At 69.3% G+C, this 57671-nt stretch carries 49 protein-coding genes (1 of these 49 running past the window's edge); 29 read left to right on the top strand and 20 right to left on the bottom strand.

The genetic code is table 11. The features are described from left to right. The 6 genes from AC6CID_RS02715 to AC6CID_RS02690 form a co-directional block, all read right to left on the bottom strand. Positions 1–2632 carry the 5' portion of a multifunctional oxoglutarate decarboxylase/oxoglutarate dehydrogenase thiamine pyrophosphate-binding subunit/dihydrolipoyllysine-residue succinyltransferase subunit gene (locus AC6CID_RS02715; RefSeq protein WP_071934582.1) on the bottom strand. Its footprint begins 1145 nt before the window's first position, so 2632 of the gene's 3777 nt are visible here — the first part of the coding sequence; the start codon lies at positions 2630–2632; the stop codon falls past the left edge of the window. A gap of 203 nt (positions 2633–2835) precedes the next feature. Next, the gene (locus tag AC6CID_RS02710; protein WP_217580001.1) at positions 2836–6678 is read right to left on the bottom strand and encodes an ABC transporter ATP-binding protein; all 3843 of its coding nucleotides are present in this window, start codon (positions 6676–6678) and stop codon (positions 2836–2838) included. An 81-nt stretch (positions 6679–6759) separates the two neighbouring features. Beyond that, positions 6760–7539, bottom strand: coding sequence for an ABC transporter permease (locus AC6CID_RS02705; RefSeq protein ID WP_024103462.1), 780 nt, complete (start codon positions 7537–7539; stop codon positions 6760–6762). After that, positions 7536–8669 carry an ABC transporter ATP-binding protein gene (locus AC6CID_RS02700; RefSeq protein WP_498353625.1) on the bottom strand — a complete coding sequence of 378 codons (1134 nt, stop codon included), beginning with the start codon at positions 8667–8669 and terminating at the stop codon, positions 7536–7538. The genes AC6CID_RS02705 and AC6CID_RS02700 overlap by 4 nt, the downstream gene beginning before the upstream one ends. Before the next feature lie 116 nt (positions 8670–8785). Then, entirely contained in the window at positions 8786–9580 is a 795-nt protein-coding gene (locus tag AC6CID_RS02695) for an alpha/beta fold hydrolase (RefSeq protein WP_064060612.1), read from the bottom strand. 2 nt (positions 9581–9582) lie between these two features. Next, positions 9583–10317, bottom strand: a complete 735-nt coding sequence (locus AC6CID_RS02690; protein ID WP_064060611.1) for a hypothetical protein — start codon at positions 10315–10317, stop codon at positions 9583–9585. Between the two features lie 57 nt (positions 10318–10374). Between AC6CID_RS02690 and AC6CID_RS02685 the strand changes: the two genes are divergently transcribed. Then, positions 10375–11235: an AraC family transcriptional regulator gene (locus AC6CID_RS02685; protein WP_033097311.1), complete on the top strand. Its 861-nt coding sequence runs from the start codon at positions 10375–10377 to the stop codon at positions 11233–11235. Then, positions 11232–11696 (top strand): VOC family protein, encoded by a 465-nt coding sequence (locus AC6CID_RS02680; protein ID WP_006554329.1) that lies wholly within the window; start codon positions 11232–11234, stop codon positions 11694–11696. The genes AC6CID_RS02685 and AC6CID_RS02680 overlap by 4 nt, the downstream gene beginning before the upstream one ends. A 33-nt stretch (positions 11697–11729) precedes the next feature. On the opposite strand, the gene AC6CID_RS02675 is transcribed toward AC6CID_RS02680, so the two are convergent. Together AC6CID_RS02675 and AC6CID_RS02670 are read right to left on the bottom strand one after the other, a co-directional pair. Then, positions 11730–12749: a glutathione S-transferase family protein gene (locus tag AC6CID_RS02675; RefSeq protein ID WP_498353532.1), complete on the bottom strand. Its 1020-nt coding sequence runs from the start codon at positions 12747–12749 to the stop codon at positions 11730–11732. Between the two features lie 25 nt (positions 12750–12774). Beyond that, entirely contained in the window at positions 12775–13470 is a 696-nt protein-coding gene (locus AC6CID_RS02670) for a hypothetical protein (RefSeq protein ID WP_024103467.1), read from the bottom strand. Between the two features lie 94 nt (positions 13471–13564). On the opposite strand from AC6CID_RS02670, the gene AC6CID_RS02665 reads away from it, so the two are divergent. The 4 genes from AC6CID_RS02665 (at position 13565) to AC6CID_RS02650 (ending at position 18067) form a co-directional block, all read left to right on the top strand. After that, positions 13565–15040: an MFS transporter gene (locus AC6CID_RS02665; protein ID WP_033097394.1), complete on the top strand. Its 1476-nt coding sequence runs from the start codon at positions 13565–13567 to the stop codon at positions 15038–15040. 133 nt (positions 15041–15173) lie between these two features. Continuing rightward, on the top strand, positions 15174–16217 hold the full coding sequence (locus AC6CID_RS02660; RefSeq protein ID WP_193903856.1) for a class I adenylate-forming enzyme family protein: 1044 nt from the start codon (positions 15174–15176) through the stop codon (positions 16215–16217). A 78-nt stretch (positions 16218–16295) separates the two neighbouring features. Continuing rightward, the gene (locus AC6CID_RS02655) at positions 16296–17057 is read left to right on the top strand and encodes a crotonase/enoyl-CoA hydratase family protein (protein ID WP_193903393.1); all 762 of its coding nucleotides are present in this window, start codon (positions 16296–16298) and stop codon (positions 17055–17057) included. 77 nt (positions 17058–17134) lie between these two features. Further along, entirely contained in the window at positions 17135–18067 is a 933-nt protein-coding gene (locus AC6CID_RS02650) for an adenosine deaminase (RefSeq protein ID WP_220666013.1), read from the top strand. A 27-nt stretch (positions 18068–18094) separates the two neighbouring features. Here the strand turns inward: AC6CID_RS02650 and AC6CID_RS02645 are convergent, their stop codons facing one another. Then, entirely contained in the window at positions 18095–19402 is a 1308-nt protein-coding gene (locus AC6CID_RS02645) for a D-arabinono-1,4-lactone oxidase (RefSeq protein ID WP_033097315.1), read from the bottom strand. A gap of 76 nt (positions 19403–19478) precedes the next feature. On the opposite strand from AC6CID_RS02645, the gene AC6CID_RS02640 reads away from it, so the two are divergent. The 3 genes from AC6CID_RS02640 to AC6CID_RS02630 are packed head-to-tail and all read left to right on the top strand — an operon-like array spanning position 19479 to position 22049. Further along, complete coding sequence (locus tag AC6CID_RS02640; RefSeq protein WP_024103473.1) at positions 19479–20123, top strand: TetR/AcrR family transcriptional regulator; 645 nt, start codon at positions 19479–19481, stop codon at positions 20121–20123. Between the two features lie 30 nt (positions 20124–20153). After that, entirely contained in the window at positions 20154–21347 is a 1194-nt protein-coding gene (locus tag AC6CID_RS02635; protein ID WP_006553919.1) for an alanine racemase, read from the top strand. A gap of 27 nt (positions 21348–21374) precedes the next feature. Further along, positions 21375–22049, top strand: coding sequence for an alpha/beta hydrolase (locus AC6CID_RS02630; protein ID WP_220666011.1), 675 nt, complete (start codon positions 21375–21377; stop codon positions 22047–22049). Positions 22050–22077: 28 nt separating this feature from the next. Here AC6CID_RS02630 and AC6CID_RS02625 read toward each other — a convergent pair whose 3' ends face one another. The 3 genes from AC6CID_RS02625 to AC6CID_RS02615 all read right to left on the bottom strand — a co-directional run bounded on the left by AC6CID_RS02625 (position 22078) and on the right by AC6CID_RS02615 (position 26125). Next, complete coding sequence (locus AC6CID_RS02625; protein WP_039586272.1) at positions 22078–23880, bottom strand: AMP-dependent synthetase/ligase; 1803 nt, start codon at positions 23878–23880, stop codon at positions 22078–22080. A 151-nt stretch (positions 23881–24031) separates the two neighbouring features. Next, positions 24032–24742: a phosphoribosyltransferase gene (locus AC6CID_RS02620; protein ID WP_024103477.1), complete on the bottom strand. Its 711-nt coding sequence runs from the start codon at positions 24740–24742 to the stop codon at positions 24032–24034. A gap of 39 nt (positions 24743–24781) precedes the next feature. Beyond that, positions 24782–26125 carry a TrpB-like pyridoxal phosphate-dependent enzyme gene (locus tag AC6CID_RS02615; RefSeq protein ID WP_498353531.1) on the bottom strand — a complete coding sequence of 448 codons (1344 nt, stop codon included), beginning with the start codon at positions 26123–26125 and terminating at the stop codon, positions 24782–24784. A gap of 158 nt (positions 26126–26283) precedes the next feature. Here AC6CID_RS02615 and AC6CID_RS02610 point away from each other — a divergent pair, with 158 nt between their 5' ends. Beyond that, entirely contained in the window at positions 26284–28164 is a 1881-nt protein-coding gene (locus AC6CID_RS02610) for a DEAD/DEAH box helicase (RefSeq protein WP_006553923.1), read from the top strand. A gap of 60 nt (positions 28165–28224) precedes the next feature. Here AC6CID_RS02610 and AC6CID_RS02605 read toward each other — a convergent pair whose 3' ends face one another. Then, entirely contained in the window at positions 28225–30126 is a 1902-nt protein-coding gene (locus tag AC6CID_RS02605; RefSeq protein ID WP_498353530.1) for an ABC transporter ATP-binding protein, read from the bottom strand. A gap of 89 nt (positions 30127–30215) precedes the next feature. Then, entirely contained in the window at positions 30216–30806 is a 591-nt protein-coding gene (locus AC6CID_RS02600; RefSeq protein ID WP_006553924.1) for an AMIN-like domain-containing (lipo)protein, read from the bottom strand. Positions 30807–30931: 125 nt separating this feature from the next. On the opposite strand from AC6CID_RS02600, the gene AC6CID_RS02595 reads away from it, so the two are divergent. The 3 genes from AC6CID_RS02595 to AC6CID_RS02585 are packed head-to-tail and all read left to right on the top strand — an operon-like array spanning position 30932 to position 33029. Continuing rightward, positions 30932–31669: an ABC transporter ATP-binding protein gene (locus AC6CID_RS02595; protein WP_064851497.1), complete on the top strand. Its 738-nt coding sequence runs from the start codon at positions 30932–30934 to the stop codon at positions 31667–31669. Further along, the gene (locus AC6CID_RS02590; RefSeq protein WP_033097325.1) at positions 31666–32421 is read left to right on the top strand and encodes an ABC transporter permease; all 756 of its coding nucleotides are present in this window, start codon (positions 31666–31668) and stop codon (positions 32419–32421) included. Before AC6CID_RS02595 ends, AC6CID_RS02590 begins: the two co-directional genes overlap by 4 nt. Continuing rightward, positions 32418–33029 carry a TetR/AcrR family transcriptional regulator gene (locus tag AC6CID_RS02585; protein WP_498353529.1) on the top strand — a complete coding sequence of 204 codons (612 nt, stop codon included), beginning with the start codon at positions 32418–32420 and terminating at the stop codon, positions 33027–33029. Before AC6CID_RS02590 ends, AC6CID_RS02585 begins: the two co-directional genes overlap by 4 nt. 100 nt (positions 33030–33129) lie before the next feature. Here AC6CID_RS02585 and AC6CID_RS02580 read toward each other — a convergent pair whose 3' ends face one another. After that, a complete protein-coding gene (locus AC6CID_RS02580) occupies positions 33130–33900 on the bottom strand; it encodes a deoxyribonuclease IV (protein ID WP_006553928.1) in 771 nt (256 codons plus the stop codon). A 78-nt stretch (positions 33901–33978) separates the two neighbouring features. On the opposite strand from AC6CID_RS02580, the gene AC6CID_RS02575 reads away from it, so the two are divergent. The 6 genes from AC6CID_RS02575 (at position 33979) to AC6CID_RS02550 (ending at position 41436) form a co-directional block, all read left to right on the top strand. Beyond that, complete coding sequence (locus AC6CID_RS02575) at positions 33979–34755, top strand: SDR family NAD(P)-dependent oxidoreductase (protein WP_006553929.1); 777 nt, start codon at positions 33979–33981, stop codon at positions 34753–34755. 91 nt (positions 34756–34846) lie between these two features. Beyond that, positions 34847–35608, top strand: a complete 762-nt coding sequence (locus AC6CID_RS02570) for an ABC transporter ATP-binding protein (protein WP_006553930.1) — start codon at positions 34847–34849, stop codon at positions 35606–35608. An 11-nt stretch (positions 35609–35619) separates the two neighbouring features. Beyond that, positions 35620–38145 (top strand): ABC transporter permease, encoded by a 2526-nt coding sequence (locus tag AC6CID_RS02565; protein WP_498353528.1) that lies wholly within the window; start codon positions 35620–35622, stop codon positions 38143–38145. A gap of 134 nt (positions 38146–38279) precedes the next feature. Then, the gene (locus AC6CID_RS02560; RefSeq protein ID WP_231911965.1) at positions 38280–39860 is read left to right on the top strand and encodes an alpha/beta hydrolase; all 1581 of its coding nucleotides are present in this window, start codon (positions 38280–38282) and stop codon (positions 39858–39860) included. Then, the gene (locus AC6CID_RS02555; RefSeq protein ID WP_019288108.1) at positions 39857–40351 is read left to right on the top strand and encodes an LppA family lipoprotein; all 495 of its coding nucleotides are present in this window, start codon (positions 39857–39859) and stop codon (positions 40349–40351) included. The genes AC6CID_RS02560 and AC6CID_RS02555 overlap by 4 nt, the downstream gene beginning before the upstream one ends. An 83-nt stretch (positions 40352–40434) precedes the next feature. Beyond that, positions 40435–41436, top strand: a complete 1002-nt coding sequence (locus AC6CID_RS02550) for a hypothetical protein (RefSeq protein ID WP_039586261.1) — start codon at positions 40435–40437, stop codon at positions 41434–41436. A gap of 54 nt (positions 41437–41490) precedes the next feature. On the opposite strand, the gene AC6CID_RS02545 is transcribed toward AC6CID_RS02550, so the two are convergent. Both AC6CID_RS02545 and AC6CID_RS02540 read right to left on the bottom strand, forming a co-directional pair. Next, the gene (locus AC6CID_RS02545) at positions 41491–42450 is read right to left on the bottom strand and encodes a glycerate kinase family protein (protein WP_498353527.1); all 960 of its coding nucleotides are present in this window, start codon (positions 42448–42450) and stop codon (positions 41491–41493) included. Beyond that, a complete protein-coding gene (locus tag AC6CID_RS02540) occupies positions 42447–43352 on the bottom strand; it encodes a hydroxymethylglutaryl-CoA lyase-like TIM-barrel protein (RefSeq protein WP_006553936.1) in 906 nt (301 codons plus the stop codon). Before AC6CID_RS02540 ends, AC6CID_RS02545 begins: the two co-directional genes overlap by 4 nt. Positions 43353–43562: 210 nt before the next feature. On the opposite strand from AC6CID_RS02540, the gene AC6CID_RS02535 reads away from it, so the two are divergent. The 8 genes from AC6CID_RS02535 to AC6CID_RS02500 all read left to right on the top strand — a co-directional run bounded on the left by AC6CID_RS02535 (position 43563) and on the right by AC6CID_RS02500 (position 53250). Continuing rightward, positions 43563–43754 (top strand): hypothetical protein, encoded by a 192-nt coding sequence (locus AC6CID_RS02535; RefSeq protein WP_006553937.1) that lies wholly within the window; start codon positions 43563–43565, stop codon positions 43752–43754. 192 nt (positions 43755–43946) lie between these two features. After that, entirely contained in the window at positions 43947–46022 is a 2076-nt protein-coding gene (locus AC6CID_RS02530) for a hypothetical protein (protein WP_498353526.1), read from the top strand. A 77-nt stretch (positions 46023–46099) separates the two neighbouring features. After that, positions 46100–47065 (top strand): hypothetical protein, encoded by a 966-nt coding sequence (locus tag AC6CID_RS02525; RefSeq protein WP_498353525.1) that lies wholly within the window; start codon positions 46100–46102, stop codon positions 47063–47065. A 95-nt stretch (positions 47066–47160) separates the two neighbouring features. Beyond that, positions 47161–47523 (top strand): PadR family transcriptional regulator, encoded by a 363-nt coding sequence (locus tag AC6CID_RS02520; protein WP_016691962.1) that lies wholly within the window; start codon positions 47161–47163, stop codon positions 47521–47523. After that, entirely contained in the window at positions 47523–48875 is a 1353-nt protein-coding gene (locus AC6CID_RS02515) for a permease prefix domain 1-containing protein (protein ID WP_487041113.1), read from the top strand. The genes AC6CID_RS02520 and AC6CID_RS02515 overlap by 1 nt, the downstream gene beginning before the upstream one ends. Positions 48876–48924: 49 nt before the next feature. Further along, positions 48925–49857, top strand: a complete 933-nt coding sequence (locus AC6CID_RS02510; protein WP_498353524.1) for a LysR family transcriptional regulator — start codon at positions 48925–48927, stop codon at positions 49855–49857. Positions 49858–50011: 154 nt separating this feature from the next. Further along, positions 50012–51349: an MFS transporter gene (locus tag AC6CID_RS02505; protein WP_498353523.1), complete on the top strand. Its 1338-nt coding sequence runs from the start codon at positions 50012–50014 to the stop codon at positions 51347–51349. A gap of 2 nt (positions 51350–51351) precedes the next feature. Then, a complete protein-coding gene (locus AC6CID_RS02500) occupies positions 51352–53250 on the top strand; it encodes an FAD-dependent monooxygenase (RefSeq protein WP_498353522.1) in 1899 nt (632 codons plus the stop codon). 70 nt (positions 53251–53320) lie between these two features. On the opposite strand, the gene AC6CID_RS02495 is transcribed toward AC6CID_RS02500, so the two are convergent. Beyond that, on the bottom strand, positions 53321–53980 hold the full coding sequence (locus tag AC6CID_RS02495; RefSeq protein WP_498353521.1) for an SDR family oxidoreductase: 660 nt from the start codon (positions 53978–53980) through the stop codon (positions 53321–53323). Positions 53981–54067: 87 nt separating this feature from the next. After that, positions 54068–55264 (bottom strand): L-2-hydroxyglutarate dehydrogenase, encoded by a 1197-nt coding sequence (gene lhgD / locus AC6CID_RS02490; RefSeq protein WP_498353624.1) that lies wholly within the window; start codon positions 55262–55264, stop codon positions 54068–54070. Positions 55265–55491: 227 nt separating this feature from the next. Between lhgD and AC6CID_RS02485 the strand changes: the two genes are divergently transcribed. Next, entirely contained in the window at positions 55492–56292 is an 801-nt protein-coding gene (locus AC6CID_RS02485) for a DUF5602 domain-containing protein (RefSeq protein WP_498353520.1), read from the top strand. 20 nt (positions 56293–56312) lie between these two features. Continuing rightward, complete coding sequence (locus AC6CID_RS02480) at positions 56313–56678, top strand: SRPBCC family protein (protein WP_498353519.1); 366 nt, start codon at positions 56313–56315, stop codon at positions 56676–56678. 49 nt (positions 56679–56727) lie between these two features. Here the strand turns inward: AC6CID_RS02480 and AC6CID_RS02475 are convergent, their stop codons facing one another. Beyond that, on the bottom strand, positions 56728–57228 hold the full coding sequence (locus tag AC6CID_RS02475) for a glycosyltransferase (RefSeq protein WP_498353518.1): 501 nt from the start codon (positions 57226–57228) through the stop codon (positions 56728–56730). Positions 57229–57671: the final 443 nt, after the last annotated feature.

Genomic DNA, 57671 nt, shown 5'->3' with positions numbered 1-57671 from the left:
CGCCGATCCGCTCGAGCACCGGCCGGTCGACGGAGGTGTCGAGACGCTTCGGCGGGGTCTGGTCGAGCTCGACCGACTCCGACGGCTCCGGCGGGTACTTCTCGAGTTCGCGGACCTCGTTGAAGACCCGTTCGAGCTGTCCCTGGTAGTCGCGCAGGGCGTCTTCCGCTTCCTTGAGCGAGATGTCGCCGCGGCCGATCAGGGCCTCGGTGTAGCTCTTGCGGACGCTGCGCTTGGTGTCGATCACGTCGTACATCGCCGGCTGGGTCATCGACGGGTCGTCGCCCTCGTTGTGACCGCGGCGGCGGTAGCAGATCATGTCGATGACGACGTCCTTGTGGAACTTCTCGCGGAAGTCCACGGCGAGCTTCGCGACCCACACGCAGGCCTCGGGGTCGTCGCCGTTGACGTGGAAGATCGGCGCGCCGATCATCTTCGCCACGTCGGTGCAGTACTCGGACGAACGCGAGTGCTCCGGCGCGGTGGTGAAGCCGACCTGGTTGTTGACGACGATGTGCACGGTGCCGCCGGTGCGGTAGCCGCGCAGCAGCGCGAGGTTGAGGGTCTCCGCGACGACGCCCTGACCGGCGAACGCAGCGTCGCCGTGCAGGAGCAAGGGCAGGACGGTGAAGCCGTCCTCGCCCTTGTCGAGGATGTCCTGCTTGGCGCGGACGAGGCCCTCGAGCACCGGGTTGACCGCCTCGAGGTGCGAGGGGTTCGCGGTGAGCGAGACCTTGATGTCGTTGTCGCCGAACATCTGGATGTAGGTGCCCTCGGCGCCGAGGTGGTACTTCACGTCGCCGGAACCGTGCGCAGCGGCCGGGTTCAGGTTGCCCTCGAACTCCGAGAAGATCTGCGAGTACGGCTTGCCGACGATGTTCGCGAGCACGTTCAGGCGACCGCGGTGCGGCATCGCGATGGCGACCTCGTCGAGCGTGTGCTCGGCGGCCTGGTCGATGATCGCGTCCATCATCGGGATGACGGACTCGGCGCCCTCGAGCGAGAAGCGCTTCTGACCGACGTACTTGGTCTGCAGGAACGTCTCGAACGCCTCGGCGGCGTTGAGGCGGCTCAGGATGTACTTCTGCTGGGCGACCGTCGGCTTGACGTGGTGCGCCTCGACCCGCTCCTGCAGCCACTGCTGCTGCTCGGGCTCGAGGATGTGGGTGTACTCGACACCGACGTGGCGGCAGTACGCGTCGCGCAGCACCGACAGCACGTCGCGCAGCTTCATCTTCGGGCGGCCGTGGAAGCCACCGACATTGAACTCGCGATCGAGATCCCACAGCGTCAGGTCGTGGGTCGTGACATCGAGATCGGGATGCGACCGGAACTTGTCGCGCACGAACTGCAGCGGATCGGTGTCGGCCATGAGGTGGCCGCGGCTGCGGTAGGCGGCGATGAGCTCGAGCACACGGGTGTGCTTGTCGACGAGACCTTCCGGCACGTCCTTGCGCCAGCGGACCGGCTCGTAGGGGATGTGCAGGGTGTGGAAGATGCCGTCGTAGAAGTCGTCGCTGATGAGCAGCTCGTGGATCTTCTTCAGGAACTCACCCGACTCCGCGCCCTGGATCACGCGGTGGTCGTAGGTGGAGGTGAGCGTCAGCAGCTTGCCGATGCCGATCTCGGCGAGCCGCGCGTCGGACGCACCCTGGAACTCGGCCGGGTACTCCATGGCGCCGGCGCCGATGATCGCGCCCTGGCCCTGCATCAGACGCGGGACCGAGTGCACGGTGCCGATACCGCCCGGGTTGGTCAGCGAGATCGTGACGCCGGAGAAGTCGTCGCCGGTGAGCTTGCCGTCGCGGGCGCGGCGCACGATGTCCTCGTAGGCCGAGTAGAACTGCGCGAAGTTCATCGTCTCGCAGTTCTTGATGGCCGCCACGACCAGCGAACGCTGGCCGTTCTTGCCGGGCAGGTCGATCGCGAGACCGAGGTTCGTGTGCGCGGGCACGACGAGGTTCGGCTTGCCGTCGACCTCGGCGAAGTGGTTGTTCATGTTCGGGAACGCCTTGACCGCCTGGACGATCGCGTAACCGAGGATGTGGGTGAACGAGACCTTGCCGCCCCGGGTGCGGGCGAGGTGGTTGTTGATGACGATGCGGTTGTCGAACATCAACTTCGCGGGCACCGCGCGAACACTGGTGGCCGTCGGGATCGACAGCGAGGAGTTCATGTTCTTCGCAACGGCAGCAGCGGCGCCGCGCAGAACCTTCTTCTCCTCGGTGGCCTGGCCCGACGGGGCCGCGGCGGGCTTGGGAGCCGGCTTCGCGGGCGCGGCCTGGGCCTTCGGCTGCGTCGCAGGCTTGGTCTCCGCCTTCGGTGCAGGCTTGGCCGGCGCGGCCTCGGCTTGCGGTGCGGGCTTCGCCGACGCGGTCTCGGTTTTCGGTGCAGGCTTGGTGGGGGCCGAAGCGGAGGAACTCGGCGCAGATGCTGTGCTCGGCGCGGGCTTCTCGGTCGTGGCGGTGTCGGAGCCGTTGGTGCCTCCGGCCACCGCGGCTTCCGGCGAATAGTCGGTGAGGAATTCGTGCCAACTCGCGTCCACGGACGAAGGGTCGTCCTGGAAGCGCTGGTACATCTCGTCAACCAACCACTGGTTCTGTCCGAACTGTGATGTAGAGCTGCTGCTCACGGCAGTTGTTCGCCTCGTTTCTTTCTTCGGTACCCGATCGGAGCGCCTGTGAATATGAGGCTAGCCCGTGGCATGTGACGATCCGAACTGACCGCGCATGTCGGTGGGCTACCTCACAATCTGGTGCGATGGGGTCTCCATCGATGACGGTTCTCGAGAGCCGATTATTCCCTCTAAGGTGCATCGGCGCAGCGCGCACCCCGTTACAAACGTGAGGACGATCTCATGTTCGATCCTTCCGTCGTCGAAGTGAGCAGGACCTCGGGCTCCTCCGGAACGAGACCACCGGTAGCGAGTTGCCACAAAGTGGTGTACAGACCTCCCGCTCGGCGGAGCTCGTCGTGGGGCCCGCACTCGACGATACGGCCGTCGTCGACGACCACCACGAGATCGGCGCGTGCGGCGGTCGCGAGACGGTGCGCCACCACCACGGCCGTCCGCGAGCGGGCCACCCGCGCACCCGCCTCGAGCACCGCCTTCTCGGTGGCGGGATCGAGGGTCGCGGTGGCCTCGTCGAGCAACAGAAGATCGGGGTCCACCAGTTCGGCGCGCGCGAGTGCGATGAGCTGACGCTGCCCTGCCGACAGACCCTGACCGCGCTCACCCACCGGATGGTTCATGCCGCCGGCGAGTCCCGCGATCATGTCCAGCGCCCCCACGGCGCGCGCGGACGATTCGATCTCCTCGCGCGTCGCCTCGGGCCGGCCGTAGGCGATGTTGGTCGCCACCGTGCCCGTGAACAGGTGCGCCTCCTGCGGCACCACCCCGAGCCGGCCCCGATAGTCGCGCAGACGGTAACGGCGCAGATCGGTGTCGTCCACCCGCACCGAACCGGAGGTCGGGTCGTAGAACCGCGCGAGCAGTTTGACGACCGTCGACTTCCCGGCACCGGTGCGGCCCACCAGGGCGACCGTCGACCCGGCCGGGATCGACAGGTCCACATCGCTCAACGCGTCACGGTCGGCCTCGCTGTACCGGAAGCCCACCTGCCGCAGGTCGACGTCGCCGCGGAGGTGCCCGGTGATGGCGACCGTGCCCTCCTCGGCAGACTCGAGCGAGCTCTCGGTCCGCAGCAGGTCGCCGATCCGGCGCAGACCGACGCGCGCCTGCTGGTAACCGTCGAAGACCTGCGACAACTGCTGGATGGGTGCGAACAACAGGTTCAGATACAGCACGAACGCGATCAGCACACCGGGGCCGACCGCGCCCGACGCCACCTCGCGGGCGCCGACGAAGACGACCGCCGCGAGCGCCAGATCGGACAGGAAAGTGATGAACGGGAAGTACAGCGAGATGGCCCGCTGCGACCGCAGGCGACTGCGCCGATAGGCCTCCGCGCGCTCGGCGAACCGCCGCGCCGCGGTCTCCTCCCTGCGGTAGGCCTGGGCGGCGCGCAGACCCGTGACGTTCTCCTGGAAATCCGCGTTCACCAGGGAGATGCGTTCGCGGGACTGCGCGTACGCCGTCCCGGAGACCTTCCGGAACCACAGGGTCGCGCCGACCAGCACGGGCAGCACCGCCAGCACTACCAGGGCCAGCGACAGATCGGTGGCGATCAGCGCGATCGAGATACCGGTGAGCGTCAGCACCGCCACGACCGCGGTGGACAGGCCGGTCTGGATGAACTGTGACAGCGCGTCCACATCGGTCGTCATCCGCGTCATGATCCGGCCCGACAGTTCGCGTTCGTAGTAGTCGAGCCCGAGCCGTTGCAGGTGCGCGTACGAGCGCACGCGCAGCCCGAACAACACCCGTTCGCCCGCCCGCGCGGTGAGCACCGTGAGGATCGCGACCACGAACCAGCCGAGCAGCGCGAGCACCACACCCGCGGCGGTCGCCTGCCACAGCCGGGACGGATCGCCCGGGGTCACCCCGCGGTCGACGGCGTACCGCACCAGCGACGGGAACGCGATGCTCGTCAGCGACTCCACCGCCAGGCACAGCACGACGACCGCCAGCAGTGCGCGCACCGGGCGCAGCGTCGTCCACAATCGGAACTGCGGGTCGGGCAGGCGCAGGGCCTCGGACCGCAGGGCCGGATCGCGTCCGGGGGTCTCGGTGGCCGGGGGAAGCGCGTCGACGGCCGCGCGCAGTTCCGGGGTCGGGGCCACCGCGCCGAGCGCCCCGGACACCGGCCCGCCGCGGCCACCACTGCCCGCCGGTCCGCCGCGACCTCCACCGACCGCCGGAGGATTCCGAACGGTACCGGACGGCTCATCGTCGTCCGGTTCCTCGGGCCACAACTCACCGGCGGGAACCGGGCGTTCCGGTGCCGGTGCGGCGTCGTCGTCGGTCGAGAGCAGACGCCGGAAGACGGGACTGCGCTCCTCGAGTTCGTCGACCGTCCCGATGTCGACGATGCGTCCCTCGTCGAGCACGGCGACCCGGTCGGCGAGTGCGAGCGTCGACCGCCGATGGGCGAGCACGAGGGTCGTGCGGCGCCGACCCGCCCGCAACGCGCCGTAGATCGCAGCCTCGGTCTCGGCGTCGACCGCAGAGGTCGCGTCGTCGAGGATCAGCACCCGCGGATCGACGAGCAGTGCCCGCGCCAGCGCGACCCGCTGCCGCTGCCCACCGGACAGTGTCAGGCCGCGTTCACCGACGACCGTGTCGTAACCCTCGGGGAGGGCCTCGACGAAGTCGTCGGCGCGTGCCGCCGCGGCCGCGGTGCGGATCTCGTCGTCCGACGCGTCGGGCCGGCCGAGCGCGATGTTGGACGCGACCGTGTCGGAGAACAGGAACGGCTCGTCGAAGACGAGGCCGACCGCCCCGCGCAGATCGTCGGCGCGGAGCGTGGCGACGTCGATGTCGCGGCCGTCCGCGGTCAGGCACACCGACCCGCGGTGTGGCGCGTAGAAGCGGGGGAGCAGCAGCGACAGCACGGTCTTGCCCGACCCGGCCGGGCCGACGATCGCGACGGTCTCGCCGGGCGCGATCTCCAGGTCGAGGCCGCGCAGTACGTCCCGGTCGTCGTCGAAGCCGAACGTCACGTCCTCCAGGTGCACCCCGAGCGGACCGTCGGGCAGTTCGACGGGATGCGGGGGATCGGCGACGTCGGGTTCGGTGTCGATCACCTCGTACACCCGCTCGACGGCGGCGCGGGACAGCTGCGCCATGATCACGACCTGCGAGAGGGTGCGGGTCGTCCCCGTCATCGTCGCCACATAGGCGGTGAACGCCACGAAGGTGCCCACGGTGATTCCGCCCTCGAGGGCGAGCCAGCCGCCGAGAGCGATGGTGGCGACGAGCCCGAACTGCGGGATCGCACCCATCGGCGCCGAGAACCACGCGTTGATCCGGGCGGCACGCAGACGCTCCGCGTACAGCCTGCGACCGTGCTCCTCGAGTTGGTCGACCGCGTGCGATTCCTGCCCGAATCCCTTCACGACCCGCACGCCCGTGACCGTCTCCTCGACGTGCTGGGCGAGATCGGCCGCGCGCTGCTGCGCCGACCAGGTCGCGGCGAACAGCCTCGGGCGCACGACCCGCACGAGACCCGCGATGATCGGGACGATGACCACCGCGACCAGCGTGAGCAGCGGCGAGAGGGTCGTCATGATCACCAGCGCGAGCACGAATTGCAGCAGCGCACCCGCCGACATCGGCACCATCGCGAGCAGCCCTTGCACGAGCTGCAGGTCGGTGATGGACCGCGAGACCACCTGACCCGTGCGGATGCGGTCCTGACCGTGGCCGTCGAGACGTTGGAGTGAGCCGAGCAGGCGCAACCGCAGGTCGTGCTGCACGTCGAGCGACAGGCGTCCGGCGAGCATGCGGCGCCCGTACTGGCAGCCGAACCGGATCACCGCACCTGCCGCGATCGCAGCCGCGGCCAGCCCGATCAGGCGCAGGTCGTCGGCGGGCACGTCGCCCTGCCCGGTCGCGCTGTCGACCGCGACCTTCGTCAGCAGTGGGAAGGTGATGTCGATCAGGGCGGCGACGACGGTGACGGCCAGCGCCCCGACGGCTGTTCTGCGGTGTTTCAGGCATTCGGCGACGAGCCGGGAAATCCATCCCGGCGAGCGCGGAATCGGGTCGTGTGCCATCGAACCGACATTAGCGTCGAGCGCCGACAGGGCACGTCGAAGCCGCTCGGGAAGGGCCGGTGACGCAGGTGATCGAACGTGTCAGACGACGTCGGCGGTGCGGGCGCGCCACCAGCCGAGGCCGCCCAGCACCACGGTCCAGAGGAGCAGGAGCAGCGGGGCCGCCGGCCACGTCATCTCGAGTGTCACGTCCTCGGGCATCGACACCGCGGAGAACAGCACGTACCAGGTCACCTGCGCCGGCAGGTACGACGCGATCGCGCCGAGACCGAGACCGTGCAGGACGACCGAGACCATCAGCTCCCCGAACGGCACCCACGCGCAGATCGCGAGCACACTGCCCGTCGTCGACCGTGTGAGCAGACCCAGCCCCGCTCCGATGAGCGACCACATCAGCGCGCAGAACAGACCGATGCCCATCACCTTGGCGACCGATCCGAGGTCGGCACCGTCGAAGCCCCCACCGAACAACACGAGCGTCGCGGCCGCCGCGACTTCCGTGACGATGCAGTACAGCAGCCCGATCACGGCGACGGTCGCGAACTTCACGCCGACGACCCGGTCGCGTCCCCGCGCGGTGAGGAAGGTCGTCACGATCGTTCGGTGCGCGAACTCGCTGCCCGTCGCCACCGCGCCGAAGATCGCGGCGAACAGGAACACCAGCGACAACGAGAGGGAGATGCCGACCGCGGCGGCGACGGCCTCGGCGAAACCGTCACCGAAGCCGAGTTCGAGTTGCCGCGCGACCGGCAGCGTCAGCGCCCCGCAGAACAGTCCCACCAGCAGCGGTGCGATGCCGAGGATCCACCAGTAGCGCAGGCTCAGGACCTTGCGGAACTCGGCGGTGAGAAGCGCGGTCATGCGGTGGGACCTCCTTGCCCGGTCGGCGGTCGGTTCGGCTGTCCCCACTGCGACTGCGGGTACTGCTGTGCGGTCGGGTACTGCTGATACTGCTGGCCGTTCGGATACGGCTGGGCCTGCGGGTGCTGCTGGGCACTCGGGTACTGCGGGCCCTGCGGATACTGCCCGCCCGGCGGATGGTGGGCTCCGTGCCCCGGATACTGCACGACCGGCGCGGCCGCGTAGCGACCGGCCGTCATCGCCAGGTAGACCTGCTCGAGATCGACGTGCTCGACACTCGTCCCGAACAGCGTCACCTCCGCGGTCGCGGCGATCTCGGCGATGCGGTCGGAAGTCACACCCACGACCGCGAGCCGTCCGTCCTGCTGCACCTGCGCGTCGGTGTGCCCGGCCGCGGCGAGTGCGGTCGCGAGGCGGGCCGGGTCGGAGGCCGCGGCGAACACCCGCGAGCGGTAGGCGTCGCGCAGATCGGTCATCGAGGTCTCCGCGACCAGGTGACCGTTCGCGATGATCACGAGGCGGTCGGCCATCTGCTCGATCTCCCGCAGGATGTGGCTCGAGATCAGCACGGTCCCGCCGTTGGCGGCGAATGCGCGGAGGAAGTCGCGCAGCCAGGCCATGCCCTCGGGGTCGAGTCCGTTCGCCGGTTCGTCGAGCACGAGATAACGCGGTTGTCCGAGCAGGGCCGTCGCCAGGGCGAGTCGCTGCCGCATGCCGAGGGAGAACTCCCCGATGCGACGCCGCGCGACCGACCCCAGGCCGACGAGGTCGAGCATCTGCCTCGCCCGTTCGTCGGGCACGCCGATCGCGGCACAGTAGATCTGCAGGTGTGTCAGCGCCCGGTGTTTGGGGTGGGCGCTGCGCGCGTCGAGCACCGCTCCGACGACCTGTGCAGGCTGCTGCAGGGAGGTGAACGGCACGCCGTCGACGAAGGCGTTCCCGGCGCTCGGCCGGACGAGGCCGAGCATCATGCCGAGGGTGGTGGTCTTGCCCGATCCGTTGGGTCCGAGGAAGCCGGTGATCGAGCCCGGCGGCACCGTGAACCACAGATTCGATACGGCCGTGTGGTCACCGAACGTCCTGTTCAGGCCGTGGACGGCGATCCCCGCGCCCGGTGCCCCCGAGGGCACCCGGGGATCGGGTGTGCCGTACGGCGGTTGCGTTGACGGTGCTGTCACGGATTCGGACCCCCGCGTCGTCGAGATATGGGTGCGGCTTGGTGCCGCGGTCGCCGTGAGCTTACGGGTCAGTCGAGGAAGGGCAGGACGGCGTCGAGGAATTCGCGGGGCGCGTCGAGCTGAGGACAGTGCCCGGCATCGGGGATGATCACCACCCGTCTCCGGCCGCCGGCCTGCACCCGTCGCGCGGCGTGAGCGGGCGTCAACCGGTCTTGTGCACCCCACACCAGCAGGGCCGGCATGTCGAGGGCGTGCACCATCTCCGGGATCGGCAGTCGGCCGAGCTCACCGATCGCGTGCCGGCCCACGGTCAGCAGCGTGTCGACCTGCTCGCGGGTCGCGTAGTTCGCCGCGAACGCCGTGCGCGCCGCCCGGTCGAAGGTGCCGCGCCGGTGCACGGCGGCCCGCGCGTACAGGGCACCCATGGCCTGCTGCATCACCGGAGCGGGCAGCAGGCGCGACAGTTCGACCGGCATGCGTGCACCCTGCGTCCACCACCGGGGGATCCCGGCGAGACCCGGCATGTCGGCGAGCACCACGCGGTCGACCCGGAACGGGTGGACCGACGCGAACACCAGTGCGGTGACCGCACCGAGCGAATTCCCGACCAGCGACACCGGTTCGGGAACGTCGTCGACGAGGTCGGCCAGGACGTCGACATAGTGGTCGAGCACGGGGGTCTCCCAGTGCTGCGCGCTACGTCCGAAACCGGGCAGGTCGACCGCGAGCACCCGGTGCCGTTCGGCGATCGCCGGCGCGACCTTGCACCACGTACCGCCGTGATCGGAGAAGCCGTGCAGCAGAACGACGGTGCGTGGTCCCGCACCGGACTCCCGTACGAACACCTTCCCGTCGGCCGGCACGGTCAGTCCTTCGGGACCGGAACACCGGTGTCGAGCGCCGGTGCCTCTCCGCTCGCCGGGAGGACGGGACGTGCGACGGGCCACGCGGCCGGCGGTGGACCGAAGGCGTCGCGGGCGTTCTGGATCGTGCGCTTGCCCAGCGCACGGTTGCCGACGCCACCGATCGCGGCGCCGATACCAGCGGGGACGAGCTTGCCGATCAGCAGCGGACTGCGCTTGGCGAAGTACCGGCGGATGAATTTCTTGACCAGGGAATTGTTCAGCGTCTTCAGCTGGGTGCCGCCCGCGCCGGTGGTCAGCGCCTTGGGCCAGTTGCGCAGCGACGCGCCGGTCGCGGTCGCGACGACCTCCCGGCCGGCGTCACCGAGGGAGACGGCGAGCACCAGCGCGCGGCGCTGCTCGTGGTTGTGGGGTTCGATCCCGTGCACCGATGCGATGGCCAGGGTGAGCAGCGCGGACGCCTCGAAGAAGAAGGCCGTCTCGGCGCCGACCGCGCCGATGGCCGCGAGTGTCCCGATGCCGGGGAAGGCTGCGGTCGCGCCCGCCGCGGACCCGCTGCCGGTGACGGTCAGCAGGAACTGCTTCTCGAGTCGCTCGATGATCTGCGCCGGGGACTCGTCGGGGTGCGAGCGCCGCATGAGATCGACGTACTTGGCCACCGCAGGGCCCTGCAGCCTCGCGCCGTTGTCCAGCATCTTGACGATAAAGGCCTCTGCGACGCCTGCCTTGTTGCTCATCGTGCCCCTGTTCTCCGGTGCTCTTGTCTTCCGGACTGCTCTCACTACGCTGGTGCCATGACCGGGTCCGCAGTCGGTGAGTCTGACGGCGCCAGGCGGCGTCCGACACCCCTGCTGACACCCTACGTACGGTCGTACGAGGGGTATCGGCTCGACGGTTTCCCGTCGGGGACCCATCTGGGTATGCCCTCTCCGGAGGTCACCGTAATCCTCACGATCTCCGAACCCGTCGAACTCTCGCGGGGCGACGGACGGTGCCCGGAACGTTTCGACGCGCTCGCCGGAGGGTTGTCGACGCAACCGGTGCCCATCGTCCACCACGGCCGGCAGCACGGGATCCAACTCGCGCTCACCCCCGCGGGTGCGCGCGCCCTGCTGGGTGTGCCCGCCGCCGCGCTCGGGCCGTGGGCCGTCGATCTCGAGGACGTCATCGGCGCCGACGGCCGGGAGTTGTTCGACCGGATCTCCGCGGTCGAATCGTGGGACGAGCGGTTCGCCGTCCTCGACCGGATTCTCACCCGCCGCCTGGTCGCCGCACGGTCGACGAGTCCGGACGGGCACCTCGTCCACGCCTGGCACCTGCTCGTGACGCACCCGGCTCGCCCGGTCCGCGCTGTTGCGGACGAACTCGGATGGAGCAGGCGACACCTCGCGAACCGGTGCGCCGCCGAGTTCGGACTGTCCCCGAAGGACGTGGCCCGGGTGGCGCGCTTCGACCGGTCGCGACGGATGCTGCGGGCCGACCCCGGCCGCCGCCTCGCCGATGTCGCCGCCGAGTGCGGCTTCTACGACCAGGCGCATCTCGCCCGCGACTGGCGCGATCTGGCGGGCGTCCCGCCGTCGCGGTGGCTCGAGGACGAGGTGTTCCCATTCGTCCAAGACGACCGGGGGGTTCCGGGCCGACACTCGGAGACATGACGAACACAACGAATTCCACGCAGCAGTCGACCACCCTCACACCCACCGTCGACACGGTGTGGCCGTGCTTCGCCTACACCGACGCCCGGGGCGCGATCCGTTTCCTCGTGGACACCCTCGGGTTCGCCGAAGCGGAGGTCTACGGGGAAGGGGATCGCGTCGACCACGCAGCCCTGCTCTGGCCGCACGGCGGAGGGGTCATGCTCGGCTCGACCGGTCGCGGGTCGCCGCTCGACCAGCACGCCGACAGGGGCGCCGCCTATCTCGTGCTTCCCGACGACGTCACCGTCGATGCCCTGTACGAGAGGGTGCTCGCCTCGGCGCAGGCGGAGGACCCGGCGGTCCGCGCGACCGTGACCGTCGAACTCCGCGACGAGGACTACGGATCGCACGGGTTCACCTGCCGGGACCCGCACGGTGTGTACTGGACGATCGGCACCTACCGGCCCCGCCGGCCGTAGGAACCGTCGCAGGGGGGTCAGCGTCGCAGGGGATCAGCGGGCGACCGTGCCGTGCCCTTCGGGGACCACCTCGCTCGGACGCGGCGGGGGCGGCGGTGTGCCGTCCCCGAACGGCCGCCCGCCGAGCGCCTCACGGCCGTGCGGATCGAGCCAGTTCGACAGGTCCGGTCCCTTCGGCACGATGCCCGTGGGATTGACGTCGGTGTGCACGAGGTAGTAGTGCTGCTTGATCTGAACGAAGTCGATGGTGTCGCCGAAGCCGGGTGTCTGGAACAGATCGCGCGCGTAGGCCCACAGCGCCGGGAAGTCCGCGAGCCGGTTCCGGTTGCACTTGAAGTGCCCGTGGTAGACGGGATCGAACCGGACGAGCGTGGTGAACAGGCGCACGTCGGCCTCGGTGATGGTCTCGCCCACGAGATAGCGCTGCGCCCCGAGGCGTTCCTCGAGCCAGTCGAGGCGGGCGAAGAGACGGTCGAAGGCCTTGTCGTAGGACTCCTGCGAACCGGCGAAACCGCACCGGTACACGCCGTTGTTGACGTCCTGGTAGACGAGCTCGGCCACCTCGTCGATTTCGCTTCGTAGCTCCTCGGGATACAGATCCGGGGCGCCCTCGCGGTGGAACTGCGTCCACTCGGTGGAGAAGTCGAGGGTGATCTGCGGATAGTCGTTCGTCACGACCTGCCCGGTGGGCACGTCGACGACGGCCGGGACGGTGATGCCGCGGTCGTATCCGGGGAATCGCGCGAAGTACGCGTCCTGCAGTCGCGGGATGCCGAGGACGGGGTCGACCCCGCCCGGGTCGAGATCGAACGTCCAGCTGCGCTCGTCGTGCGTCGGGCCGCACAGTCCCAGCGACAGAGCGTCCTCGAGACCGAGCAGCCGCCGCACGATGAGGGTGCGGTTGGCCCACGGGCACGCCCGGGCGGCGACGAGCCGGTACCGCCCCGACTCGACGGGATAGCCGTCGCGCCCGTCCGCGGTGATGCGGGTTCGGATGTAGTTGGTGTCGCGGGCGAACTCCGCACCCGGCTCGACGTACTTGTTCTCGGTCACCTACGCATCCTTCCGTGCACACTCGTCACTTCCCGGGTGGAACCCGAACCGTCACGAGGGTTCCCCAGATGTCGTATCCCGACACCGCCGCGACCGTCCGGGCACCGCGGTTGTCGCGGCGCATGCGGGCCAGCGGGACGAGTCCGGCGTCGAGCGCGTCGTGGGTCGCCAGCGTCGCGACCGTCGAGGCGAGCCCGAGCCGGCGCGCCGGCGGTGTCGTCAGCACCCGCACATCGGCCAGCAACGACCCGAGTTCGCTGTAGGCCGCGCCGGCGAGGGGACGGTGATCGTCGTCGAGCAATACGAACACGCGCGACGGCCCGGTCGGCGACAGTTCGGCCTCGGTGACGTCGTCGGGCGGGCAGCACCGCAGCAGTTCGGCGAGGTCCTCGGGGTCGTCGGAGATGAGCGGGTTCTCGACGCGTGTCGCGTCGATCCAGTCGGTGCACAGGGCGAGGATCTCCGTGCGACCCGCGTGGCCTGCGACGACGAGCTCGGCGTTCGGGGCATCGATCTCGGCCGGGTCGGGTTCGGCCGCGAGGCGGGAGACCGCGGCGTCGGGTCCGACGATCGCGGTGGCGCGCCCCACGGCGAGCAGTCGGACGTCGCGGAACGAGTCGTCGACACGCGTCACGCACCCGGGTTCGACGAGTGCGCCGTCGGGTAGGCCCAGTGCACGACACCACGCGAGGGCGGCGATGCTCGAGATGTGCGGGTCCACCCCGCTACCGTAGACCGCCGACGAGGGGAGAGGTCCGGTGAGCGACGACAGCGGGGTGGACACGCGCGAACGCGGGTCCGATGTGGCGGTGGAGATGTCCGACGGTGCCCGCTGGGCGGCGTTGGGCGCTCTGTGCCTGGGCTTCTTCATGATCCTGGTGGACAGCACGATCGTCGCCGTCGCCAACCCGGCGATCATGCGGACCTTCGGGGCCGACATCGCCGCCGTCGTGTGGGTCACGAGCGCCTATCTGCTCGCCTACGCGGTGCCGCTGCTCGTGACGGGCCGCCTCGGCGACCGCTTCGGTCAGCGCCGGGTCTACCTCTGCGGGCTGGTGCTGTTCACGATCGCGTCGTTGTGGTGCGGTTTCTCGTCGACGATCGAGATGCTCATCGTCGCCCGCGTGTTCCAGGGATTCGGCGCGGCGCTCATGTCGCCGCAGACCATGGCCGTGGTGACCCGGATCTTCCCGCGTGAGCGGCGCGGGACCGCGATGGGCCTGTGGGGCGCCGTGGCCGGGGTCGCGACGCTCGTCGGGCCGCTGGCCGGCGGTGTCCTGGTCGACGGGCTGGGCTGGGAATGGATCTTCTTCGTGAACGTGCCCGTCGGGATCGTCGGGTTCGCGCTCGCAGTGCGGTACGTGCCGGTGCTGCCCACGAGCCCGCACCGGTTCGACGTGCTCGGCATGCTGCTCAGCGGCGCCGGCCTGTTCTGCCTCGTGTTCGGGATCCAGGAGGGCAACTCGTTCGAGTGGACCGCCCGCGTGTGGGTGCTGATCGGGCTGGGCATCGTGTTGCTCGTCGTGTTCGTCGTCCAGCAGTCGCTCAACCGCGGTGAACCGCTCGTACCGCTGTCGCTGTTCCGGGACCGCAACTTCGGGTTGGCGAACATCGGTATCGCGACGATGGGTTTCGCCATCACCGGCGTCATGCTGCCGATCATGTTCTACGCCCAGTCGGTGCGCGGTCTGAGCCCGACCGGCGCCGCGATGCTCATGGTGCCGATGGCGGTCTTCAGTGGTGTGCTCGCGCCGCTCGTGGGCAGGCTCGTCGACCGGGTCCATCCGCGGCTGATCGCCGGCACCGGCTTCTCGCTGCTCACGATCGGGCTGGGTTGGCTCGCGCTGGTGATGACCCCCGACGCGGAGATCTGGCAGTTGCTGCTGCCGATCGCCCTGATCGGGGTGGCGAACGCGGGCATCTGGTCGCCGCTCTCGGCCACCGCGACGAACGGTCTCGCACCGAGCCGGGCCGGGGCGGGTTCCGGTGTGTACAACACGACGCGTCAGGTGGGCGCGGTGATGGGGAGTGCCGCTCTCGGTGCGATCATGGCGGCGCGGTTGAGCGCCAACGGTGTCGGCGGGGGAGGAGGGGCGCCGGAGATGGAGACGTCCGGCTCCGTCCTGCCGGAGCCCCTGCACGAACCGTTCGCCGCGGCGATGGCCGAATCGTTGTGGCTTCCCGCCGGCATCCTGCTCATCGGGCTCGTGGCCGCGCTCGCCTTCGACCGTCCCGCGAGCCAGAAGGAACAGCGTGCCGCCGAGGAGCGTTCGGCGGCAGCGAGCGCCTGACGGACGTTCCAGCGACCACCCTGCGGCACCTTCCCCGGTTGTCCGTGACCCGCCGTTTCCTCACATGGCTGTGATCCACGCCATATAGTGCAGGCACGCACGCCGGGTGGGAGGTGGCATGTCGGTGGCCGTAGTGGAAATTCCGGCAGGGAGTCGTTGGCTCCGGGACGATCGGGTCACTCGCCGCGACAGCGGCATCCTCCAGTACGACTGCCTGGAGCCGTGCATCGCCGAGCTGCTCGATCGGAGTGCGTTGCGTTTCGCGAACCGCGTCGCGGTGGTCGACCGATGCGGCCGCGCACTCACCTACCGCGAACTGTGGGCCGCCGCCGCCCGCGTCGCCGGTGGTCTCCTCGATCAGGGGGTCGGCCCCACCGACCGGGTGGTCGTCTGTCAGCCGAACGGGGTCCGTTGGCTGATCGGGTTCCTGGGCGTGGTCCTTGCCGGAGGTGTTCCGGTGCTCCCCGACCCGAGCTGCAGCCCCGAGGAAACGTCGGAGATCGGGGTCCACAGCGGTGCGGTCCTCACCCTGGACTCCGATCTGCCCGACGGTGTCGCCTTCCTCGACGGAGGTGCGTCACCGGACGAGCTCGCGGTGCTCTACTACGTGCGCGTCGCCGGTGGTGGACTGCGCGGCGTCGAACTGACGAACACCAACGTGCTGTCGACGATCGAGGCCGTCGCCCACGCAATGGATCTCGTCGGCGACGGCGTACGGACCGTGCTGACGGCGCCGCTGTCCACGGCGGTCGGATGCAGCGTCCAGTTGCTGCCCACCCTCGCCTCCGGGGGAACCGTCGTGGTCTCGGGATCGCGCGTGATCCGCGCACCGTGGCGGCACCTCCGCGCAGCTTTCCCCACCTCGCGGTGTGTGCGCGGCTGGGGAGTCGCCGAGACGGGAGGGATCGGTCTGCTGCTGCCCTCGGAACACCGCTCCCGCCATCCCCGCAGTGTCGGAGTGCCGTTCGGAGGGATCGAGATCGCGCTGCTCGGGCCCGATGCCGAACACGGTGTCGGCGAACTGCTCTGTCGCGGACCGAGCGTGGCCCGCCGCTATTGGCGCGATCCGTGCGCCACGGACGAGACGTTCACGGAGGACGGCTGGTTCCGCACGGGCGATCAGGTGCGCATCGACGACGAGGGCTTCGTCGATCAGATCGCCGTCCGGGTGTCGTGAACCCTGCAACAGGTTCCCGTCCGGTATACAGCCTGTAACCCGATGAACCGGCATTTTTCGTAGTGGAGAGGTGTGTCCATGTCCGACGTAGTCCTGCTCGAACGACGCGATCGCGTTCTCGTCATCACCATCAACCGGCCCGAGGCGCGCAACGCCGTCAACGCCGCCGTGAGCCACGCGCTCGCCCAGGCGGTCGACCAGCTCGACAGCGACGACTCCCTGTCGGTCGGTGTGCTCACCGGCGCCGGCGGCAACTTCTGCGCGGGCATGGACCTCAAGGCGTTCGTCGCAGGCGAGAACGTGGTCGTGCCCGGTAAGGGTCTCGGCTTCACGGAGGCGCCGCCGCGCAAGCCGCTCATCTCCGCCGTCGAAGGATTCGCCCTCGCCGGCGGAACCGAACTCGTCCTGGCCACCGACCTCGTCGTCGCCGCGAAGGACGCGAAGTTCGGCATCCCGGAGGTCAAGCGCGGCCTCGTCGCCGGTGGCGGTGGCCTGCTGCGCCTGCCGTCGCGCATCCCTTACCAGAAGGCCCTCGAACTCGCCCTCACCGGGGACGCGTTCACCGCCGAGGAAGGCTACGGATACGGTTTCGTCAATCGTCTCACCGAACCCGGTGGGGCACTCGAGGGTGCATTCGAACTGGCCGAGCGCATCACAGCGAACGGACCGCTCGCCGTGGCGGCGACCAAGGAGATCATCGTCCGCTCGGCCGACTGGTCGAGCGACGAAGCATTCGCGAAGCAGATGGAGATCATGGCGCCCGTGTTCACCTCGGAGGACGCGCGTGAAGGCGCCACCGCATTCGCCGAGAAGCGACCCCCTGTGTGGAAGGGTCGCTGAGCTCCGGTGTGGAAGGGTCGCTGAGCTCCGGTGTGGAAGGGTCGCTGAAAGACCGAACGAGAGATGACGAGGATCAGGTGACCGACGGATTCGCAGAACTGCACGTACACATCGAGGGCACGCTCGAACCCGAGCTGATCCTCGCCCTCGCCGAGCGGAACCGCATCGAGTTGCCCTATCGCGATCTCGACGATCTGCGCAGCCGCTACGAGTTCACCGATCTGCAGTCGTTCCTCGACCTGTACTACGCGAACATGGAGGTCCTGCGCACGGCGCAGGACTTCGCCGACCTCGCCCGCGCCTATTTCGCTCGTGCGGCGCGGGCGGGTGTCACCCACGCGGAGTTCTTCTTCGATCCGCAGGCCCACACCTCGCGCGGTGTCCCGCTGCCAGAGGTCGTAGCCGGGCTCTCCGACGCGGTCGCCGGGGCACACCGGGAGTTCGGGGTCGATGCGGCGATGATCGCGTCGATCGTGCGCGATCGCCCCGTGCCCGAAGCGCATCAGGTGTTCGGCGAACTGCTGCGCCTCGGTGCGCCGATCATCGCTCTCGGCCTGGACTCGGCGGAGGTCGGTCACCCGCCGTCACTGTTCGAGGACGTCTTCGCGCGGGCGCGGGCCGAAGGGCTGCACATCACCGCGCACGCGGGGGAGGAGGGACCTCCGGAATATGTTTGGCAGGCGCTCGATCTGCTCGGCGCCGAGCGCATCGACCACGGCATCCGCTCGCTCGAGGATCCCGAACTCGTCGCGCGCCTGGTCGACGAGAGCATTCCCCTCACCGTCTGCCCGTTCTCGAATGTCCGCCTCCGCGTGGTGGATACGCTCGCCGACCATCCGCTGCGCCGCATGCTCGAGGCGGGCCTGTCGGTGAGCGTGCACTCGGACGATCCCGCCTATTTCGGTGGTTACGTCGACGACAACCTCGCAGGGCTGAAGGATCAGCTCGGTCTGACCGATGCCGAACGGGATGTGCTCCGGCGCAATTCGTGGGACGCCGCCTTCCTCTGAGTCCGTCCGGGTGAGTCGGCTCGGGCGTCATTCGCCCAGGACGCGGCGCAGATACGGGTTCGTGAAGGTGCGGTGCGGATCCACGCGGTCGCGCACGGCGAGGAAGTCGTCGAACCGAGGGTAGAGCTCGCGTAGAGCGTCCGCGGTCAGGGAATGGAGCTTGCCCCAGTGCGGGCGTCCCTGCGCGGCGCGCAGGATCGGCTCGACACCGTCGAAGTAGGGCGTGTGGTCGCGCCGATGGTACTGGTGCACGGCCACATAGGCGGTATCGCGGCCCTGCGCCGTGGACAACCAGACATCGTCGCCCTGCGCGAACCGCACCTCCACCGGAAAACCGACACGAACGTCCGTGCGCTGCAGCCACGCATCGATCTCGCGCAGAACCGCTGGAAGGTGCTCGGCGGGGAGCGCGTACTCCATCTCCCGGAACCGCACCCGGCGGGTGGAGGCGAACACCCGGTAACTGCGGTCGACGAAGGTGCGCGGGGACAACGCCCGGGACGCGACCCGGTTCAGCGCCGGGATGGTGGCGGGAACCCGCGTCCCGACCTGCTGGAGGAGTGCGAAGGCGCCGTTGGAGAGCAGTTCGTCGTCGAGGAGGGTGCGCACCCGCCCGACCGGCTGCACCGGTGCCTCACCGGGGAGGCGGGTGTTGCGTTTGATGAGCACGCCGTCGGTGTGTGGGAACCAGTAGAACTCGAAATGGTCGACACCGCTTCGCAGTTCGTCGAGGACATCGAGTGTGGTGCGGAGCGACGAGGGGGCTTCCTCTGCGCGCAGGCGGAATGCGGGGACACAATCGAGCGTCACGGTCGCGAGCACGCCGAGGGCGCCGAGACCGAGCCGGGCGGCCTCGAACAGGTCGGGCTCGTGCTCGGGGGAGCAGTCGACGATCCGGCCGTCGGCGAGCACGATCGTCGCGCCGCACACGGCTGCTGCCAGTCCGCGGAAGGTCGCGCCGGTGCCGTGGGTGCCGGTCGAGATCGCGCCGGCGACGGACTGCACGTCGATGTCGCCGAGATTCGGTACGGCGAGGCCCTGTGCCCACAGCAGGTCGCCCAGGCCGCGCAGTCGCGTCCCCGCCCGCACGGTGACGCGCGCGCCGGTGGCCGACGGTTCCACCGCGACGAGACCGGACATCCGGTCGAGCGAGATGAGCGTGCCGTCGGTGACGGCCGCGCCGGTGAACGAGTGCCCGGCGCCCACGGCCTTGACATGTTCGCCCTGCTCGGAGGCGCGGACGACGACGCGCGCGAGGTCGTCGGTGCTGCCGGGGGTCTCGAAACGGCGAGGTGCCGCACTCTCGGTGCGAGCCCAATTGTGCCAGGTGGCCATGCCTCATCTTCGACCTGGACAATCGTCCAAGTCAACACCTGCTCGTGAACCTTTCCCGACCTCTACCATCAGGGTCATGCCGAATCGGTTGCCTGCTGACGAGCGCCGCGCCCAACTCGTGGCAGCAGCACTGGAACTGGCGGAGGGCGGGGGAGTCGGAGCCGTCACGGTCCGCGCCGTCGCCGAGAAGGCCGGAGTGTCACTGGGCGTTGTCCACTACTGTTTCGACAGCAAGGAAGCCCTCGTCGTCGCCATGGCGAACGCCGTCGTCGGCGAACTCGCCGGAGCCATGCACGCGGCCTTCGATGTGCCCGAGGACGCGCAGCAGACCGGCGGCGTCGACTGTCTCCGCTCGATGCTCCACACCGGCCTTCGCTCCATGTGGTCGACGATCGAGTCCACGCCGGGGCTGCAGACCCTCACCTACGAGATCACCGCCTACTCGCTCCGGCAGCGCACCGATGGCAGTCCCGCCGGCGGCGACATCGCCGTGGAGCAGTACCGCCTGATGGACAAGCAGGCCCAGTTGTTCCTCGACACCTGCGCCGAGCGGTGCGGCGTCGAATGGTCGCTGCCCACTTCGACGCTCGCACGACTGTCGTTGTCCGTGCTCGACGGCGTCGTGCTCCGGTGGCTCGTCGATCGCGACGGCGAGGCGGCCACGGCCGAACTGGGAGTCGTCGCCGACATCATCGCGACCCGTGCCGTAGAACGTTCCTGACCCGACCCGACCTTTTCGAAGGGATCGCCCGTGCTCCGTGCTGCTTCCGTTCACGACGCCGCCCTCGACCGGGTGCACGCGGCGACGGCCGACCTCGACCCGCCGTTCGCCGCCGTCGATCTGCCCACCCTGCGGCGCAACGCCGACGACCTGATCCGCCGCGCGAACGGTGTGCCCGTGCGGGTCGCGAGCAAATCGGTGCGCTGTCGTGCCGTCCTCGCCGAGGTCCTCGGTCCGGAACTGACCACCCGCGGCGGTTTTCGCGGCATCATGGCGTACTCGCTACGGGAGGCGCTGTGGCTCGTCGAGCACGGAGCGCGCGACATCCTGATGGGCTACCCCACGGTCGACCGGGCGGCGCTCGGGAAGCTCGCGGTGTCGCCGGACGCGGTGCAGGCGATCACGCTCATGGTCGATTCGGCCGAGCACCTCGACATCATCCGTACGGCTTTGGGGAAGAACACTTTCCGGACGAAGGTCTGCCTGGACATCGATGCGTCGTTGCGGGTGGGTCCGCTCCATCTCGGTGTGCGCCGTTCTCCGCTGCGCGACCCGGAGGCAGCCTCCGGCCTGGCCCGTCGCGCCGACGCCGCCGGATTCGACGTCGTCGGAGTGATGTTCTACGAGGCCCAGATCGCGGGCCTGCCCGACTCGTCGCTGCCGGTACGGCTCGTCAAGGGACTGTCGGCGCGGGATCTCTCCTCTCGTCGCCGCGCCGTGGTGGAGGCCGTGCGTGCGGTCGTGGGTGACCTCGAACTGGTCAACGGTGGCGGAACCGGCTCGCTCGAGGTGACCACCGCCGATCGTGTCGTCACCGAGGCCACCGCGGGATCGGGGCTGTACGTGCCCACCCTGTTCGACGGCTACCGGGCGTTCACCCCGAACCCGTCGATGTTCTTCGCGCTGCCTGCCGTACGCAAACCGTCACCGTCGGTCACGACGTTGTTCGGCGGCGGGTACATCGCGTCCGGCCCGACCGGCGCCTCGCGGGTGCCGCGCCCGGTCCGTCCTGCGGGATTGAAGTTGCTGGGGACGGAAGGTGCCGGCGAGGTGCAGACCCCGGTGCGCGGTCGCGCTGCCGCGTCGATCCCCGTCGGGGGACGGGTGTGGTTCCGCCACGCGAAGGCCGGCGAACTGTGCGAGAGGTTCGACCGGGTGTACCTCGTCGACGAGAACGGACGCACCGAGGTTCCCACCTATCGCGGTGAGGGCGGCTGCTGGTGACCTTCCGGCTCCGGCCACAATGAGGCCATGCCGTTGACGTTCTTCCCCGGGTCGGTCGGCCGGGTCCACTGGCGGTGCCGGACCGTCGACGACGCGAGAGCCGGTGTGGTGTTCGCGCACGGTTTCGGGCAGCACACCGGGCACTACCACCGTTTCGCCTCCGGCCTCGCCGCCCACGGCATCGCGTGGTGGGGACTCGACCTCGCCGGACACGGGCTCTCCGAAGGAGAACCCGGCTCACCGGGCAACGTCGAGTTCCACGCCGAGGACTTCGGCGTGCTCACCGGCCTCGCCGCCGAGTCCGGTCTGCCGCTGGTGATGATGGGCCATTCGCTGGGGGCGGCGACGGTCCTGACGGCGCTGGATGCCGATCCCTCCGGTGGTAGCCGCCTCGCGGGCGTCGTGCTGTGCGGTACGCCGCGCACCGCGGCCCTGCCGGAGACGGCCGAAGCGCTCGGCGCGAGCGACCTGCCGGTCCTGCTGGTCCACGGCGTCGACGACCGGCTGGCCCCCATCGACCCGGTACGCGAGTGGGCGTCGTCGCTGCCCGGGGCACAGTGGTGCGAGTATTCCGATGCCGGGCACGACCTGTTGCACGAACCCGTACATCGCAGGGTGACTTCGGATATTGCCGCGTTCGTGGGCGACGTGGCCGACCGGATTCCCAGATTCCCCGAGAAACGACCGGGCCCCTCGCGGTGACGAGGGGCCCGGTCGACGGTGTGGAACCTCAGTTGTAGATCGCTGCGATCTCGGCGCCGTGCTTGTCGTGGATGATGTTCCTCTTGAGCTTGAGCGTCGGGGTCAGCTCGCCGCTCTCGACGCTGAAATCGGTCTCGAGGAGGCGGTACTTGCGGATCGCCTCGGCCTTCGAGACCTTCTTGTTGGTCTCGGCAACCGCCTCGTCGATCTCAGCGATCAGGTCGGGGTTCTTGATCAGATCGGCGACCGTGGTTTCCGCCGGCAGACCGTGTCGCTCGAGCCAGCCCGGCAGCGCCTCCGGATCGAGGGTGATCAGCGCGCCGACGAATGGCTTGGAATCACCGACCACGATGACCTGGCTGATCAGCGGGTGGGCGCGCAGCGAATCCTCGAGGACGGCCGGGGCGACGTTCTTGCCGCCCGCGGTGACGATGAGTTCCTTCTTGCGGCCGGTGATCGAGATGAAGCCGTCCTCGTCGATCGCACCGATGTCGCCGGTGTGGAACCAGCCGTCGCGGATGGCTTCGTCGGTGGCCTTGTCGTTCTGCCAGTAGCCGTCGAACACCTGGGGGCCCTTGAGGAGGAGCTCGCCGTCCTCGGCGATCTTCGCGGCGCAGCCGTTGAACGGCGTGCCGACGGTGCCGATCTTCTGGGCGGCCGGGGTGTTCATGATGATGCCGCCGGTGGTCTCCGTCAGGCCGTAACCCTCGTAGATGGTGACGCCGACACCGCGGAAGAAGTGGCCGAGACGTGCGCCGAGTGCGGCGCCGCCCGAGACGGCCCGGGTGACGTTGCCGCCGAGCGCGGCCTTCAGCTTGCCGTAGACCAGCTTGTCGAAGACGAAGTGCTGGATCTTCAGGCCGAGGCCGGGGCCGCCGTTCTCGAGGGCCTTGCTGTACTCGATCGCGACCTCCGAGGCCTTCTCGAAGATCTTGCCCTTGCCGCCGTCGTAGGCCTTCTGCTTCGCCGAGTTGTAGACCTTCTCGAACACGCGGGGCACCGAGAGGATGAAGTTCGGCTTGAAGACCGCGAACTGGTCGAGCAGCGTCGTCAGGTCGGAGGTATGACCGACGGTGACCTTGCTGTCGAATGCCGCGAACGAGATCAGGCGCGCGAAGACGTGTGCCATCGGGATGAACAGCAGGGTGCGCTGGCCCTCGTGCATCGAGTCGGGCAGGGCCAGGCCGCAGGCCGCGGACTCCGAGGCGAAGTGGCGGTGCTTGAGCTGGACGCCCTTCGGCCGGCCCGTGGTGCCGGAGGTGTAGATGAGGGTCGCCGCGGATTCGGCCGTGACCGAGTTGCGCCGTTCCTCGACCTGCTCGTCGGTGACCGCTGCGCCGCGTGCGATGAGCTCGTCGACCGCGCTCTTGCCGCCCGGCGCCGGCTCGATCTGCAGGACCTCGCGCACGGTCGGGGCGTTCTCGGCGACCTCGCGGACGGTGTCGACGTGACCGGAGTTCTCGACGATGAGCAGCTTGGTCCCGGAGTCCTCGAGGATCCACTGGGCCTGGTCGGCCGACGACGTCTCGTAGATCGCCACGGTGGCACCGCCCGCGGCCCAGATGGCATAGTCGAGCAGGACCCATTCGTAGCGCGTCGCCGACAGGACCGCGACGCGGTCGCCGAGCTCGATACCCGACGCGATCAGGCCCTTCGCCACGGCGCGCACCTCGGATGCGAACTGGCGGGCGGTGACGGGAACCCACTTGCCGTCGACCAGTCGCTCGAACGGCACGAACTCCGGCGACTCCTTCTCGTGCCGGAAGACGCTGTCGGCCATCGACGTGTTCTCGGGAATCGAGAACGACTGTGGTACGGCAATCTCACTCACTGTGACCCCTCCATCGTTAGGTGCTGTCGGTGTGCATTGCATCACACGTCGTTGGGAAATGCATTACCCTCGGACCGCTTTGCCCTCTTTTTACAGTCCGATAGGCAGTGATCCAGGTAACAATGCTACCCGCCGGTAACGAGGATTGCCACTATCGGATCGTCTCGTCGGATTTCCCGGTACCGGAAGTACCAGTATTTCGGAGAAGGAGAATCGCTTCGTCGTCGCCGAGCTGATGGAAGTCGTCGTAGGCGGCGCCGACGCTGTCGGTGTCCACCGGCGTCCACGGGCAGATCACCTCGTCGGCCGTCCGGCCGGCCCGGCGCAGTGCGTCGGGGGAGGCCACCGGCACCGCGAGGACGACCCGGGTCGCTCCGGAGGCGCGCGCGGCGAGGCATGCCACCGCGGCCGTCGCACCTGTGGCGATGCCGTCGTCGACGACGATCGCCGTGCGGCCCTCCAGCGGCACCCGGGTGCGACCGGCACGCAGGCAATCGGCACGTCGAGCCAGTTCGGCCAGCTCGCGTCGCTCGACGGCCGCCACGGATTCGGGGGCGATCCGCCCGCGCCGGATCACGTCGTCGTTGAGGACCCGGAAGACGGCGTCCTGCGTGGTCGATTCCCCGGCGGTTCCGGGACCCGGTCCTTCGGCGATCGCGCCCATCGCGAGTTCGGGATGCCAGGGCACGCCCAGTTTGCGCACCACGAGGACGTCCAGGGGCGCATCGAGGGCTGCGGCGAGTTCACGGGCGACGGGAATGCCGCCGCGAGGTAGTGCGAGGACCACCGGGTCGGCGTCGCGCAGGTGCCCGGCCGACCGGGCGAGTCGCCGGCCTGCCTCCTCGCGTGTGGCGTACCCCACACCTCCAGTATGGGACGGTCCGCCCGGGCGGGCGAGCACTCACCGCCCGGACGGATCGAGGGGATCTCGGTCGAGCTCGCCCGACAGGTACGAGTGGTAGGCGGGCAGATCGAGCTGGCCGTGGCCGGACAGGCCGATCACGATGACCTCGGGTTCGGTGAGGCCCCGCGCGTACTCCGCGGCCGCGGCGATCGCGTGCGACGACTCCGGCGCCGGCACGATGCCCTCGTTCCGGGCGAAGAGCACCGCCGCGGAGAAGGCATCGGTCTGTGCCACGGACTGTCCCTGCACGTAGCCGAGCTCGACGGTGTGGCTGAGCAACGGCGCCATGCCGTGATATCGCAGCCCGCCGGCGTGGATCGGATCCGGGATGAAGTCCTGGCCGAGGGTGTGCATCTTCAGCAGCGGGGTCAGACCCGCGATGTCACCGTGGTCGTAGCGGTACTCGCCGCGGGTGATCGACGGGCACGCCGCGGGCTCGACGGCGACGACACGCGTGGTCGCCCGCTCGTGGATGACCTCGCGCAGGAACGGGAACGACAGGCCGGCGAGGTTCGAACCGCCGCCCGCGCAACCGAAGACGACGTCGGCCTGGTCCTCACCCGCGGCCCGCAGTTGCTCCACGGCCTCGAGGCCGATGACGGTCTGGTGCAGCACCACGTGGTTGAGCACGCTGCCGAGGGTGTAGCGGGCGGCGGCGTCCTTCACTGCGACCTCCACGGCCTCCGAGACCGCGATGCCGAGCGAGCCGGGTGTGTCCGGGTGCTCGGCAAGGACGGCGCGACCGGCCTCCGTCAGGTCGGACGGGCTGGGATGTACTGTGCCGCCGTAGGTCTCGATGAGGAAGCGGCGGTAGGGCTTCGAGTCGTAGGAGGCGCGGACCTGCCACACCTCGAGATCGATACCGAACTTCGCGCACGCGAACGACAGGGCCGAACCCCACTGTCCGGCACCGGTCTCCGTCGTGAGCCGGGTGACGCCGTCGAGCGAGTTGTAGTAGGCCTGTGCGACCGCCGAGTTCACCTTGTGGCTGCCCACCGGGCTCACGCCCTCGTACTTGACGTAGATGCGGGCCGGGGTGCCGAGTGCCTTCTCGAACGAGCGGGCGCGGAAAAGGGGCGTGGAGCGGTAACCGGCGTAGACCTCGCGCACGGCCTCCGGGATCTCGATGTCGGTCTCGGTCGACAGTTCCTGCTCGATCAGTCCCGAGGCGAACAGAGGTGCGAGATCGTCGGCGGTGATCGGTTCGCGGGTGCCGGGGTGCAGGTGTGGCGGCGGGGCCACCGCGAGGTCGCCGACGATGTTGTACCAGTACGTCGGAATACCCGAATCGGCGACGGACGGGGGTGTCGCGGACGCGTGCGCGGAGGGGGAAGCCGTCACTGTGGAATCCTTCGGTCGAGGACGGTGAACCTGCCCAGTGTGACGCGCCCCGGGTGCCGGCGACGGGGTGGGGTGGGTCATTGTTCGCGCGCTCGAGCCCGGGTCGCGGCCGGGTCCGGGCGCGAAGAGGTGAGTTCATCCGATAAACTGCTGGTCAAATGAGTGATATTCAAGACGCCCCCGACCAGGAGACCGCAGCTCTCACGTTTGCCGATCTCGACATCGATGCACGTGTGCTGCAAGCTCTTTCGGATGTGGGTTACGAGTCCCCGTCGCCGATCCAGGCGGCGACCATCCCACCGCTGCTGGAGGGACGGGACGTCGTCGGTCTCGCTCAGACCGGCACCGGCAAGACCGCCGCCTTCGCGGTGCCGATCCTCTCGCGTATCGACACCTCCGTGAAGCGGCCCCAGGCGCTGGTGCTGGCGCCCACCCGCGAGCTCGCGCTGCAGGTCGCGGAGGCTTTCGGTAAGTATTCCGTCCATATCCCGGGCCTGTCCGTCCTGCCCATCTACGGCGGTCAGGCATACGGTGTACAGCTATCCGGCCTCCGCCGCGGCGCCCAGGTCATCGTCGGCACCCCCGGACGTGTGATCGATCACCTCGCCAAGGGCACCCTCGACATCTCCGAACTCGAGTTCCTCGTCCTCGACGAGGCCGACGAGATGCTCACCATGGGCTTCCAGGAGGACGTCGAGCGCATCCTCGCCGACACCCCCGACACCAAGCAGGTCGCGCTGTTCTCCGCGACCATGCCGGGCGCGATCCGCCGGCTGTCGAAGCAGTACCTGAAGGATCCGCAGGAGATCACCGTCAAGTCGAAGACGACGACGTCGGCGAACATCTCCCAGCGCTGGGTTCTCGTCTCCCATCAGCGCAAGCTCGACGCGCTGACCCGAATCCTCGAGGTCGAGACCTTCGAGGCCATGATCATCTTCGTGCGCACGAAGCAGGCCACCGAGGACCTGGCCGAGCGCCTGCGCGCCCGCGGTTTCTCCGCCGCCGCCATCAACGGCGACATCGTGCAGGCCCAGCGCGAGCGCACGATCAACCAGCTCAAGAACGGCACGCTCGACATCCTCGTCGCTACCGACGTCGCCGCGCGTGGTCTCGACGTCGAGCGCATCAGCCACGTCGTCAACTACGACATCCCTCACGACACCGAGTCGTACGTGCACCGCATCGGCCGCACAGGCCGCGCCGGCCGCACCGGCGACGCGCTGCTGTTCGTCGCTCCGCGCGAGCGTCACCTGCTCAAGGCGATCGAGCGGGCCACCCGCCAGCCGCTCGCCGAGATGCAGCTGCCCACCGTCGAGGACGTCAACGCCCAGCGCGTATCGAAGTTCAACGACTCGATCACCGAGGCGCTCGCCTCCGATCACCTGCAGCTGTTCCGCACCTTCATCGAGGACTACGAGCGTGAGCACGACGTGCCGCTCGCCGACATCGCGGCCGCGCTGGCGGTGCTGTCTCGCGACGGCGAGTCGTTCCTCATGGAGGCCGAACCCGAGCCGGTCGCACCGCCGCGCCGCGAGCGCGAACCGCGCGAGCGTCCGCCGCGTCGCTTCGACGACGGGCCGAAGGTCGGTCGCGACGGCCAGGAGATGACCACCTACCGCATCGCCGTAGGCAAGCGTCACCGCGTGCAGCCCGGTGCGATCGTCGGTGCCATCGCCAACGAGGGCGGACTGCGCCGCGGCGATTTCGGGCACATCAGCATCCGTGCCGATCACAGCCTCGTCGAGCTGCCGAAGGATCTGTCGCCGCAGACCCTCGACGCGCTGCGCTCCACCCGAATCTCGGGCGTGCTCATCCAGCTGCAGCCCGACTCCGGCGCACCGTCCGGACGTCCCAGCTCGTATCGCGGACGCGACGACCGTCGCGGTGACGATCGACGCGGGGGAGACCGTCGCGATCACGGCAAGCGCGATCGTGGCGGCAAGCGCGAGTACGGCGACAGCCGTGGCGGCCGCTCCGGCGACTTCACGCACCGCAGCGACCGCAACGATCGTGGTGGTCGCGGCGGATACCGCGACTGAGACCGCCGGCCGATCCACTCGGCCGGGACGTCGGCGGTGGCACCGTCGACGTCCCGGCGCTCATGCGTCGAGTATGGGGGCTCCCACCGATACCTTCGGTCCCGAATCGGCGAACTGCGTGCGGTACAGCTCCGCGTAGCGGCCGCCCGCCGCCAGGAGATCGTCGTGGTTGCCGCGTTCGACGATGCGCCCGGCCTCGACGACCAGGATCTCGTCGGCGGCGCGGATGGTCGACAGGCGGTGCGCGATGACCACCGACGTGCGACCCTCGAGCGCCTCGGTCAACGCCTCCTGCACAGCGGCCTCCGAGGTCGAATCGAGATGGGCGGTGGCCTCGTCCAGGATCACCACCCGCGGATGGGCGAGCAGCAGTCGCGCGATCGTCAGCCGCTGACGCTCACCACCCGAGAGCCGGTAGCCGCGTTCGCCGACGACCGTGTCGAGTCCGTTCGGCAACGACGCGATCAGGGGCTCGAGGCGTGCGCGACGTAGGGCGTCCCACAGTTCGTTCTCGCCGGCTTCGGGGCGGGCGAGCAGCAGGTTGTTGCGGACCGTGTCGTGGAACAGGTGACCGTCCTGGGTGACCAGCCCGACTGTCGCGCGGATCGAGTCGGCGGTCAGTTCGCGGACGTCCGCTCCGCCGAGCAGCACGGCGCCGGAATCGACATCGTACAATCGCGGGATCAGTTGTGCGATGGTCGATTTGCCCGCGCCGGACGATCCGACCAGTGCGACCATCCGGCCCGGTTCCACGCGGAACGACACGTCGCGCAGCACCTCTTCGCCGCCCCGCGAATCGAGCACCGCGACCTCCTCGAGCGATGCGAGCGAGACCTTGTCGGCGGACGGATACGCGAAGGTGACATTCCGGAGTTCCACTGCGACCGGACCGCCGGGCACCGGCCGGGCGTCGGGCGACTGCTCGATCAGCGGCTTCAGATCGAGGATCTCGAAGACCCGCTCGAAGCTCACCATCGCACTCATGACGTCCATGCGGGCGCTGGCCAGCGCCGTCAGCGGAGAGTACAGGCGCGTGAGGAGCATCGCCATCGCGACCACCGAACCGGGATCGAGCTGGTCGCGCAGGGCATAGAAACCGCCGAGGCCGTAGACGAGTGCGAGCGCGAGTGCGGACACGAGTGTCAGGGCCGTGACGAACACGCTCTGCAGCATCGCGGTGCGCACGCCGATGTCGCGGACCCGCTTCGCCCGGACGGCGAACTCCCTCGACTCCTGTGCCGGACGGCCGAACAGCTTGACCAGGGTGGCGCCCGGAGCCGAGAACCGTTCGGTCATCTGCGTGTTCATCACCGAGTTGTGGTTGGCGGCCTCCCGGCTGAGCTGCGCGAGCCGGGCGCCCATGTGCCGGGCGGGAATCACGAAGATCGGGAGCAGCAGCAGTGCGAGAAGGGTGATCTGCCAGGATATCCCGATCATCACCATCAGGGTGATCGCGAGGGTGACGATGTTGCCGACCACGCCGGACAGGGTGTCGCTGAAGGCACGCTGCGCACCGATGACGTCGTTGTTCAGGCGCGAGACGAGCGCGCCCGTACGGGTTCTCGTGAAGAAGGCGACCGGCATGCGCTGCACGTGGTCGAAGACCGTGGTGCGCAGATCGAGGATGAGATCCTCGCCGATGCTCGCCGACAACCAGCGGTTCGCGATCCCGAGGCCGGCCTCGATCAGTGCGATCGCGGCGATGATCACCGCGAGCAGCACCACGACCGAGACCGCGGCGCCGTCGACGATCGCGTCGATCACCCGCCCCGCGAGTACCGGTGTCGCGACGCCGAGCGCCGCGATGGTCACGCTCAGGACGAGATAGAAGGTGATGTTACGGCGGTGCGGCCGGGCGAACTCGGCGATCCGCCGCAGGCTCGCTCGGGAGAACGGCCTGCGGTCGCTCTCGGCGTGCATCGCGTTGTACATCGCGTTCCACGCGGTGACTTCCATGCTCATGGTGTCGGCCTCCTCGGGTCGCAGCCGAGGCTAGGACCTCGAGTGCGCTCGAGGTCAAGCCTAGGCTCGCACCACGACAGGACGAGGCGTCAGCGAGCCACGTCGATCACCACGCGGGTCGGTCCGGTGAGGGAGTACACCGAGAACGGCGTGCCGTGCGCGGCGACGCCGATGAACGACTGGGTGACACCTTCGAAGACGCCGGACCCGCTGACCTCCACCACGGATCCGCCGGCATCGGCGAGCACGGGATCCGGGCCGGCGTACTGCTCGACACCGCTGTCGAACGGATAGGCCGAGCCGTCGATGAGCACCTGCAGCACGGCGTCGCCGGCGACGGGGACCTCGTTGCCGCTGCCCTGCTGGAGTGCCTCGTCGACGTAGCCGACCCGCCACCCCGGTGTGCCCTCGCCGCCGAGTTCGTAGACCACGCGGTCGAAGCCCTCGTGACGTCCGGTGCGGATGTCGACGACCGTGAGTTTTGCGCCCTCTCCGGCCGGGGAGACCTTCTCGCGCGCGTCGCGCGGGACCTCGTCGGAGGTGGTGGTCTCGGGAGCCGAGGACGTCGGCGTGTCGACCGAGACGGCGGGGGAGGGTGCGGGCTCGTCGGCACCGGCGGAGCATCCCGCCAGGACCAGTGCTGTTGCGGTGACGGCCAGGGCGAGACGCGTGTGCTTCATGGGGCTCATGGTACGTCGGAGCTCCCGTCGGCCACTGGCGACGCTCGCGGGGGTTGACCGGATCGAGACGTGAGGCGCACAATTCATCCAAGGATGATTTCAACACTCGATGAATTGAGTGGATCATGGCCATCGACCACATCTCCGACGCTGTCGACATCCGCGATCTGCACGTTCGGCGTGGCACCCATCGAGCTCTCGAGGACGTGAGCGTGCGCGTCCCGCGCGGGGCGATCACCGGACTGCTCGGCCCCTCGGGCTGCGGGAAGACCACCCTGATGCGCACGATCGTCGGCACCCAGATCGTCGAATCCGGCACGGTCACGGTGCTGGGCCTGCGCGCGGGCAGCGCCGAACTGCGCCGCCGCATCGGTTACGTCACCCAGTCGCCGAGCGTCTACCCCGACCTGACCGTCACCGAGAACGTCTCCTATTTCGCCTCCCTCTACGGGCGGAAGGGCGCCGCGGTCGCCGATACCCTCGCGGCGGTCGGGCTCACCGACCACGCCGGCAACCGGACGGCGGCCCTCTCCGGCGGTCAAATGGGCCGGGTGTCGCTCGCGTGTGCGCTGGTGGGCGATCCCGAACTGCTCGTGCTCGACGAACCCACCGTCGGACTCGATCCACTGCTGCGCGCCGAACTGTGGGAACACTTCCGCGCACTCGCCGACCGCGGCACCACCCTGCTCGTGTCGAGCCACGTCATGGACGAGGCCGGCCACTGCGACGAGCTCGTCCTCCTGCGCGAAGGCCGGCTGGTGGCCCAGCTGACCCCGGCCGAGCTGCGCGAACAGACAGGGGAAACGGGCCTCGAGAACGCCTTTCTCCGACTCATCCGGAACCGGACGGGAGCACGACCGTGAGCGCCGTCATCTATGCCACCACGACCACCCGCATCCTGCGTCAGTTGCGAGCCGACCATCGCACCGTCGCGATGATCGTGCTCGTCCCGAGCCTGTTGATGACGCTGCTGTACTTCATGTACCAGAACGCGCCCACCGGCCCGGGCGGAGTCTCGCTGTTCGACCGGATCGCCGTCACGATGCTCGGGATCCTCCCGTTCGTCGTGATGTTCCTGGTCACCTCCATCGCGATGCAACGCGAACGCAGTTCGGGCACCCTCGAACGGCTTCTCACCACACCGCTGACGAAACTCGACCTGCTCGCCGGTTACGGCAGCGCCTTCTCGCTCGCGGCGGCCGTCCAAGCCGGTCTCGCATGCGTGGTGGCCTTCTGGCTGCTCGACGTCACCAGCGCCGGATCCGTGCTGTGGGTGCTGGTCGTCGCGGTTCTCGTCGCCGTCCTCGGGGTCTCCCTGGGGCTGCTGTGCAGCGCCTTCGCCCGCACCGAGTTCCAGGCCGTGCAGTTCATGCCGGTGATCGTCATTCCGCAGTTCCTGCTGTGCGGGTTACTCGTCGCCCGGGACGATCTGCCCGACTGGCTGCGCTGGATCAGCAACGCACTGCCGTTGAGCTACGCGGTGGAGGCGCTGCAGGAGATCACCGTGAATCCGGGGGTCACCGCCGTCATGGTGCGGGATCTGATCGTCGTCGCGGCGTTCGCCGCCGCGGCCCTCACACTCGGTGCGGCGACGCTGCGCCGTCGCACCCCGTGACGAGCGAGGCCGGGACGCGGCGCCCCGGCCGCCGTCCCGGGAACTCGGGCGCGCGCGGCGACATCCTCGCGAGCGCCCGGGAACTGTTTGCCGCCAACGGTTTCGACAAGACGACGGTGCGTGCGGTAGCGGTCCGTGCAGGGGTGGACCCGGCGCTCGTGCACCACTACTTCGGCACCAAGCTGCAGCTGTTCACCGCGTCCATCGCGCTGCCGGTCGATCCGCGCGACGTCCTCGCCCCCGTCTACGCGGCCGAACCCGAGGATCTCGGCCGTGCCCTCACGACCGCCCTTCTCGGTGTGTGGGACTCCCCGCACCGCGACGCGGCCGTGGCGATGTTCCGTGCGCAGATCGCCGGGGGCGACAGCGGTCTGATCCGCTCGTTCCTGCTGGAAGTCGCGCTCGCACCGCTGTTCGAGCGTATCGACCGTCCCGTCGGCACCGGCCGGCTGCGGGCCGAACTGGTGGCCACCCAGATGACCGGGATCATGCTGGTGCGCTACATCATCGGACTCGAACCGCTCGCGTCGATGTCGTCGGAGCAGCTCGTCGAGATCGTCGCCCCCACTGTGCAGCGCTATCTGACCGGCGACCTGCCCGGCATGTGACCGCAGCTTCGGGGGCGTGCGCTTCGGTCGGAGACAGAGGCGCGCCGTCGACACGGTGCATCGGTCCGCGCACGACGCAAACGTAGAACGGAGTGTGTCGTCAGGTCGAGTGCTCCCGCAGGAAGGCGATGTCCTCGGCGAGTCCCTCCGCCGGGGTCTCGAGCACGATCGGTGCGTCGGCCTGCACCGCGATCTCCGCGAGCAACTGCGGATCGATCTGCCCGTCGGCGAGATTGGCGTGCCGGTCGCGGGCCGAATCGAACTCGTCACGCGAATTGTTCAGGTGCACCAAATCGATCCGGCCGGTGACCGCACGCACCCGTTCGACGACACCGACGAGATCCTCACCGCCCGCCCAGGCGTGGCAGGTGTCGAGGCAGAAGCCGGGACCGTAGTCGCCGATGGCATCCCACAGACGTCCGATCGCGTCGATGTAGCGGGCCATCGCGAAGTCGCCGCCCGCCGTGTTCTCGACGAGGATCGGCACCCCGAACCCGCCCTTGTCCTCCTGCCGTTCGAACAGCTTGCGCCAGTTCTCCACCCCGGCGGCGACGTCCTCACCCGCGCGCACGTGCCCGCCGTGGACCACCAGCCCGAGCGCACCGATACGCGCGGCCGCCTCGGCGTGGTCGGCGACGGCCTTGCGCGACGGCATCCGCACCCTGTTGTTCAGGCTCGCTACGTTGATGACGTACGGCGAGTGCACCACCACGTCGACGTCCGATGCGAGGATCTCCTCGGTGCGCGGATGCTCACCGGGCTTCGTCCATTTCTGCGGGTCCGACAGGAACACCTGCACCAGATCGGCACCGAGATGTTCGCCCTGACCGATGGGATCGTCGTCCTGCCGGACGTGCGCACCTATCCGCATGTGCCACAGGTTAGGGCAGTGTCCCGCCGACCGGGACCGCAATACCCGGACGTGCCCGGAATCTGCTCGACTCCTCGCATGGGCACACTCGAAGGCGGCAAACTCGACGGCAGGGTCGCGCTGATCACCGGCGCAGGTCAGGGGGTCGGTCAGGGGGTTGCGTTCGCGCTGGCCCGCCAAGGTGTGGCCATCGCGGTCGCCGGCCGGACCGAGTCGAAGCTGATCGACACCGCCGAGCAGATCCGCGCCTTCGGTGGCACCGCCGAGCCGGTCGTGTGCGACATCGCCGATCCGGATGCGATCGCCGCCGCGGTGGACCGCACGGTCAGAGCCTTCGGAGGTGTCGACATCCTCGTCAACAACGCGAGCTTCAATCCGCTCGGGCCGCTGCTCGACCTGAAGCCGGCCGTGCTGGAGAAGGCGTACCGCTCGGGTCCGCTCGCCGCGCTGCACGCCATGCAACTCGTCCACCCGATCATGAAGGAACGCGGTGGCGGGTCGATCGTCAACATGGTCACCTCCGCCGCGGTGCGCTGGGACGCGAGTGGTTACGGCGGCTACGCCTCGACCAAGGAGGCACTGCGGTCGCTGACCCGCACCGCGGCATCCGAATGGGGAGTCGACGGCATCCGAGTCAATGCCATCGCCCCGCACGCCCTTTCGCCGGGCCTGAAATGGTGGACGGAGAAGAACCCGGAGGAGGCCGCCGAGTTCGTGCAAACCATCCCGCTCCGCCGCATCGGCGACCCCGAAGAGGACATCGGGCGCGCCGTGGCGTGGATTGTGAGCGACGACGCACGCTATCTCACCGGCGCGACGATCCCGCTGGACGGGGGTCAGGCACGCTGGGCCTGAGCCACCGCCCCGGCATACACCCGTATCCCCGAATCGAAGATCGGGGTCATCCCCGATGGTGCGGTGGTCCCGGCACCGGGAAGATGGGTGCATGCCACTGCACTCGGCCCCAGCAGCCCGCGCCCAGGACCTGAAGAAGATCTACGGAACCGGAGAAACCGCGGTACACGCCCTCGACGGTGTGACCGCGGATTTCGCCGCCGGTGAGTTCACCGCGATCATGGGTCCCTCCGGATCGGGCAAGTCGACCCTCATGCACTGCCTCGCAGGTCTCGACAGCGCGACCTCCGGAGCGGTCTTCATCGGCGACACCGATCTGACGACCCTGTCCGACAAGGGGATGACCCAGCTGCGGCGCGACCGCATCGGCTTCGTCTTCCAGGCGTTCAACCTCGTCCCCACCCTCACCGCGCTCGAGAACATCACCCTGCCGGTGGACATCGCGGGCCGCAAGATCGATCAGGAATGGCTCGACACCGTCGTCACCCGTCTCGGTCTCACCGACCGTCTCGGACACCGCCCCGGCGAATTGTCCGGTGGCCAGCAGCAGCGTGTCGCGTGCGCGCGTGCCCTCGCGGGCCGGCCGGAGATCATCTTCGGCGACGAGCCGACCGGCAACCTCGACTCCCGCTCATCCGGTGAGGTGCTGTCCATCCTGCGGGCGGCCGTCGACGAGTTCGACCAGACCGTCGTGATCGTCACCCACGACCCGCGCGCCGCCGGCTACGCCGACCGCGTGGTGTTCCTCGCCGACGGACGCATCGTCGACGAGATGCGCGAACCGACGGCCGAACGAGTGCTCGACCGGATGAAACAGTTCGATCCCGCCTCCGCGGCTCCCGTGGCGGAATAGGAGACACCGCGATGAGTGGGAATCCCATCCGCAGGGTTGCCCTGCGCAACCTCGCCGCACACAAGGTGCGGCTCGCCCTGACCGTGCTCTCCGTGGTGCTCGGCACGGCCTTCATCACCGGTTCGTTCGTCTTCACCGACACACTGCAGCGCACCTTCGACGGCATCTTCGGCGACGTCGCCCAGGGCGTCGACGTCCGCGTCAGCACCGAGCAGTACGGCACCAGCGGTGTCCCGATCGAGGCCGTCGACCAGGTCGTCGCCCTCCCCGGCGTCGAGCGCACGTCCCCGTCGATCGGTGGCGGCATCATCGTCCTCGACTCCGAGGGCGCCGCGATCCAGACCGGAGGCGCACCCGCCGAGGGTTACGCCTACATCCCGCCCGACCGTCTCGTCGGCGAACCGGAGACCTTCGTGGCCGGTGGACCACCCGCGGAGAGCGGGCAGATCGCGCTCAACGAGAGCGCGGCCGAACGCGGTGATCTCTCGATCGGCGACAGCACGACCGTGCTCACCATCTCGCAGGGCATGGTGCCGGTGACCGTCAGCGGCATCTACGAACTCGAGACCGACACCGGCGGCTACATCGGTGCGTTGTTCACCGAGGAACAGGCCTCCCAGCTGTTCACCGACGGCCGGCACATCGGCTTCCTCGACGTCGCAGGCGACGGTTCGCTCTCGCCCGAGCAGCTGCGCGACGAGATTGCGGCAGCGCTGCCCGAGCTGAAGGTGCAGACCGGAGCCGAGGTCACCGAGGAGACCAAGTCGCAGGTCGCCGAGGCCCTGAACTTCCTCAACTACTTCCTGCTCGCGTTCGGCGCGATCGCACTGCTCGTCGGCACGTTCATCATCTACAACACCTTCTCGATGATCGTCGCCCAGCGACTACGCGAACTCGCCCTGCTCCGCGCGATCGGCGCGAGCCGCAAGCAGGTCGGCCGGTCGGTCACCCTCGAGGCCTTCGTCGTCGGTCTGATCGGCAGCATCATCGGTATCGCCGCGGGCGTCGCGCTCGCCTACGGTCTGCGCGCGGCACTGAACGCCGCGGATCTCGGACTGCCGTCGGGCCCGCTGCAGTTGTCCCCGCGCACCGTGATCGTCGCGCTGCTCGTCGGCGTGGTCGTGACGATGGTCAGCGCCTACGCCCCGGCGCGGCGCGCGACCCACGTTCCGCCCGTCGCCGCGATGCGCGAGGAATCCACAGCGACCGTCGAGTCGCTGCGCATCCGCACGATCATCGGTGTGCTCTGCGCGATCATCGGTGCGGCACTCGTCGTGGTGGGCGCACAGCAGGTCGGTGGCGGCGCGGCCGCGACCGTCGGTATCGGCGCCTTCCTGCTGATCCTGTCGGTGCTGTTCGCGGCGCCGGCGTTGTCCCGGCCCGTCGTGAACGCGCTCGGTGCGGTCTTCGCTCGGCCGTTCGGGGCGATCGGCCGGCTCGCGCGCACCAATGCGACCCGCAATCCGCGTCGCACCGCCGCGACCGCGTTCGCCCTCACCCTGGGGCTGATGCTCGTCTCCGTCATCGGGGTATTCGGGTCGTCGGCGAAGGCCAGTGTCGACGCGCTCGTCGACAACGGGGTCGAGGCGGACTTCATGCTCACCGGGCCGCAGATGTTCGGTGTCCCGGCCCCCGCCGCCGAGGCGGTCCGCGGAGTGGACGGCATCGAGGAGGTCGTGCCCGCCTACGGCGTGCAGGCCAAGATCGACGAGGACTTCGAGTTCGGCACCGGAGCGGGCGGGCCCCTCCAGGACGTTCTCGACCTGGACATGGTCGCGGGAGCCTTCGAGGTGACCGGGAACGAGATTCTCGTCTCGCAGGCCTCGGCGGACGACCACGGCTGGGAAGTGGGCTCCACCGTTCCGCTCACCAGTCGCGACGGCGACACCGTCGACACCACGGTCGCCGGCATCTTCGCCGACAACCAGCTGATCGGTCCGTGGGTCGTCTCGCAGGAGCTGTTCGAGCAGTTCACGCCGCCGAACAACCGGTCGGCGCTCGTCGTCCTCATGAACACCGTCGACGGTGCCGATCCGGAGACCGTGCGCGCGTCGATCGAGGAGGCCGTCAAGGACTACGTGATCGTGCAGGTCCTCGACCGTGAGCAGTTCAAGGGTCAGCAGGCGCAGCAGATCGACATGCTCCTCGCGATCCTCTACGGCCTGCTCGCCCTCGCCGTAGTCATCGCCATCCTCGGCATCGTCAACACCCTCGCGCTGTCGGTGGTGGAACGGCGGCGGGAAATCGGCATGCTCCGCGCCGTCGGTATGCAACGCGCCCAGGTGCGTCGCACGATCTACCTGGAGTCGCTGCTCATCGCGGTCTTCGGCGCGGTCGTGGGTGTCGTGCTCGGTCTCGCGTTCGGCTGGGCGTTCGTACGCACCCTCGCCGATCAGGGACTCGACATCATCTCGGTGCCGTGGTCGCAGGTCGTCGGCATGCTCGTCGCGTCCGGCATCATCGGTGTCCTCGCGGCGCTGTGGCCCGGCCAGCGTGCGGCGAAGACGCCGCCGCTCGAAGCGATCAGCGACATGTAGGCAGAAAGTGCAGGTGGACACGAGTTGTCCACAGGCAGTGGAGTTGTCCACAGCGGCCGGCCCGCGGAGCATTCCGCGGGCCGGCCGTCGTCGGTGCCCCTTATGCTTCCGCGGCAGGGGGTGGTGGTGTGCAGGTGGACGATCTGGCGGGGTGGGATCCGGATGCGCTCGAGCGCACCGCGACCGAGCTCGCGGCATGTGCCGATGCCGTCGACGCCGTGGCCGGCGACGTCGCGCGGTCGGCGTCCTTCGGCGACGCCTGGAGCGGTGCGGCGCATGACGGAGCGACGTCCGCATTCGCCTCGTACGGGCGGGATCTCGCGGCACAGGCCGAGTCGTATCGGCGCGTGTCCGCATGTGCGCGGTTCGTCGTGCCGCGACTGCGGGCACTGCACTCCGAACTGGGCGAGCTGCAGACCAGGGCCGCTGCGCGGGGTTTCCCGCTCGACGCCGACGAATTGCTCGCGGCGTCGCTGCGATCGCTGCTCGTCCGTGCCGATGGGCTCGACCGCGAGGCCGCCGCTCGCCTGAGTGTCGAATCCGAGCCGCCGGGAACGGTTCTCGGCGAACAGGGTCGCCTACATACCGCGATCGCGCGGTCCGGATCGACGACGCTGCCGGTCCTGCCGGATCCGGCCACCGATCCCGTGCAGGTCGCGCAGTGGTGGAACGGTCTCGACGACACGGCACGCACCGCGCTGGTCGCCGAACATCCCGAACGGATCGGCGCCCTCGACGGACTACCCGCTGCGGTTCGCGATCTCGCCAATCGTGCCCTGCTCGACGACGAACGTCGCCGCCTCGAATCCGTCGCGACACAACTGCGGGCCGAACTCGACGCGATGTTCCTCGGTGGCACCGTGATCGACAGTCTCGGCGTCACCGGACTGTTCACCGACGCCGATGCCGGGCTCGAACAGACGGTGCGGAAGATCGAGGCCCTCGCCGCGATCGACGCGACCCTCGCCCACGGCGACCGGCAATTGCTCGCCCTCGACCTGTCCGGACGCGAAGCGATGGCGGCGGTGGCCGTCGGGGACGTCGACACCGCCGAGCATCTGGCCGTCTTCGTCCCCGGCGCCGGCTCGACCGTGCAGGGCAATCTGCAGGGCTACGACACGCAGGTCGCGGCGCTGCGCGACGCCGCTCGGCTCCACCTCACCGGCGGCGATCCCTCCGTCGCGGCGGTCACCTGGCTGAATTACCAGGCTCCCCAATGGGGATGGGGTCTCGCGTTCACCGAGCGCAGTCCGGTCTCCGACCTCGCCGCCCGGATCGCCGCGCCTCGCCTGGTCGACTTCCTCGACGGCATCGCGGCCTCGCGTCCCGACGACCCGCGTATCACCACGGTCGGGCATTCCTACGGGGCCGTCGTCTCTGGTCTGGCGCTGAGGGAGACCGGTGCGGTCGACGCCGCGGTGTTCGTCGGGGCTCCGGGGATCGGGACCGGCGACGTGACCGACCTGCGGATCCCACCCGGCTCCGCCTATCTCGTCGAAGCCGAGCGCGACATCGTCGCCGACGTCGGAACCTTCGGTGGCGACCCGAGCTTCCTCGACGGCCTGACGCATCTTCCCGCCGGTCCGGGCACCACCACCGCCGGAGTCCCGCTCGCGGGCATCACCGGCCACAGCTCGTATCTCACCCCCGGAACGTCGAGTTCCCACCACATCGCCGGTGTCGTCGCGGGCACCGCAGAACGGAGTACGCCGTGACCTCTGTGTGGAGTTTTCGGCTCGGGGCGTGCGTCGTCGTTCCGGCAGCACTGCTCGCGGCGTGCACCACCACGGTGACCCCGGTCGCGATGCCCGAACCGGTCGCCACGACCAGCGCGGGCGCGGTCGAGTTCTACACCGCCGTGCAGCGCGACGTCCTCACCGCGCTGTCCGCCGAGTTCCCCAGCGTGCGCTTCGAACCGAAGTACGCGAGCACCACCGCGGGATGCACGCTGCCCGACGGCACCTCGGGCCTGACGGTGCACCTCCCGATCCACGGCTCGGGCAGGCCGGTGCCGGTCGACGAACTAGACCGTGCGGCCAGGGTCTTCGAGGACACCGCCGCGCGGGCGGGCTTCCACGGTCGCCATGTGCTGCCTCCGGATACCGGTCTCGCCGTCCGGATGTTCGCGGCCGACGGCTCGTACATCACCTTCGGCAGTTACGTCGCCGCGACCGTCGGACTCACCGTCGGTTGTTACCCGGAGTAGGCCCGGTAGTCGGCTAGGCTCGTCCGAGCGACGGCCGCTCGGGCCGTCGTGATTCGTGCTGGCAGCCGTGGAGGGACGAACAGATGCGCCCGATGCTCGGCATCTCCGTCGACGACGGTGAAGTGTGCGCGGTCCTCGTCGATGCCGACGTTCCGAGTCTCGGTCCGTTCGACTCCCAGCGAGGCTTCGGCGCACCCGGGGACACACCGGCGGAGGCCGCTGCCGCTGCCGCCTCCGCCATGGCGGAACGTGCCGCCGCGGCGTCGCTGACCCTGTCCGCGGCCGCGGTGGTGACCGGTCCCGAGAACGACGAGGACGCCGAACCGGTCACCGAGGCGGTGCGAGCCGTGCTCGGTATCGACGTCGACACGGTCCTGCTCGACGACGCGCGACTGGCCTTCCTCGCCGGAGCACCCGAACTCGCGGAACTGCCGGTCCTGGCCCTGCACACCCGTACCTACGGCGTCGAATCCGCATCGATGGTCGACGTCCCCTCGCGCACGGTGCTGTCCACGGTGAGTCCCGACGGCGACGAGTTCGGTCCCTACACGCAGTCCCTGCCCGAGGCGATGGACGAAGCGGTCGCCCGCGCCGGCACCTCGCCCGACGCGGTGGTCTTCCTCGATCTGCGTCCCGGCGACGCCCGTCCGGCACGAGAACTCGCCACCGTCCTCGGTGTTCCCTTCGTGACTCCGCACGGGGTGCCCTGGCATCGCGCGACCGGTGCCGCGCTCGTCGCAGCCGCCCGCCGTTCCCCGACGGTCGTCGCCGCGCCCACGAACCGTCGTCGCGGCACCGTCCTGCCGGCCATGCTCGTCGCGCTCGTCGCCCTGCTGGGTGGGGGACTGGCCGTCGCGGTGAGCAGCGGCGTGCAGGCGGAACGCTCCGCGCCCGGACTGCAGACGGCCGTGGCGCCGCCGCCGTCGCCGGTGCCGTCGCCCGATCGCGCACCCGTCGCCGACCCGTGCTCCGAGGCGCGACCGGCATCGTGGCCGGCCCACGCGTCCGATCCGGTCGACCCGGTGCCGACGCCCGAGACGCCCACCGAGATTCCCTGCGGCAGCGCACCTCCCACCGCTCCGTGATCGGCCGGTGATCGGGCGCATTTCTCAGGTGCGCAGTGCCGAAAGGCGCATTTCTCAGGTGCGCAGTGTCCGACCGGCGCGCGTCAGCGAGTCCGCATCGGATGCGACGACGACATCGGCGAACCGCTCGCGGTAGTCGCCGAGGTCGTCGCCGACCGAACCGACCACCGCGACCACCGGAACGTCGCTGCAGCGCGCGAGGATCGCCGAGACGATCTTGCCCGCCCGCGACTGGCCGTCGAGCCGTCCCTCGCCGACCACCACGAGATCGGCGGTGCGCACGGCGTCGTCGAATTCCACTGCGTCGAGCACGAAGTCGGCTCCCGACCGCAGTTCTGCACCGAACCGCGACCACATCCCACCGGAGAAACCCCCGGCCGCTCCAGAGCCGTCGACCTCCCGCGGGTCGCGGGGGAGGGTCAGCGCCCTCTCTTCGAGGCGGCGCGTGAGCAGCGCGACGGCTGCCGTATCGGCGCCCTTCTGCGGCCCGAAGATCCGTGCCGCATCGGTGTAGCGGGTCGTCACGTCGGACAGCACGGTGACGCGGGCGTCGTCGAGCCCACCCCGCTCGTCGATCGCGGCGATCGCACCTGCGCCCCCGTCGGTCGTCGCCGACCCACCGGCCGCGACGACGATGTGCCGTGCTCCGCGCCGGACGGCTTCGGCCATGACCATCCCGGTGCCGTAGGTGTCGGCGGTGACGGCGTCGCGCGGACCGTCGTGCGGAGTGGTGATGCCGCTCGCCGTCGCGAGTTCGACGACGGCCGTGCCGTCCGGCGACATCCCCAGCAGTCCGCGGCACGGTGCGCGCCACGGGTTCACGGCCTCGACCTCGATCCGGGCGAGACCGAGCGGCCCGGCGAGCGCGTCGAGAGTGCCCTCGCCGCCGTCCGCGACGGGCATCCGGATCGCGGTGTGCCCGGCGCTCTCCACACCGGAGGCGATCGCGTCGGCGACCTCGATGGCGGTGTAGGTGCCCTTGAAGCTGTCGGGGGCGATCAGGATGCGGGTCACCGGAGGGCCCAGTCGAAGGCCTCGGCCTCGGAGCGGGCGCCCTGCCGGGCACGCGACCGGTTCGGTTCGTCCAGTTCGGCGACGATGTCCTCGCCGAGCCGGACCAGGGCGCCGAAGACCTCCGGGTCCAGCCACGACGGGCGGGTCGCGAACAGCAGGTCCTCGCTCGCGGTGTTGCCGCTCGCACCCGGTGCGAACGGGCACCCGCCCAGGCCGGCGAGTGCGCCGTCGACGACGGTCGCCCCGGCGTCGATCGCGGCGAGGCTGTTGGCGACACCGAGACCCCACGTGTCGTGACCGTGGTAGACGATCCGTCGGTCGGGGGATTCGGCGGCCAGGCGCGCGACCAGCGACGACACCTGGCCGGGCACGGCCTGGCCCAGGGTGTCGGCGACGACGATGTCGGCGGCCCCGTCGGTGCGCGGATCGCATGCGATCTCCACGACCCGGTCGGGATCGACCGGCCCGTCGAACGGGCACGTGAACGCCGTGGCCAGGCACAACTGGATACCGCCGCCGACGGCGTGGGCGCGTTCGATCGCCGCCGGCATCGCGGCGATGCTGTCCGCGGTGTCGCGGCCGATGTTGGCGCGGTTATGGGCGTCGGAGACCGAGAAGCAGTACTGGAACCGTCGGGCACCGGCCGCGATCGCCTTCTCGACGTGGCGCGGCGTGGCGACCCAGATCCAGCAGCGGTCGAGTTCCTCCTCGGTCAGCGCTGCGACGAGGTCGAGGGTGTTCGCCATCGGCGGCACGAGGTCGGCGCGGGCCAGGGACCCGATCTCGAGTTCGGGCACGCCCGCGGCGAGCAGCGCCCGGACGATCTCCACCTTGCGTTCGGTGGGGAGCAGTTTGCCGGTCAGCTGCAGTCCGTCGCGCAGCGTCACGTCGCGCAGGATCACGTCCGTGCATGCTCGGTCACTCGTCGGTTCCGCCACTGTTTCCGCCTCCCCGTCGTGTTCCTGCCGACCCCACCGTCTCGAACCGCACCAGTATGCCCCGGTCACCGTGCGGGCACGATCCGTCGACACACCGATGGACTTTCGCGAGGACTGTGACAGATGACACTATCCTCACCGTTCTGATCGTGAATTGCCGGAAGGTGCGGGGAAATGGCTTCGGTCCTGGGAAAAGTACTGCTCTGGATCGCTCTGCTGGGGGGACTGGCCGGGGCGGTGATCGCCGTGTGGGCGCTGCACGTGAACGGGCTGGTGGCCTCGCTCATCGTCGCGTCGGTGACGGGACTCGTCCTGCTGCGGCTGCGCCCGGAGGCGCGTGACGACTCCGACATCGCGCTCACCTGAGCGGTCGACCTCGCGATCACCTGAGCGGTCGACACCGCCCTCACCTGACGGGAAACGGGGCGTTCGGACTGTAGGGTGAGAACCGGCGTCCGGGTCGAGGGCGCCTCGCGTGGACGCGCTGCACGAGCGCGGCGTCGACGCCGGAGAGGGGGCCCGCGGCCTCCGCCGGGCGTGGAAGAGGAGCATCGGTCAGTGTCGCTGTGGTCTCGTGCCTTGTCGTCGGACGAACTCGACAGTCGTCGCTGGGTGGATCTGATGCCGTGGATCGACCGCTACGGATCGGCCCGCACCGCCGCCCTCGGGGCACTCGTGTCGTCGTCCCGCTGGTGGGAGAACGAGTCGCCCGCCGAGACCTGTGAGCACACCGAGATTCCCGAACTGTGCGCCGAACTCGCCCACATCTACGTCACCGACCACCCGGAGCTGCGCTTCGCGGACGGTCTGCTGCGTGAGGACGAAGTGCCCGTGGCCGCACTCGATCTCGGTCCGGCCGCCGCGACCCTCGTCGCGCGCCTCCCGCACGCACCCACCACCGCCGAATTGTTCAGTCGCAGTCCGGCCGATCTGCTCGGGATCCGCGGCGCCGACCGCGACGCGGTGGAGGAGATCGTCTGCGCCGCGCTCGTCGCGACGGTGCTCCGCGAACCGGCCACCCTCGAAGCCGATCCGCGTGCCGCGCGGGTGCCCGCCGCGGCGCTGCTCCTCGACGACCTGGCGGCGCTGGCGCGGTGGAGTCGCGTGTGCGGCCGCGACGATGCTCCTCTCCTGCTGGCCGTGATCGACGACGGGGCGCCGGAGGAGATCCAGGACGCCGCCGCCCGGTTGCGGGCACTCACCGCCCGCGACCTGCCGGTGGCGGCGCCGGCCGATCCGATCGCCGAACTCACCGACTACCTCGAGGGCTTGCCCGACGCGGAACGCACGGCCTTGCGGCGCCGCGTCCACGACGGCGTCGACGACCCGGCCGGGCCGTCCACCTTCCCATTCGGCACGGCGGTCGGCGACCTGCTCGCGGCGTTGCGCGTCGACGTGCGGCCGGTGGCGGCCTTCGACCGGATGGTGCGCACCCACCCGGTGCTGGGCCGGACCGTCCAGGGTTTCGACGTGCCCCTGTGGCGGGTGTTGCACCGTCTCGACGACCGTTTCGAGGTCGCGGACGGGTGGATCGCGGTACCGGATCTGCCCGACGCCGAGAAGCAGACCCGCGGACTGCTCTCGGAGTTCGAATCACCGAACGGTGTGGTCGAGCCCGCCGCCGTGAAGGCCGTGTGGTCGCTTCCCGACGACGAGTTCGAGGCGTGGACCCGGTACTGCGGCACGACGACCTTCGAAGGCCGTTTACTGTCCCCGCCGGACGGGCTCGCCGGACGTGCCGCTCAGGTCCTCGAGGTGCTCGGCGACCCCCTGACCGCCGACACGCTTGTCGCGCGCATGGGGGTCAATGCCGACGTCCACACCCTCGTCTCCGAACTCGCCGACGACGAGCGCTTCACATCCGACGGTGAACGTTGGGCGCTGGCCGAGTGGGACGTCGACGTGGTCACCGCCATCCGCAACCGCATCGCACGGCTGGTCGATGCCCGCGGCGGAAGCGCCGATCGCGACATGGTGGTCGCCGCGCTCGTCGACCGATTCGGCATCTCGGAGGATTCCGCCCGGACGTTCACGGCCGGAGGGGATTTCGAGGTCGTCGACGGCCGTGTCCGGCGTCGTCACCGCTCGCACGTCCCGATCGCCCGGCCCGAGCGCACACGCCGCCTCTACCGGCTGGGCGAGGCCTGGCGCCTGCGCATCCCCGCGACCCGCGACCACCTGCGGGGAGCCGAGTTCACGGTTCCGTCCGCCGTCGCCGCGATCGCCGGGTGCGCACCGGGTGGGCACGTGATGCTCCTGTCCCGCCTGGGCGGCCAGACCCTGCGCTGGACGGGACCGGTGCCGCGTCTGTCCTCGATCCGCCGGTTTCTCGAGGACGTCGGGGTGGAGGAGGACAACGAGCTGCTGCTCGAGGTCCGCACCGACGGCCGGTTCGACGTCCTGCCGCTGCGCACCGTCGCCGACAACGCCGAACCGCTGCGCAAGGCGCTCTCGCTCATCGGCCACACCGAACCGGAGACCGTCCCCGAGGAGCGGATCGCGTCGGCGTTGGCGTCCGCTCTCGGCCTCGACGGGGAGTCGCGCCCGCGCCGGATCCTGTCGGCCTACCGGGCCCGCAGGGAGACCGAAGTGGTGGCCCTGCTCGAACAAGCGTGGGTCCGTGTCCCGAACTGAGCGGGAAGTGGGTGCGCGTCCCGAACTGAGCCGGAAGACGTGATGCATCCGGCCCTTCGACGTAGCACGATTGGGGTATGGCCGACACGTCGAAACCCACCGCCGCAGTCCCCACCGCCCCCGACGCGGTCCTCGAGGCGTTGCGGGGAGCAGTCGCGTCGGTGGAGGCCGCCGTCGTGCGTCTCGAAGGCGACGATGCGGCGCCCGGAACCGTCGACCGCGTGCTCGACCTGGCCGGGGCGGAGCCGGCCGGCGACATCGTCGCGACCCACAATGTTCTGACCAGGGCGGCATCAATGGTCGACCACACCGGCGGTCTTCCCGACCGGGACTGGCAGTCGATCGCCGACCTCGGTGAGGTCCTCGCCCGGACGGTGACGCGTCTGCGCGGGCACGTCTCTTCGTCGCTCGACGATCTCGGACTCGACGCGGCGGTGGGTGAGCACGTCGAACTGCTGCAGAAGGTCGCGGTGGAGGAGGCTCTGGGGGAGACGCTGCAGTTGCTCGTGATCGTCGAGGACTGCCTGTTCCTGTGGCATCGCGTGCACCTGGCACGCACGCCCGACGACGAACTGCGCGACGCGCTGGCCTCCGCCCGTCAGGTCCTGGCCGACCACTTCACGCAGGACGCCGAACTGCTGCGCCGCGCCCGTGCCGCGCTCGCCCGGTTCGCGGAGGGCACCCCGATCGAGGTCGTACGCCGCTTGTCGTCGGGACGGACGACGAAGGTGCTCGCGGGTCTGCGTCAGGACTTCGACGACTTCCGGTGGGCGTGCCGTGCCGACGAGGCGGGTTGGCTCGACGACGAGGACCCGGTGATCGCCGAGGCCCTGGACTCGATGAGCAGTCCGCTCAAGGCGGTCGGGGGAGTCCTCGGAGACGTGTTCGAACGCGGCCGGGCGCGGGTGACGGAGACGTGGAGTCGCTCCGAGGCTTCGGAATCTGCCGCTTCGGGATCTGCCGCTTCGGGATCTGCGGATTCCGGATCGACCGCCTCCGGCTCCGACGATTCCGCAACCGCCGGATCCGACGACCGGCAGTAGACGCCACCGCACCGCTTCGCGAAGAGCGCTCGGTCCTCATACCTAGATCTGCTAGGGTCACCGTTATCCATAGAACCTCTAGGTATGAGGACGACATGTTCATCGAGAAGGATTTGGTGGCCGCGTCCGCCACCCCGCTCGTGCTCGGCATCCTCGCCGAGGGCGAGTCGTACGGGTACGCGATCATCAAGCGCGTCAACGAGCTGTCGCAGGGCCGGATGCAGTGGACCGACGGGATGCTCTATCCCCTCCTGCACCGTCTCGAGCGGGCCGGGCACGTGTCCGCCGCCTGGCGTGTCGCCGACAACGGGCGGCGCCGCAAGCACTACGCCATCACCGACGCGGGCCGCGAGGTCCTCGCCGAACGGGCGGCGCAGTGGACGGTCGTCGCCGAGGCGCTGCACCAGGTGTGGCAGTCGGCCCAGTTGCCTCCCGCCGTCGCACCGGGGTGGTCGTGATGACACTCGACGCGCATCTCGAGGACCGGATCGCCGGCTGGCGCAGCTACGTCGCCGATCATCGGGTCATCTCGTCCTCGGACATCGACGAGATGGAAGATCATCTCCGGGAACAGATCTCGGACCTCGTGTCGGTCGGACTGACGGCCGACGAGGCATTCCTCGTCGCGGTCGGCCGAATGGGTGGTCTCGACGAGGTCTCCCGCGAGTTCGCCCAGGAGCACTCCGACCGGCTGTGGAAGCAACTCGTCCTCACCGGTGGCGGTCACGGTGAGGAATCCGGAACCCCGCGTCGCCGTAGGGAACTCGCGGTCGTGCTCGCTTGCGCGCTGGGTGCAGGTCTGGCCGTCCGGGCCGGATTCGAGTGGCTCTCCGAAACCGCGCTGGTGCGCAACGCCGCCGTGCTCGTGCTGCCCTTCCTCACGCTGTATTTCGCGTGGAAGCGTCAGATGAGCCCGAAGAGCAGTGCGCTCCTTGCCGTTCCGTTCGTCCTCGCGGCGATCGTGCTCAACGTCTTCCCGTTCGAACCGGGCGGTGCCACCGAGATCATCGCGGCGATCCACGCCCCGGTCGCCTTGTGGTTCGTCGTCGGTGCGGCCTATGTCGCAGGGCAGTGGCGATCCCATCGCCGTCGCATGGACTTCGTGCGTTTCACCGGGGAGTTCGCCGTGTACCTGGCGCTGCTCGCGCTCGGCGGCGGCGTACTCATGGGACTGACCGCAGGTGCCTTCAGCGCCCTGGGGATCGATATCGAACCGTTCTTCGAACAGTGGATCGTCCCGTTCGGGCCGGCCGGAGCGATCGTCGTCGCGGCCTGGCTCGTCGAGGCGAAACAGCAGGTCGTGGAGAACATCGCTCCCGTTCTCACCCGGGTCTTCACGCCCGTCACGATCCTCATGCTGGTCGCGCTGTTCGTCGCGGTGATCGCGTCCCACAGTGTCGTCGACGTCGACCGCGGCCTGCTGATCCTCATGGACCTGATCCTCGTGCTCGTCCTCGGACTCCTGCTCTACTCGATCTCCGCCCGCGACCCGCACGCCGCACCGGACGTCTTCGATCTGCTGCAGGTCGTGCTGATCGCCGCGGCGCTCGCCGTCGACCTGCTGATGCTCACCGCGATGGCCACCCGCATCGCCGAGTTCGGCTTCACCGCCAACAAGGTCACCGCCCTCGGTCTGAACCTCGTCCTCCTGGTGAACCTGGTGTGGGCGGCGTGGCTCGGCGCCTCGTTCCTGCGGGGCCGCACCGGTTTCGCGGCGGTCGAGCGGTGGCAGATGCGGTACCTGCCCGTCTACTGCGGATGGGCGGCACTGGCGGTCGTCGCGATCCCGCCGCTCTTCCGGTTCGTGTGAGCGCTTCCGCCCGGGACGACGATCGGAGGCCCGGGACTACGGTAGGACCATGGCCAGGACGGACGCGGTGCCCACGTACACGATGAGGCAACTCGCGGCGTTCGTCGCCGTCGCCGAGTGGGGCACCATCACCGCGGCCGCCGACGCGATGCATATGTCCCACTCGGCGCTCTCGTCCGCGATCACCGACCTGGAGAAGGCCCTCGCGGTCAAGCTCCTCGTCCGGCAACGCGCCCGGGGTGTCAAGCTCACACCGACCGGTCACGCGGTGCTCGAGCGGGCGAAGATGCTGCTGCACCACGCGAGCGAACTCGAGAGCGACGCGCGGTCGGAGGCGGGGGACGTCGTCGGTCCGGTGGCGGTGGGGTGTTATCTCTCCCTCGCGCCGACGCTGTTGCCTGCCCTCATCGCCGAGTTCACCCGCTCCCACCCGCGCGCCGACGTCGACTTCCGTGAGGACACCCAGAACCGTCTGCGGATGCTGCTCGACTCGCACGAGCTCGACGTGGCCTTCCTCTACGACCTCGATCTCGAACCGGGACTCGAGACGGTCACCCTCGATGTGCGTGAGCCGATGGTGCTCGTCTCGGCCGATCATCCGCTCGCGGGAGGCTCGCAGGTGCGCCTGCGCGATCTCGCCGGCGAGCCCATGGTGCTTCTCGACGCCCCGCCGAGTTCGGGGCACGCCCTGCGGGTGTGCGCGGAGGCCGGCTTCACCCCGTCCATCGCGTATCGGACGCAGACCTTCGAGACGGCGCGGTCGTTCGTGGGGCGCGGGCTGGGGTGGACCCTGCTGGTCCAGCGACCCGCCGTCGACGTCACCTACGAGGGCCGGAAACTCGTTCTGCTGCCCGTCGTCGACCCGACTCCGGAACCCGTGCGCGTCGTGCTCGCGTGGCGTAAGGACGCCCTTCCGAGCCGTGTTGCCCAAACTTTCACGGACTTCGTCGTCGACGTCGCGAGGACCTCTCAGGCACTCTGACGTGGCCGAACGGCCCCATCCACGGAATTTCCGGGGATATTCACCGACTTTGTGCGCTTTGCAAACGATGTGACCGCTCTCATGATTGGTCCCACTGCGTCCGAACGCTCGTTAATCGGATGCCTCGGATCGACCGCCGGAGAGGGCACTGAACATGACAGTCCTTGACTCGACGCCGCAGACGTCGGAAAGAGCCGCACGCAAAGCCGCGCTCGGCAGCTTCGTCGGTACCGCCATCGAGTGGTACGACTTCTTCATCTACGGCACTGCCGCGGCGCTCGTGCTCGGCCCGCAGTTCTTCCCCGGCTCGTCCGAGGTCGCGGGAACTCTGGCCGCCTTCGCCACGCTCGCCGTCGGCTTCATCGCCCGCCCTATCGGTGGCGTCGTGATGGGCCACTTCGGCGACCGCATCGGCCGCAAGTCGATGCTCGTCGTCTCGCTGCTGCTGATGGGCTTCGCGACCGTGGCGATCGGCGTGCTCCCGAACTACGCGGCCATCGGCGTCGCGGCCCCCATCCTGCTCGTCGCCCTGCGGTTCATCCAGGGGCTCGGCGTCGGCGGTGAGTGGGGCGGAGCGGTGCTCGTCGCCACCGAGAACGCCCCCGCCGGCAAGCGCGGCCTCTACGGCGCGGCACCGCAGATCGGTGTGCCGGCCGGTGTGCTGCTCGCGAACCTGGTCTACCTGCCGCTGACCGCCTTCCTCAGCGAGGAGACGTTCAACGCGTGGGGTTGGCGCATCCCGTTCATCGCCTCGGCGGTGCTCGTCTTCGTCGCCATGTGGATCCGCCTGGGTCTCGAGGAGAGCGCGGAGTTCAAGGCCGCCAAGGACGCCCCCGCGACCGAGGAGAAGCTGCCGATCCTCGAAGTGCTCACCCAGCACTGGAAGACCGTGCTGCTCGCCGGCGGCACCTTCATCGCCACCAACGGCATCGCCTACGCCTACATGGTCTACGTCCTCAAGTACGGCGAGGCCACGCTCGGGTTCAGCAAGACCACGATGCTCGCGCTGCTGATCGCTTCGTGCCCGTTCTGGATGGCCGGTATGGCCTTCGCGGCCTGGCGCTCGGATCTCGTCGGACGCCGTACCGTGTACATCCGGTCCTCGGCCGCACTGGTCGTCGCGGCCGCCCTGTTCTTCCCCCTGATGGACACGGCGCTCCTGCCGGTCATGCTCCTTGCGATGGTCGGCCTCGGCTTCACCCTCGGCTGCTGCGCCGGCCCGCAGTCGGCCCTGTTCGCCGAACTGTTCCCCGCCAAGATCCGCTACAGCGGGGCGTCGCTGGGCTACCAGGTCGGCGCGATCCTCGGCGGCGGTCTCGCACCGATGGTGGCGACCTCCCTGTTCGCCGCGACGGGCACCTCGATGTCCATCACCGGCTACTTCGTGCTGATCGCGTTGATCAGCCTCATGAGCATCCTGCTGCTGCGCGTGCCGTCCGCCGGGCACGCGAACATCACCGACTCCCGCCGTTCTCCCGAGGAAGGTGCCTGACCATGTCGACCTACTACCAGCCGCCCAAGTACCCCGCGTCGGAGTTCGAGTCGATGACTCCCGCCGACGAGACGCTTCCCGTCGTCGTGGTCGGGGCCGGACCGGTCGGCATGGCCGTCGCCCTCGGACTGGCCCAGCGCGGTGTGCCCGTCACCATCCTCGAGGCCGCCGATCAGGTGTCCTTCGGCTCGCGCGCCATCTGTATCTCGCGCCACAGCCTCGAGGCCGCCGCCCGCCTCGGCTTCGGCGAGGAACTCGAGAAGATCGTGCTGCCGTGGGTCGGCGGTCGTAGCTTCTACCGCGACCAGCAGGTCCTGCACTTCCAGATGCCGCAGCGTGACTTCGACGTCCGCCCGCCCATGATCAACGTCTCCCAGTCGGAGTTCGAGCAGATCATGGTCGACACCATCGAGCAGAACCCGCTCGTCACCCTGCACTGGCAGGCCCCGATCGCCGGGATCCTGCGCGGCGAGGACGAGGTCACCCTCGAGGTCGACACCGCCGCCGGCAAGCGGCACCTGCGCGCACGCTGGGTCGTCGCCGCCGACGGTGGCCGCAGCCGCATGCGCGAACTCGCGGGCCTGCGCCTGCAGGGCACCAGCTACGAGGGCCGCTACGTCATCGCCGACATCCACTGGGAGTCCGATCTCCCCGCGGAGCGCATGGTCTGGTTCGACCCGCCGAGCAACCCCGGCTCGACGATCATCATGCACAAGCAGCCCGGAAACATCTGGCGCATCGACTACCAGCTCGACCCGTCCGAAGACGCCGAGATCGAGACGCAGGAGGAGGCGATCCGCGCCCGCATCGCCAAGCACCTCGACTGGCTGCAGAACGACCTGCCGTGGACCCTCGAGTGGAAGGGCTTCTACAGCGCCCGCGCACTCGCCCTCGACGAGTTCACCCACGACCGTCTCCTCTTCGCCGGTGACGCGGCCCATCTGGTGCCGATCTTCGGTGTGCGCGGACTCAACTCGGGCATGGAGGACGCCGAGACCCTCGCGTGGCAGCTCGCCGCGGTCGTGAACGGCAACGCCGAGCCCGCCCTGCTGAAGGCGTACTCGTTCGAACGCCACAACGCGTGGGAGCAGAACGTCGCCAACGCCGGCAAGTCCACGCTCATCATGAGCCCCGGCAGCCACGGCTACCGCACCACGCGCGACGCGATCCTCGCGCTCGCCGTGGGCCGTCCCGAGTTCGGGCACCTGATCAACCCACGCCAGTCCAGCGCCACGCACGCACGCCTGTCTCCGCTGACCTGGTCTGTCACCCCCGGCACCGAAGGTGTGCTCCCGGGTGATCCCGTCGAGGACCGCCGGATCCGCATCGCCGATCGCGAGACGTCGCTGAACGACGCCCGCGGAACCGGATTCGCCGTGCTCGGAGTCGGTCTCGATGCGGCGGGCTCGGCCGCCCTCGCGAACGCCGCAGCCGGCCTGGCGCACGCGCTCGCACCCGAGAGCGTCGCGGCCCTGGCCGTCGACAGCGCAGAGGTGGACGGTGTGACACTCCTCGAGGCGCCCGATCTCGGCGAGGCACTCGGCGCGACGGCCGGCGAGGCCTTCGTGATCCGCCCCGACGGTCTACTGCTGTGCCGTGTGCCGGTCGCCGACCTGGACGGTGTCGCGGCGTCCCTGCGCTCCGGTGCCGCTCCGGCCGGCGCGGAACTCCCGGCCCGCCCTGCCGAGCAGGTCACCGAGGACGATCAGCGGCGTGAGAACGTCTGGCTCGGCCTGTCCACCGCCCTGGATCAGGCCGCCGAGGACGACCGCGAGGGCTTCCTGGCGCGACTCGCGCTGGTGCTCGGCTCGCAGGTCGACCGCCGGCAGTTCGAGGAGGCCATCGCGGCCGCCGCGGACACCTCGCCGCTGCGCGTGGAGGAACTCGCCCCGCAGGTCTGAGCGATGACATCGCTCGAGTGTCCGTCCCCGGTTGCCCCCTGCAACCGGGGGCGGACTGCTGTGTAAGGGATTACCGCAGCGCGTCGAGTGCCTCGTCGATCGGAACGTCGCCGTTGTTGAACTCGATGGTGCGTCCCACCGTCTCCGGTCGCTCGAGCACCGCTGCGGCGACGGCCGCGACGTCGGCGCGCGAGACCTGTCCCTTGTCGCTCGCCCCGTGCCCCTCGATCTCGATGCGGCCGGTGGGCGGGTCGAGGGTCAGCGCGCTCGGACCGAGGATCGTCCAGTCGAGGTCGGTACCCCGCAGATGGGTGTCCGCAGCCGACTTGGCCTCGGCATAGGCGTAGAAACTGTTGTCCTCGGGGACACCGTGGTCGGGGCGGGCCCCGAAGTACGACACCATCACGTACCGGCGGACCCCGGCCTCCTGCGCGGCAGTCATCGAGGCGATCGCCGCATCGCGGTCCACCGCATAGGTGCGTTCGGGATTCCCTCCGCCCGCGCCTGCAGACCAGACCACCGCGTCGTGGCCGCGCAGCAGCTCGGTGACTTCGGCGATGTCCATCTTCTCGACGTCGGCGACGACGGGCGTGCCACCGGCAGCGCGTACATCGTCGGCGTGATCGGGATTGCGGATGAACGCACTGGTCTCGTGACCGGCATCGGCCAGCAGCCGCTCGAGATGCAACGCGACCTTGCCGTGTCCTCCGAAGAGTGCGATTCGTGCCATGGAGACCTCCTGACGATGAAGTGGTTCCCGTGCAGCATGCCCGGAATCGGTCACCGCGAACCGTGACGTCCGCCGCCGGATGCCCGATCAGGCGATGCGTTCGAATGCGCGGTCGACGAGATACTCCGCGATCGCCATCGACGAGGTGGCGCCGGGCGACGGGGCATTGCGCAGGTGCACGACCCGTCCGTGCCCGGTGACGACGAAGTCGTCCTCGAGGCCTCCGTCGGAGTTCATCGCCTGAGCGCGGATGCCACGCGGACCCGGCCGCACGTCGTCGACGGTCAGCCCGGGCATGTACGCGGCCGCATCGGCGACGAACCGCCGAGTACTGGTGGCCGTGCGCAGTTCCCGACCCGCTGCGGGCAGGTTGTTCGCGGCGAACCGCCAGAAACCGGGCCAGGCGACGGCATCGCGCAGATCCCGCCACGATCCGCGCCCGCCGCGATAGGCCTCGCGGCCGGGGGAGAGGAAGGCGTTGGGTCCCACCATCACCTCACCGTCGATCCGCCGGGTGAGATGCACCCCGAGGAACGGATAGCGGGGGTCGGGCACCGGATAGATCAATCCGCGCACCTTTGCCGCCGCGTCGGGTTCGAGCAGCAGATAGTCGCCGAGGAACGGGACGATCCGCGGGTCGCGGGTGTCGCCCGAGGTGTGGGCGAGGCGGTCGGACTGCAGTCCCGCGCACGTGATCACCAGGTCGAAGGCAAGTTGGTCGCCCGGGATGTCGACGACGACCTGCTCGCCCGCCTCACGGATCGCCGTCACGGCGGTACCGGTCCGCACCGTGCCGCCCGCGGCGACGACGTCGTCCGCGAGCGCGCGGGTGACGGCGACGAAGTCGACGATCGCCGTGTGCGGGGAATGAAGGGCTGCGATCCCGACGGCGTGCGGCTCGATCGCGGTGATCTCGTCGGCGCCGAGACGCCTGATGCCGGGGACCCCGTTCGCCGTGGCCCGCGAGAAGATCGCGTCGAGGCGGCCGAGTTCCGACTCGTCGAGGGCGACGACGACCTTGCCGCACTCGTCGTAGGGCAGGCCCTTGTCCGTGGTGAACGTCTGCAACAACTCCACCCCGCGCCTGCACAACCGGGCTTTGAGACTTCCGGGCGTGTAGTAGAGGCCGGCGTGGACGACGCCACTGTTGTGCCCCGTCTGGTGAGCGGCGAGCCGGTCTTCCTTCTCGAACAGCGTGACGTCGGCGTCCGTGAGGGCGAGTTGCCGGGCGGTCGCGGCACCGATGATGCCCCCACCGACCACCGCGACGCGAAGGCTGCGAATACTCAAGGGCCGCTCCCTGTTCTCCGCGGATCGTGACGTCCGTCCGCAGTCCGGCGAGTATATGTCGCGACCCTGTGAGGACAGGGTCGTTCCGGGACGACAGGGTTGTTCCGAGACGGTCGGCGAAATCCCCCGAGTGAGGGATGGCCGGGGTCACGAACACCGGTCGAGACTGGATCCACGGAATGGAGAGGTTCACCGAGAACCCTCGTCGATCGGATATCACCATGAAGAAACATCGATCATCTCGTTCCATCGCAGTGCTCCTCGCCTCTTGTATTGCCGTGGCGGTCGGTGGTGTGGCATCGGCAGTGCCCACACCTGCCCACCTGCATTTCGGTCAGGCCGTGAGCGTCGGTGACGGAACTGCGCGTGCGTATGCGACCGTGGATGCGGACGGCGCCCCGACCGCCGTCGGTATCCGATTCTCGCCGGCGGCCCTCGACGGACTGCCCGATGCCGACGGGATGTACATGCTGCACCTGCCCGTTCAGGCATCCGATACTGTGTTCGACCACGTCATGCTGAACTGGAATCCGCGTGGGCACGACCCGACCGTGCTGTTCGGGAAACCCCATTTCGACGTGCACTTCTACATGACCGACATGGCGGCGATCGAGGCAATCGACCCGGCCGCACCGGATTACGCCGCTCGCGCCGAACGACTCCCGGACCCGAAGTACATGCCCGGCGACTACGTGACTCCGCCGGGGATGCTCGCGTCGCAACTCGCGGTGCCGTTCATGGGTGTGCACTGGCTCGACATCACGGAAGGAATGGTTCCCGGTGTCTACGACTTCACCGAGACGTTCGTCAACGGCTCGTGGGACGGCGACTACACCTTCATGGAACCGATGATCACGCGGGAGTGGCTGCTGACCCGTCCGACGATCCGCGAACAGATCAAGTTGCCGGCCGCCTATCAGCACTCGGCCTGGTATCCCACCGTCTACAGCGTCGGATTCGACGAGCAGGCGCAGGAATACGACATCGCCCTCGGAGGGATGGTCCCGCGCCAGGAATCCTGACGCGCACCCCATGAGAACCATTGCGGTACAGCAGGAACAGTCACTGCATCTCGGGTGAGGGCGGCAAGGAGGGATCCGTCTCGCGCGCCACCGTCAAGTTTGCCGGACGGCGAATCGAACTCACCGAGGAACTGGCCCGCGTCGAGCCCGGCAGAGCCCAGCACCGCCGCAGCGTGAAGAGTCCGATCCGGTACGAGACCGTCTATCGCTTCGAGTCGGTGGAGACGGGAACCCGCGTCACCTTCCACCAGGACACCGAGGACGTCGGGAACTTCTTCGGCAAGTTCACCCAGCCGGTCGTGGAGAAACTGTACGCGCGCGATGTGCGGAACAACCTCGAACATGCGAAACAGCTTCTGGAGGAGGGAGATGCGGTCGAAGGGTGATGCGAAGGATCGACCGGCACTCACAGGGTGCCGGTCCTTCGCGTGTTCGTCAGTGGTCGACGAGCGCCAGCACCCGGTCGGCCGCAGCCGACGCACCGTCGACGGTTCGGAGACGGGCGCCGAGTTCTGCTGCCGCCGTGCGATAACCGTCGTCGGTCAGCAGACTCTCCAGAGCTGCGCGTATCTGCTCGGGCGAAGCGGTCTTCCGGAGACGGATGCCCGCACCCGCCTTCGCGACCTCGCGGCCGATGATCGCCTGATCCGTGACCGCCGACATGGGCATGATCAGTATCGGAAGTCCGTGTGCGAGAGCCCGGAAAGCGGTCGCGTGCCCGCCGTGCCCGACGACCGCCGAGCAGGTCGGCATCAGTTCGTGGTGCGGAACGTATCGGTGGACGGTCGCATTGGGTGGTACGCGCAACCCCGTAGGGTCGATCGCCGGCCCGGTCGTGACGACGAACTCCGCGTCCATCTCCGCCGCGGCGTCGAAGATGTTCTGGTAGGTGCGGCGCTGACCCGGGAAGCCGGCGGTGCTCAGACTGACCAGCACGCGCGGCGGTGTTCGTCCGACCGCGGCAGCCGTCGCGTCGTGGATCGCACCGGTCCAGGTCGGCGAGCCGTCCGTGCGCCCGGCGCGCGGCCGGGTCGAGCACTGGGTCCGAGCACACGAGTCGCATGTCGGCCTGTTCCCACAGTCGCTTCGGACCCAGACCGCGTAGTCGCGAACCGATCCCGAAAGGTCCGTGCCGGAAGGCGCCGTCGAATGCGGCGAAGAAGGAATGGAACAGCACCACGTGCGGCACCCCGGTGCGTGCCGCAGCGTCCTGGGCGTTGAACAGCATGCAATCGACGATCACCAGATCGGTCGGCTCCCTCGTGATCTCGTCCTCCACATCCCCCGCGACGGCGGGGTCGGTCATCATGGCGTAGGCCATGGTCAGCACTTTCGGGGTGCTCAGTTCTACGTGCGGGGTCCAGGTCGGCGAGTGCCGG

Source organism: Rhodococcus sp. GQ147 (genome assembly GCF_059759155.1).
The sequence above is the reverse complement of the archived record's forward strand: the minus strand, read 5'-3'. Positions and strand labels throughout refer to the sequence as shown.

Coding starts and splice junctions, on each gene's coding strand:
- AC6CID_RS02485 (WP_498353520.1), top strand. CDS start 55,492: ATGAAGAAACATCGATCATCTCGTTCCATCGCAGTGCTCCTCGCCTCT.
- AC6CID_RS02630 (WP_220666011.1), top strand. CDS start 21,375: ATGCCGTTGACGTTCTTCCCCGGGTCGGTCGGCCGGGTCCACTGGCGG.
- AC6CID_RS02665 (WP_033097394.1), top strand. CDS start 13,565: ATGTCCGACGGTGCCCGCTGGGCGGCGTTGGGCGCTCTGTGCCTGGGC.
- AC6CID_RS02600 (WP_006553924.1), bottom strand. CDS start 30,806: ATGAAGCACACGCGTCTCGCCCTGGCCGTCACCGCAACAGCACTGGTC.
- AC6CID_RS02680 (WP_006554329.1), top strand. CDS start 11,232: ATGACGAACACAACGAATTCCACGCAGCAGTCGACCACCCTCACACCC.
- AC6CID_RS02575 (WP_006553929.1), top strand. CDS start 33,979: ATGGGCACACTCGAAGGCGGCAAACTCGACGGCAGGGTCGCGCTGATC.
- AC6CID_RS02570 (WP_006553930.1), top strand. CDS start 34,847: ATGCCACTGCACTCGGCCCCAGCAGCCCGCGCCCAGGACCTGAAGAAG.
- AC6CID_RS02515 (WP_487041113.1), top strand. CDS start 47,523: ATGACACTCGACGCGCATCTCGAGGACCGGATCGCCGGCTGGCGCAGC.
- AC6CID_RS02645 (WP_033097315.1), bottom strand. CDS start 19,402: ATGGCCACCTGGCACAATTGGGCTCGCACCGAGAGTGCGGCACCTCGC.
- AC6CID_RS02495 (WP_498353521.1), bottom strand. CDS start 53,980: ATGGCACGAATCGCACTCTTCGGAGGACACGGCAAGGTCGCGTTGCAT.
- AC6CID_RS02500 (WP_498353522.1), top strand. CDS start 51,352: ATGTCGACCTACTACCAGCCGCCCAAGTACCCCGCGTCGGAGTTCGAG.
- AC6CID_RS02605 (WP_498353530.1), bottom strand. CDS start 30,126: ATGAGCATGGAAGTCACCGCGTGGAACGCGATGTACAACGCGATGCAC.
- AC6CID_RS02705 (WP_024103462.1), bottom strand. CDS start 7,539: ATGACCGCGCTTCTCACCGCCGAGTTCCGCAAGGTCCTGAGCCTGCGC.
- AC6CID_RS02710 (WP_217580001.1), bottom strand. CDS start 6,678: ATGGCACACGACCCGATTCCGCGCTCGCCGGGATGGATTTCCCGGCTC.
- AC6CID_RS02610 (WP_006553923.1), top strand. CDS start 26,284: ATGAGTGATATTCAAGACGCCCCCGACCAGGAGACCGCAGCTCTCACG.
- AC6CID_RS02690 (WP_064060611.1), bottom strand. CDS start 10,317: ATGAGCAACAAGGCAGGCGTCGCAGAGGCCTTTATCGTCAAGATGCTG.
- AC6CID_RS02505 (WP_498353523.1), top strand. CDS start 50,012: ATGACAGTCCTTGACTCGACGCCGCAGACGTCGGAAAGAGCCGCACGC.
- AC6CID_RS02640 (WP_024103473.1), top strand. CDS start 19,479: ATGCCGAATCGGTTGCCTGCTGACGAGCGCCGCGCCCAACTCGTGGCA.
- AC6CID_RS02685 (WP_033097311.1), top strand. CDS start 10,375: ATGACCGGGTCCGCAGTCGGTGAGTCTGACGGCGCCAGGCGGCGTCCG.
- AC6CID_RS02580 (WP_006553928.1), bottom strand. CDS start 33,900: ATGCGGATAGGTGCGCACGTCCGGCAGGACGACGATCCCATCGGTCAG.
- AC6CID_RS02565 (WP_498353528.1), top strand. CDS start 35,620: ATGAGTGGGAATCCCATCCGCAGGGTTGCCCTGCGCAACCTCGCCGCA.
- AC6CID_RS02550 (WP_039586261.1), top strand. CDS start 40,435: ATGCGCCCGATGCTCGGCATCTCCGTCGACGACGGTGAAGTGTGCGCG.
- AC6CID_RS02595 (WP_064851497.1), top strand. CDS start 30,932: ATGGCCATCGACCACATCTCCGACGCTGTCGACATCCGCGATCTGCAC.
- AC6CID_RS02520 (WP_016691962.1), top strand. CDS start 47,161: ATGTTCATCGAGAAGGATTTGGTGGCCGCGTCCGCCACCCCGCTCGTG.
- AC6CID_RS02655 (WP_193903393.1), top strand. CDS start 16,296: ATGTCCGACGTAGTCCTGCTCGAACGACGCGATCGCGTTCTCGTCATC.
- AC6CID_RS02510 (WP_498353524.1), top strand. CDS start 48,925: ATGGCCAGGACGGACGCGGTGCCCACGTACACGATGAGGCAACTCGCG.
- AC6CID_RS02525 (WP_498353525.1), top strand. CDS start 46,100: ATGGCCGACACGTCGAAACCCACCGCCGCAGTCCCCACCGCCCCCGAC.
- AC6CID_RS02535 (WP_006553937.1), top strand. CDS start 43,563: ATGGCTTCGGTCCTGGGAAAAGTACTGCTCTGGATCGCTCTGCTGGGG.